Origin of the sequence: Parachlamydia acanthamoebae, assembly GCF_000875975.1 — a bacterium.
Lineage (GTDB): Bacteria > Chlamydiota > Chlamydiia > Chlamydiales > Parachlamydiaceae > Parachlamydia > Parachlamydia acanthamoebae.
This window is the reverse complement of the sequence record NZ_BAWW01000003.1, coordinates 1-57,671: the sequence shown is the minus strand read 5'-3', so window position 1 is coordinate 57,671 and position 57,671 is coordinate 1. Positions and strand designations below refer to the sequence as shown.

The window sequence follows — 57,671 nt, the reverse complement described above, 5'->3', positions numbered from 1 at the left end:
AAAGGGAAGTAAAGAACGGATTGTTCCGATTGGTAGCCAAGCGCTTATGGCGGTGGATCAGTATTTGTCGCTCTACCGATGGCAATGGGATAGTGAAAAAGAGCAATCTCTATTTGTCACCTTAAGAGGAAAGTCGATGGATCGGATTTCCATTTGGCGGTCGATCAAAGAATACGCCCAGCAGGCGGGTATTACAAAGACTATTTCTCCGCATACGTTACGCCATTCTTTCGCCACCCATTTGCTTAATAATGGGGCCGATTTGCGAGTTATTCAAGATTTGCTAGGCCATGCGAATATTAGCAGTACAGATCGGTATACGCGAGTGAGTAGCGCCCACTTACAAGAGGCTTTTCATCGCTTTCATCCAAAATGGAAGTAACTCCTTAATTCCCAGTGTTTTAAATTTTTAAGCAAAATTTCTTTTACAGCAACCGACTGATTCGCTATTAAGAGGGTAAGGGTAGCATATCTGAATTTTAGGTTGTATGCGCTAACGACATGCAAGGTGCCTGGGTTTTGTGTCATTTGATCTTAAGGATTTTGAGATATTTATGGATGATCGCTTCAGTGAATTCACGCTTTCCAAAAAAGTGAAGCAGAAACTGAAAGATAAAGCCTGGTTAAAAAAGCAGATAGCTGCGGGAAAGACAGCTCAGGAAATCATGGAATTTTCTGACGAAACCATGGCGAAATTTTATCAGGCTGCCTATTATTTGTTTGAAAGAAAGCGCTACGTGGATGCAGCTAATGCATTTCTTTTTCTAGCCACTTTAAATCCCCATAATCACGACTATTGGTTGGGATTAGGGATGGCAACCCAACTGAGTGGGCACTGGGAAGCAGCGATTGACGCTTATGAAATGGCTGCGATTAATCGCTTAGACAGTCCAGTCCCCTATTTTTATTTGGCCAAATGTTTATTTGCGGTGCATGATCGTAAAAGTGCTCTTGAAGCATTACAACTTGCGATTGATTATGCAGATGATTTGGCAGAATATGCCTCTCTTAAAGAACAGGCAAAAGCAGCGCGAGATCTATTGCTGAAGCATGGATGAGTGTTCTCGATTTGTCATGTAAGAAGAGCCGTCTGTCGTCAATAGCCAAAAATGAAGCTGAGGATTCTCCCGCTCCAGTTCTTGAGCCCATTGTTTAGCTGTTTCTAAATCTGGAAACAGCATGGCGATCGTTGCAAGACCATCTGCATAGGCACATGTGGGAGCACGCACACTTGCACTCGCAATGGTATTTTTTTGCGAAACAAGAGGCGATCCTGTAGCAGGATCAATGATATGAAAATAAGTTGTTTTCTCTTTTTTACATTCAATTGTCCAATTTTGTCGATAATCTCCACTTGTGGCAATTGCTTGATTAATAAGATCGACAATGGCTATAGCATGTGTGACTTCTGGGTTTTTGCAATCGCAGATATAAATACGCCATGGTCTATTTTCTGGATGTTGTCCACTCACGCGAATCTCTCCTCCCCATTCAACGTATACATTGCTATAGTCAAGCGCATTTAACTTCTCGACAAGCAGATCTACGCATAGCCCCTTAGCGATTCCCCCTAAATCTAATTGGGTGTCATCGTGTTCTTTCCAAAAGACTTGATTTTCAAAGTGAATCTTTTTCCATCCTGTGCTTGCTTGTGCCGCAAGAATGGCCTCGGGTGAAGGGGTTTTTCCTTCGGCTAAATGTGTTTTCCAAACACTTTGGATGGTTTCAATGGTCGGATCAAATTTACCCTGGCTCATTTGGACAATTTCTGCTGTTTTTTGCAAAAATTGACTAAGTGCAGCTGATATGGGTGTGTGAACATAGGCAGGAAGTTGATTAAGTTTGCTAAGCTCTGAAGAGGGATTCCATTTGTTATAGGTTAAATTCACCTCTTGGAATACAGTAAAAATGGTGGCTTCAATTTGCTCTTGTTCGCTAGTTGAAAGGGGGTGCCCAATCAAGACTCGGTAATCCATGGTCATGGCGTTACCTGTAAATTGATAGAGGGAAGGTTGCTTTTGACAGGCATTCAAGCAGAACAAGAGGATCACGATCCAAAGTCTCATTTTAAAAACAGTCCTTCTCTCAGACAGTAGCTTTTGAGTGTATTGCTGAGCAGCATTGCAATTGTCATCGGGCCCACACCACCAGGAACAGGTGTAATAAATGCACTCTTTGGCTGCACATGTTCAAAATCCACATCTCCAACGATTTCATATCCTTTAGGTAAATGAGAAGCTGAAATACGATTAATTCCCACATCGATCACGACGCTTCCTTCCTTCACCATATCTGCAGTCACAAAACGAGGTTTACCCATTGCCGCAATTAAAATGTCCGCTGATTGACAGATCGATTTTAAATGTTTCGTTTGGCTATGGGCTACAGTAACTGTAGCATTAGCTTGAGGGGTATTTTGCATCAAAAGTGCAGCCATCGGTTTTCCAACAATTTGGCTTCTTCCGAGGATAACGACATGTTTTCCGGAAGTTTCAATAGAGGACCTTATCAGTAGGGTTTGGATACCAAGAGGTGTACAAGGAACAAATCCTGTAGTATCTCCAATGAGTAACTTCCCTAAATTCATCATGTGAAATCCATCCACATCTTTATCTGGAGCAATAGCCTGGGTAATTCGACTGGAATGGATATGTTCAGGAAGAGGAAGTTGGACCAAAATGCCATCTATTTCAGGCTCAGCATTTAATCGTTGAATATGAGATAAAAGCTCACTTTCGGTAATTTCAGAAGGGAATCGATGTGTTTGAGACTGAATACCGGTTTTAAAACAGGCTTCCGTTTTTCGTTTAACATAAATTTCGGAGGGAGGATGGTGCCCCACGATGACAACATGTAAAGAGGGGGGACGACCATGTAAATGTTTGATATAGTCGCAAAGCTCTTGCTGAATTTCTGTTGCAATTTTAACACCATCAATGATCATATCCTCTCCTTTTGAATAAAAAAATAGCTAAACGAGAATAAATCTTCCAGCAAAGAATCGGATTTGTTTATAATACCACGTTCTTTATAAATTCCTATCTTCATTTTTTATGATAATTCTTTTAAAAATATGGATTCTTATTTCATGGTAAAAATAAATTTAATTCCTCATGGATTTCATCAGATAGTATCTAAATTACAATTAAAAAATCCGCACGCAAATAAAATATCCACTACTGTTGAACAATCTTTATTCAAGGAGCAATGCACTCAACCAAGACAAGGTTTTATTCATAAAACATTTAAGTGGTTAGATACGAAGGTTAAGGCTGTTGAACAACTCTGTGGTCCTCATGTAAAATTTCCTGTTACTCTTGAGGAAAGGCGGGCTTTTGCTAAAAACTTCAAAGAAGGTGATATCGTCTTTTTGATGTTGCCAGGGGCGCATCCAGATACCGCAGTAGAATTAGGCATTGTCCGCTTGCAGAAAATTTCTCGGCTGATGGGTTTAGCAGGAAAACATCCACATAATAACACAGATACTGACCACGTTTTCATTGTGACAAAAGTCACTGAAGACGATGTATGGGTGAGTGAGGCGACCCCTTCCAAAAAGTCCAATTTAAGAACTGTCAGCTTAATCGATCATAAATGTTATATTCTAACAAAAGAGCATGAGAATGAATATTATTATGTGAATTTCACTCCAGAAGAAGCTGCATGTGTGAATTTGGCTGAGAAAGCCGCTAAAATTGGTCTGCGATTAAGCCCCAAAGTCGATTATCTTCGCGAACCCGGGGAAAGCATACCAGAAGAGCAAATCCATATGAAAAGTGGATTTTCATTTCCACGTGCATTTAAAGCAATTTTTTCCAAAGGCTACCGTTTCAAACATAAAGAACAAGCCAGAGTCTTTAGAATGATTTATGAGGAATCGACTCAAGCGCTTATTTCGATGTCAGGAAAAAAACCGCAATCATTTTTTTGTTCGATGTTTTGTGCACAGCTCTATCAACGAGCAGAAGGAAAAGAGGCATGGGAAAAAATGGTTCAAGCAAAACCTGAGCTGCAAACAAGTCTAGATCAATTGATTTTAGATACCAAAGATCTTAAGCCTAAGCAAAGAGCGAAAACTATCTCAAAATGGTCAAAAGCAATGGCCAAGAAAGAAGGGGGCTTTCTTGCGAACACAATGAAGCATTTTAAATTCAACCCAACTAAAATGGGTCCTTCGGATTTTTATGATTATCTTGAAAAGTCAAAGATTATGAAAAAAGTGATCGTGGTTACTGCTCCGTCCGCATAAATTAAAACACTTTATTTGCGAATGTGGGTTCTATTCATTCTAGAATAGGGCTTACATTTCATCCATTTCAAAATTTTTCTGTTGTTATATCCTCTCTCGTTATTAAAAAACACCCTTTATAGGCTTTAAAGGGCAGCGTGGACAAACAAAAATTTGTCTGTTACTTTTTTATTTTCTACCTGAATCGCTTTTTGGAGGATAATATGGGTGCGCTTGAGCCTCAATCGCCTATTGTGTCGAACTTCGCGAAAAAACTTTATACAGAGATTAAAGACAGAGAAGAATTTTCTATCAGCTTATCCTATCTGAGAAACAAAAGTAACATTGATCTTTTAAGAATTTATGGAAGAATAAATATTCCTTTAATCGGTAGTACTTTAAACAACAAAACAATTGAAAAATGTTATCGGGAAGTAGAGGAACGTTTTAAAGATGTCTATAAAAATTACTTTGAAAACCTTTCTAAAGGGAAAAAGCTGGATGCTTCGAAACGCACATTTTTGGGAAGTATGTCAGCCTATGGAACAGAAGCGTATTTTTCGACAGATACCCAGGCTTTTAGAATCATCAATCAGTATCTTTCTTATCAGCCCTATCCACTTGAACAGGCAAAATGCCTCAGGTTAAATGAAATTAAAAAGATTGGAGAGGAACTGACTCCTTATGAATATGCAAAAGGATTAAAACATCATTATATTGCAAAAATTCAATGGATTTATGATCTCCTTGGGCCCTCTAAACACATCGGCGGAGCTCTATTAGATGAAGCTTTAGATCGAGAATTGAGTGAAATGAAGTGTTTACCACTTCCTACTCAAAATGAAAGTTGGAAAAGTCACGTGACAAAATGGGCTGAAAGTGAGGCTTGGGGAGGGCAAATTTCGAATATCTTTCAATTAGCTAATGAATTTTTTAAAACCTATCATTTTTCTCACTTTTTAGAGAAAAACGAAAAGAATGTTCTTTTTAAAACGTCGCCCGACTTTGTCATTCATGTTGGTCAAATTCCCGAAAATCTCTCATTTAAAGCCTATATGCAAGACACCACCTTTCGGGAATTTTGTCGATGCGTGCTGAGCGATTTTGGATCTGAAGAATTTTTTGAATATGCGGATTTAACTGAAGTTAAAAATTTTTTATTAAGTAAAATTCAAAAAGAGAAAAGAAGAAGTACGTTTGTTTATTTTTTTACTGATACTTTAAAGAATTATCAAATTATCCCTAAACAGAACATTGGTCGGTTTGATTACGCTCCTTTTAAAATGACTCTAGAAAAACAATTTAGAAGAATCGAATACTTAACTTCTTCTTATCAAGAGAATGGTGAATATATTCTTTATGATAAGAATCAAGGGTTTTACGATCTCCTTCTTGCATGTCTCTTGACTATTCATGTCATTCGGGTCTGCCCTGAATTTTCTCCTCAGAATCGAAAGGTTATTCTGATGGGAATTTGTAGAATGAGTTCAAGAGAAAAGTTAGATCTTTATCATTTTTTGCATGCGCAAGCCCCAAAATCTTATGATGGAAAACAACAACGCAATTCCTATAGTCGTGCTGAAATGTTTTTGCGAGATACGTTTTCTAAAGTCACCCAAAGTCGCCGCAATTCAAGTCCGATAAGCGATCCAAAACCCTCGGTGAGTCCTTTAAGAAAAATCAATGAATTCTTAAGAGGATATGCATTTTCTATGCAGCAAAGCGCCAAAGTAAAAATTCAGCTGCTTTTTTTTCAAAAGGGGTTAATGATCCAAAATCTGGAAGCAGAGAGAGCAGGATATCAAGCAATTGATTTGTTATTTTGTGTTAAAGTGATTGAAGATATGAAGGAATTTTGTGGTTTCCCACTACCCGCAGATGTCGTGTTCCATATTTTAAGTTGGCATTATTTAAGCAAAAACGAGATTTTTGCCTTAGAAAATTTCCAAAAAAGTCTTATACACACAAAATTGCAAGTTCGCGACGCTATCCATAAACCTGGAGCATTTTTTTTTCTTTCTTATGAAGTCAGACATCTCATTGATGTTTCGATTTCTAAAGTTATTCCGCAGTCCTCGTACGCTACTCATAATGAAATAAAGTTTATGTTGTATGATTGTTTGCGATATGCCATCTATCCCCATATTGCTTCCGGGGATATTTATCCGTTTATTTATTTGGCTTTTGAACAAAAAGGACCTATTTTTAACCAGTTGCAAGATTGGGCGAGGAACCACTGTCAGGTTCTTCGAAAATTAGAACTTACTCAAAGTGGCATGTGGGTTGATACCGGTTGGAAAACTTTGTTTGAAGAAGAATATTTTCAAATGTCTCTCACATTTTTTCCTTCTCTTGCTATTCCTCAATCGTTCAATTTGGAGGCCGTTCTGTATATTCCTAGGGAAAGATTGGCTCATGATCCGACTCTTTGTCAAATTTTGAGGATTTTTTCTATGTTTTTAAGTCACGAATTTGAGCCAATTAAAATGTATTATTTGGATTTAAAAAAAGAACAAGATTCAGATAAAGGAAAAGAAATAGAGCCAGAATCAGAGCCAGAGTATATCAATGAATTGTGTTTATTTAACAATCTTTTAGCCTATTTTGATAATCCTATTTTCATTTCTCTTTGGGAGAGCTATCAAGCTAAAGATAAGGATGAAATAGGAAAATTTCTCTATGATTTTTTCTTTCAAATTAAAAATGGCATTCGAAAAAAAATACTGGCACTTGAAGGAAATGCTCATGACTCTTCTCAATACCGTCATTGTAAACGATTGTACAAAGAGAACATGGAAGAGATTTTAAAAAGCATGCATGGAGGTAAGAGCTCGACTTGGGACAAATTTTTTTCCATCGGAGAGGCGCTTATAGACGTTGAATATCGTTTTTTAATAAGTTTGAATTGTGACTATAAACAAATTGAGAAATTGGAAGAGCAATGCATTGATCAGGAAAGAGGAACGGAAAAGGACGGAGAAGAAGAAATTAATCTCCAAAATGTTTTTTATAATTTGGAATCAAGAAGGGTTGAAGAGAAATTTATAGAAACCGACTTTCATGAAGTAACATTTAGATGTTGTGATCGCAATGCAAATTTTAGAGTGGTTTATCCAGGTTTGCCTTCCATAGATTTACTTTATTGGCAAATCCTCATGTTGATGAAAATTTTAGACAACTAGGAAAATTTGTCCTCTGTAATTGTTAATTACAGAGGACATGGCATTTATTCTTCTGGGTGTTCACCCTCAGGTTTTTCATGCTCACCGGTGTGTCCTTCTTCTTCAGCACCAGGAATGGGGCCAAAATGGATCGCAAATGCGGAATCTGGAATGCTTGCACAAAATCCAGTAACGACAACAAACAATGTCAAAAAACGGGTGATAAGAGTTTTCATAAGATTCTCCTTCGCTTGATGCATTATTAAGGTCACATTTATTTTTTAACATATTTGTTAATTATATATCAAATAATTGAATTGATTAATTTCGTTTTGTCTTAATTTGAATTATTGTTTATATAAGTATTTAACTGTAAGCGTCTTGTAAATTTGTTGTATTATAATGAATTAAAAATAAATGACTTAGAAAATCTTCGACCCTGAAAATAAAGGGTCGAAGTTTGAGAGCCAAATTAACTGGTTTGTTGATTGTAGTAATTAATTGCTTGGAGATAGGCAACGGTGGCTAGAATGCTTAGCGCCATAACAGAAGCAGTTGCTCGGTCAGGACGATTGAGACTATCTGTCTTAACTTTGTTCAAGCCCCAGTTTGCTCCATATGCGGTTAAAGCAAAATTTTGCATGATGTATTTAACAAGATCGGAATCTTGAAAATCCTTATCATCACTTCCTATACGGAGAGAACTCAATAGCAAGAAAAAATATACCCACATGTATGGGTCAACAATCGTTTTTTCAAAGATGGTATTTTTTGTCGCATTCATTACGAGATTAGTCAATCTTTTTAACGCTGATTGAGAAGGTTCAATTTGTCGATTTGTTTGCGAGCTTTGCGGATCAAATTTTGCAGAAATGATCAGAGTAAAAATATAGGATAAAAACATGCCTCCCACAATACAAATGCCCGAAATGATATCTCGCTCGCTTGCATTATCAAATGATAATCCCCAAATGGTAAAAAATAAAGTGGCTGCGGTAAATAGCGCGGTCATCCCAATTTCTTTCATGCGCAGTTTGGCATAATTTTTAACCTTTGCAGCTGTTGTTTTGAAGCTTTTAAAAACGCGTTGCATGATTGAAGGAGCGTTTTGTGGAGGACTTACCTCTGACAAGGAAACTTCTAATGAATCCTCGGTTAAATGGGTGACGACTCGGCTCGATGAGGTCGATAGTATTTCATCATCAGATCTCTCCTCTTCCAATTCTTCATCTACAAAATCATCACTCAAGTGTTGATACCCAATTTTAACGATGCTTGCTGTTCTTACATCATCAGTGGGTACAGGAATATATGCTTCTCCATTATAGGTTCTTAGGTATGGATATGATGAGGGGTCACGGTCTGCAGTACTTGTCTGCCGCTCATGATTATCTTGAGATGTTCCAAGGCACTGCTGAAAAAGCACTTTTTGTTGTTGACTATTAAAACCACTTAAGAAACCTGCAATACCAATATCTGCGTTAAATTCAGAAATAAATTTAGGGAGCAAAGCATTTGTAAAGGCAATGACAATAGGATGCGTCACCTTATTGAAAGTTGCAAAGTTTTTTAATGCCCGTGCGAGCCATGAGGGTTTTTCGTGCGGATCTCCAAGGCTTTTGACACGTTTATCCTCTTTTTTTGTGTATTTATGTGCAAGAAAGGAAAGAATTGCTCCACAAGCGTTTGCCCCTAGAAAGGTTCCACTAGCTTGTAAAAAATTATATTTATCTTTTGGGATAAGTAAGCTTACACATCCTGATACTTTTAAGGCTGTGTAAAGGAGGAAATGTTTCCAATTTTGAGCATCTCCAGATAATAAGGGAAGGGGTTTATCTGAGTGAGAACCCCAATTATCGAGATCGCCTTGTTTAAGCGTAAAGGCTGTAATAAGGCTATCCGTTGTTATAACACCCAGCAGACTATTGAAGAAGGTTAAAACTGATTGGTTTAGTGCAAGCAAAGGAATGGAACTCGGCGCATTTAGGTAAAATTGCGTGAGAACCATCACTGCATCCAACGAATATCTTTGGGTGAAATTCATGATAGATTTGAGATTATCTTCCGAAACGAGATGAGGTAAGAGAAGTCGAGCTTCGAATCCGAGTCCTATATTGGCGATTACATCGAGAGGATTTGATTCCCAGTGGGTGATGTTATAAACTTTAAATACAATTGTGGCTGCTGCTAGAGTGGCAATTGCCAAGGCCTGAGCTGTTTTCCAATTCATTGTCACGGTTCTGCCCTGAAGTGTGCCAGGTTGAATAGGAAGAGGTTGATCTAAATTCTCTAATGTGACCATATCTAATGGATCAACAGTGTTCAGGGTTCGCGTTCTATTATGTGCGATGGCGTCGGCTTGCATTCTTCACCTCTTAATTAATGAGTTATTATGGACGGTTGCAGTTGTAGATTTTTGTGTTGAATGAGATCTATTTTCTATCCGATTTGAAAATAGATCTCAAGAGATTCAAAAGAAAAATTTCAAAAAATAAAAGGGATGAGAGAGAAAAAAAGCCTTTCTCATTAGGATACGAGAAAGGCAAAGAAGAAAGATAATTAGGCTGTGTGATCGATTCGTTTAGCCGCATTTTGGAAAGTATGTACAGCTAATTCAGCGACTGTGAATGCCAAACTTTTAACTTGAGCAGGATCTGTTACACATTTTTTGTAAATTTCTTGAATAGATTCTCGCACTATCTCGAGTGGCAGTTTGGCTGCATTAATAGAAATGTAGCCATTGACACAAGCATAGACAAGCCTAGAGGACAGTTCAATTTGATCCTGAAGTTTTGTCGGATTTCCGTCAGAAACAGCGGATTTTGAGAAAAATGTATTGGCAACATCCTGGGTTGTTTTAAACTTTTTGTCGATCGCTTTTGCTGCAATTTGACAGACGGCATCGGGTGATTCACTGTAAGGCGCTAAGCTTTGACTGAGTGTATGTGTCAGGTTATTTTGCACAATCGGAATCAGTTTTTTTGCTCCATACTGGAAAAGGTTATAAGTTCCGATTGTGCCCAGCTTTTTTTTGAGCATTTTTTCGTCTAGTTTTCCAATCTCAAACAAAATATTTCCAGCAATATCGCCGTAAATTTTTTTATTCACTCTGCCATAATCAGGGCTGTAAAATTTATTTAATCTTTCTGGAATTGAAAGGGCGTGATCAGCTTCTTCTGTTTCTTGTAAAAATTGTAGAATTTGCTCCGCAGCTAACATGGCGCCTGTTTCTTTCATCTCTTCTGAAAGTTCGGGAAAATTAAATTCAGAATCACTCCATTGAAGAAAATAGGCTGCCATTCGTTTTTGAAGAGGTTCGAGGGAGGTACGAAAGTCAAATTGTTGAATGTCTTCTGAGATAATTTCAAGACATTCTGGATTGTCCAATTTTTGGAAAAAGGCAGTTTGAAGAAGTTGTCCATTGACTAGAGGAAAAACGTGCTGAACCATCAAAGCTTCGAATTGATCAGTATTGGAGAGTTTTTTCAAAAACTGATGAATTTGAATTTTCATTTGTTTTTTGATATGTGCTTCAATAAATTGTCTGACAATTCTTCCAAGTAAAGATTCTAGATTGCCTTTATTGAGCATTAAATTTTCATAAACTGTTGGAGATAAAATTTGGTTTAATAAATTTTTTAGTTCGTCGATCAACGTTTGAAATTCCTGAGGGATTTGCTTTTCTTTCCAGAAAATGGCAAAAGGATTTTCCTCTTCGGTTTGAGGAAAGACTAAGTCATAGACCTTATCCACCATCGAAGCAACAAAAGCTTGTTCAGCATTTGGATTCTTGTCGACTTCTTGGGATTTAATGGTGCGGTGACAGTGCGGATTCTTAGCAAATTCTTCAGTTGTTGTAGATTCAATTTGTGCTCTCAGATGATTATTAATAATTTCTAAACCTTGGTCGAAAGCCAACGGATAATCCGAATGATGAACAAGGTCAGCAACTCGATCGCTCACAATTTGTCCAAAGATTAGAAAATTTTCACGGAGAAATTTTTCGACAACTGCAGATAAAGAAGAAGGTCCTAATGCTGTTTTTAAGATGTGATCCAGTGAATCAATTTTCTTTTCAAGCAAGAGCGTTCCCAGTTCTTCAAAAACTAGATTAAAAGTTGTATGCTGAAAATCTGCACGTAACGCATGTGGGACTTGTGTGCGGTCAGATTGAAAAGCCCAATCGAGAATGGGGGTCAAGTAATGTGTCTCTAAATCCTGGTCAGCAGGTATGGGAAGTCGGGCCAATCGTTGTTTCAGAGTGTTGTGGATGTCTTCTTGCTGGTAGGTGGGATCAATGAGCCAGCTAAACGCTTTTCTAAGGGAATTGGAAACATCATCTCGATTTAACGCACTTTTCAGTGTGGGCATTTTTCCTTCTTCCATTGCTTGAAGCAGTGGTGAAGCTTGGTTTGTTGTTTGAACCAAAACTTTGGCAAGCACTTTTAGATAAGAAAAAACTGTTGAGAATTTATTTAAATCGATAGCTTCTGTGCCATATTTTTCATTGAGGCATTCGAAAACTTTTTCCATCAAACCATAGGCAGAGAGCTGTAGATTTGAAAGAGCCGGAGAGAAACCCCTATCCCGTATTTCGAAAAAATCAATTTCAGATCCCGAATTTTTTTCAGTGATGGGTGTTGCTGAAAAATGTCCTTTACTGCTTTGGGTTTGCGGTGTGTGAATGACCTTTGCTCGATTTAAAAGCTGATTAGAAGCGCGAATCAATCCAGCATTTTTTTCTAGGAATCGATCTGTTTTTTTCCAAAAAAGAAGAACGCGAAATATTTTAGAAATAATACTTTTTTTTGGAGTTTTTGGAGGGGGAAGATGTCCAGAGGTTTTAGGTGCAGAGAAAGAATTGATGGGTGGAGTATTCATGATACAATCTCTTAATAAAATTGAATTAAAGCGTATTTTAACTTTTTTTAATAAAGATTGTATTAAGAGTGAGATTTTAACAAATTACAAGTAATTCAATTTCCTCAGAAAGATTTTTACCAACTTCCTGGATGATATTACCTCGAATGAATTGGAAAAATTTATTACTTCTAGGCATTCCTAATACAAGGCGCGTAGATTGATATTTTTTAGTTGTCTCTAAAATCGTTGCAGCGGGAGAATCACTTACAACATAAATGAAGTGAACTTTTCCACTTTCGAGGTGTTCTTTGGCGTAGTCAAAAATTTCACAAGCATCTTCATCCTCGAGCCAATAGCGATGCCGATCTTCTTCGGTGATCACCTGCTGTTCACGAATGAATAAAAGACAGAGGGTTTGTTTATTTTGATTACATTCATGAATGGCGAATTGCAGAGATTTTCCTATATGAGTAACGGCACAAAGAATAGAACCTTCAGGAGAAGGGGCGATAGGAGCCTCTTCCAAAATAGCCTTGTCTAGGGGAGCTTTTCGTTCTTTCCATTTTTTTTGCTGACTTTCAACGACCCATCCCCTTAAAAGAAGGCCTACTGCAACAATTGTAATGACAAAATTGCGTGCATTTGGCTTGTCGATTAATAGTGTGCATTCGATGGCGGCCATGATCAAAAAAGTGATAAACATGAAGATCCGTTCTCTTCGTTGCATATCGAGATTCCAATTGAGAGAGGAAAACCCTAAATTGGTTGCAATGGCTCCAACAAATCCTACGGCGTATAAATTGGCAAGTTCTGCCACATCTTTAAAATAAAAAACGAGAAAGGCTGGAATTGTAATGGACAGAAATAAAGGGAGATTAGGTACGCCAAAAAGATTGAGTTTTTGAAAAGCAAAAGGTAGCTCGCCATCACGAGACATCACAAAAAATAAAGAAACTAATGCAACAATCGCTGTATTCACAGCAGATAAAAGAAGAACGAAAAAAACAATTCCAATCGCTGCACCAAATAATTGGCCTATCTCAGGACCAAAGTAAGCCGAGCTGAAATAGGTTCCCATATACCGCAACATCGAATCTCGAATTTCGGATCCAGTGGCATTATACACTTCATTACCAGAAACGTGCAGACCTGGAAGAGCCATCATGGCTAAACCAAATAAGGCGGTGAAAAAGCTGACTTCGAGCATGACCCAAAAGATGGCTGGTGTAGATGTATTAGAGACGCATTGATGTTTTTCATCACAACCCGCATTCAGTGGCATGACTCCCGTCGTATTTGCGATCGCTTCTATACCTGACAGAGCGACAATAATTCCGACGAAGTGATCCCAATTCACACTAAAATGGGGAGAAAGGGGCTGTACATGTTGAATGGCAGTTGGTAAAAAAGGAAGGCTCAGCAATCCCAGGGCAATGACCACTAAGACTGTGGGGAGTGATATAAGGGCTGCAAGACTTCCCGTGTATTTGGGGCCTAAAAAATTGAGCGCTCCAATCGCCACAATTGATCCGACAGCCCAATGTTCAGGATTCGAGACACCTAGATAATTAAAAGCAGATAAAGCACTTAAGGCGGCCGTGACAAGATAATCTGCAATTAAAAAAAAGGCTCCTACGAGTGCTAAGATTTCCGATTGACTCCGGACACTTGCATAAACACCACCACCATTTGGATAATAGCGGCAAATCGTCATATAATTGATGCCCACCAAAATATTGAGACAACTGACCGAAAGGATGAGCCAGAAGGATCCATAAGAGGCTAGGGCAAAAGCTAAGCCAAGGACATAGGCCTTACTTGTGCCCCAATCTCCATAAAGAATAGCAGCGGATCTGTAAGCATTAACGTTCCGCGGGCGCATAGTGAGAGACGTGAACATATCTTTAAAGAGCTCCTTTTAATGGCTTGCATCTAAAAAGATAGTTATCAAACTTTTATCCTTTTTTGCCAATCCTATTTGTCTTTAGTCTCCTCTGGATTTCTGTCTAACACAACGTCATCTTTTTTAGGGGATATCGTTTTGGCTTTCTCCACATCTTGTTCAGATTGGATCGTTGCTTTGGCTTCGGAAAGAGCGTTAAGAGCAATTTCGAAAAGATTAAAAAGTAGGCTTTTGGTAGTCAATTCACTTTCGAAAAAAGTGTTGTATGTTCTTGTAATCGCATTTTGTATTTCTTGAGCCGCAGGGACAACGATACCAACACCAGTTACCATATTTTGTTTGACTAGAGCATGTGTCAGAAAAGCGGCCAGTGCAAATTGCTGGGTGAGTTTTTGCTTATTTTCTTCTTTTAAAAGAGGTTCAGTTGGGGCAAAAAGAAGGTCATTTACTTGTTCTGTCGTTCCATACGTTTTTTCCGTGGCTTGAATGATCATCGCAACTCCTTTTTGATGGGAAGAACTGAAACTATGCAAGGCCGTGGTCACAAGTCCATTGATTTTCTCGTTGATTGTACTACTAAATTGTTGGGCGAGTGATGATCCAATGCCCAATAAAAAGCTCAATTTGCCCATCTTAAAAACAAGGTTCATGATCAAATCTCCATAAATATCCTTTGGGGGGACATCCGAAAATTCGAAGTATTTGTTTAGGCAATCGATGGCAAGCAGATCCGGATTCTTTTGTCTTTCCGCGAGAATATCCGTCACCAATTCTTCACAGATTTCGTTAAATTGCTGGGACCCAATTTTAAACTTTTCTTCTAATTCCTTGCGTTGTTGAGATGTGTTTTTTTCAAATAAATCCAAAAGAAGCGCTTTTAGATTGACTAGTTGAACTTCATTCTCTTGAGTTGTTTCAAGTTCCTCTGCAATTAACTGAATACTTGTTGGAGATGAAAAAAAAGATTGCATGTACTGTAGAAGTAAAAAATCATTGATTTGGGGAACAATGTGTTGAGCCATCAAAGCGGTGCGTTGTTCTGGATTTACAAGACGATTCACAATGTCTCGCATTATTTCAATCATTTTTTCCCGCACAAATTTCTTTGCGACACTTAAAATCACTCTCTCTATACTAGCGACTGTATGCCCTTTCGCTTTTTCAGCGTGACGAAGAGCTTCAGCAGGGATAATTTGTTGGAAAACACTAATTCCTTTATCAATGAGCGTTTTAAATTCTTCTGGGATGGCTGGCACTGCCTGGTAGAAAAGATCCACAATTCCATCTCTTTCGATAATAAATCCTTCGGGGCTATACATAACCTTAGAAGGGCAAATGAGTTCGAGTAAGCGTTCTGTAACAGAGGAATAAAACTTAATTTCGTTAAAAGAAGATGGATTGACAAGCCCCTTTTTTTTACTTGAAATTATGCTTGTAATTGTCGGATGGCAAACTTTGTCATCCTTTGCAAAATGTTTTTCGATGCGGGCAAGCTTCTTTTTACGGCTATTTTTTTTAAGCAAAGCTTTATCTTCAATTGAAGCTTTATCTAGCTCTGCTTCTGCTCGTTCTTTCACTTGAATTAGGGCGGCGACATGGTCGCTCAGCTGATTAAAAACACGATCATAGGCTTTAGGATAGTCTGTTCGACTGATCAAATGGGCCAGCTGATTGCTACAAATGTCCGAAACCTTTTTTGACACTTGGGAAAGAGAAGCTTGAACAAGCTGAGGAAGCTTTTTTTCTCCCATAGTGGCGACCATTAGATTGAGATAGGAGTCGATTTTTTTCTCTAACAAAAGCACGACGATTTCTTGAAGAACATCGTCGAAAGTCTTCGCATGATTTTCCTTAGCCGCTTTAACTTGAGTATTTGTATGAGTCGGATTAAAAATCCAGTCTAGAATAGGAGAAAGATAGTGTTCTTTTAAATTTTGGTTAGGAGGAATGGCAATTTCATTTAAACGCACCAAAGAATGGGTAAAGATGGATTCTTTTGTTTCTCCTTCAATTAACCAGTGGAAAATTTGCTCTAGCGAAGAGTCGATTTCAGAGCGATTTTTAGTCACCATTTCCTCGATGCGCGTTGTGTTTTTCTTCAAATCATCCACAATTTTAGAAGTTTTATTCCCTAATTGAACAACTAAGATAGCACCAACACGCAGGTATTCTTGTAAAAGTACAGCTTGCCCGCTCATGTTTTCAGTCGATCTTTTGAAATATTTATCGTAATAACATTCCATGACATGTGAAGTAAAATGACTGAAAAAATTCCGCATTGCCACAAGAGAAGGATCATAGTCGGCAAAAGGGACGACATCGTGGTTTTTTTGGATGAAAGGAGGCAGAGAAAAGCGATGAGAAGCCGGACGAGATGGATTTGTTGATTCAGAAGAAGGGAAAGGGGCGGTTGCTTTTTTTTTGAATAGATAGGAGCTTTGCTTGAGTATAGTCGTCTCTTCTTTGGAAAGTTTTATGGAGGGAAGAAACCGTTTAAAAAAATTAATGAAAAAATTTGTGATTTTGCTAAGAGGGGATTTTTTCTTAGGGACGGGGGCCATGTAAGTGGAACTTTGCGTGTTGTCAAGATGGATATTCATCAAACTGTCCTTTAGATATGCACAAGTAGAAAAGAACTCTCGATAGTGAAAAACATTTTCTGTATTAGGTTATCTCATTCGATGATAAAAAAAAATGGATTTAAGGGCTCATGAATGAGCCCTTATTTTATGTAGGATGTGAATCGTCTGCCATTTCGGGGGAATTCTCTGCTTTTAAGGCATCTAAAACCCTTTTCTGAATGCGGAATATCAGGCTTTTATTGATAGCTGGATCTGTTAGTAAGAGTTTTTGCACAAAGTCTGTCACGACGTGATTGATCGAGTCGCATGAGGGTACAAAAAGAAGTGCAGCAGAACCTATGTTAGTTTTTACACCTTGTCTTAAAAGATCATGTGCAAGTCGCGAGGTTTTGTCTATTTCTTTTTGAAGTCTTTGTTTTCGTTTTTTTTCACTCAAATGAGCGGTCTCTCCAAAAAACAATTTTTGGACTTGATCTTTACTTCCAAATGATTCTTGAGCTGAGCTTAAAGCGTTATAGAGAGGTTTAACATAAGAGTGACTTCCTGTATAAGCTGCATTGCTAATTTGTTGGCTAACTTGTCCCTTGAACATGCTGAGTAGCATTTTCGAGAGCTTTTTTCCTCCAAAAATTTTTAAAGAGCTAAGTCCAAAGCCCGCATGCATGAGGAGTTTGCCATAAGTCGAATTTCTATCAGCCTTAATCCCTTTATTGTATTCTTGCATGATAGTGATGACTTCTTTTACTGAGTCTGTTGGTTGTAGGGTGACTTGAAGAAGTGTTTCGATCTCCTCAATCACGGGTGTGATAATTTTGGTAAACTCAGCCTGATCCATTTTTTGCATGTCAAAAGAGTTAAATGACTTTTTGCTGATTTCAAAAATGGTATTTTGAATGTCTTGTTTAACAGCGTCTGTCTCACTTCCAGATTGAGAAGCCCTTAGAAAGAGGGGGGCCATCTTTTTGATATTTTTAGAATTAAAAATTGTTTGGCGAACATTTGCAGCCAAAAACTGGTCTGAAAGTGTTGGTAAAATTTGCATTGCGAGAAGCTCTTCCAGAGAATTCTGATTCGAGAGCATCTCGACCATTTTTCGTGCACCGTTTGAAATTTGTTGTTTAATAATCTCTTCAGCGGTACTCAAAGCTAATGTTTTTGTAAAGGAAAAGAAAGCATCTTGAATGCCGGCGAGATCTCCAAGCTGATCTTGGTGCATAAAGTTAACGAAAGTTTCTTTGAATTCTGTCACTAAACTTTCAAGCTCATCAGGTAAATTTGTTTTGTCAATAAGCATGTCCCAAATTTGCTCTAGGCCTGTTTTTTCTTGGTCACCTTCAAAATTGGATGAAGGCAAAAGAACTTTGAATAATTCGGCTGATATGTGCGTGTACAAGTTGTTCTCTGCCGACTTTGCGGTGTTTTCTCTTAGGGCTTCATCGGGAACGATAAGCATTTTAGTAATGGTTGGATGACAAGCATGTTCATTAGCAAAAAAAAGCGCCATGTGTTGTTTTTTGACTGCATCTTTCCCTTGTTCTTTGATGGCAGTCGCAACATTGAGAAATTCTTGCTTGGAGAGTTCTTCTTCGGGGGTATGTGCTCTTAATGATTTTGCCTTTCTCGCTTTTTTGAGATATTTCTCAGCCTTTTTATCCGCTACGATGTAAGCTTCAGTGTGCTTAGTGATAATATTCAAGATGGAGTCAAAGGTTCCAGTGTAATCGGCCGCTTTAATTTGGGAAGCTAAGCGATCAGCAACAGTTGCTCCGATTTTCGATGCTGAATTTGTAAAAAGTTCACGAACGACATCGACTAATTTGTCTTGCAAGGTATATTGAATTTTATCTTGGAAGTAAGAAATTTTGTTTTCGATAAGCAGTTGGATGACTGCATTGACAACAAGGCCTTGTAATTCATTTTTTAAGGGGTCGCTTCCAAGAAACACTTGCGAATAGTCGCGATGGTCGGACTCAAATACCCACTTTAAGATTTTATCGGCATATCCATCTTCCAAAAAAGAAACATTTTCAGGAATGTCTATTCCCTTTAATTTAGCCAACTCAATGGTTTTATCATTTAGTTTTTCCTCAATTTCTTCACGGAGATTTCGTCCTTCTTGGTCTTTAAATAGCCAAGCGAAAAGTTTTGTTGCCAATTCATCTGCTCGCTTATTATTCTCTGCGATTTCCTTGAAATTTTTTCCAATATCAGACTGAACGACTGTGTCAAGCGCCTTAGTCGTAGCATCAATAATATGACCAAGGAAAAATTTTATCCCACCATTGACTCGATCAATCATTTCGGGCGTGGGGTTCATGCTTTTAAGAGGAGATTTTAATTTTTCATCAAAAAGGCTGTCGGCAAAATGGACGCAAAAATCTTGTGTGAATTGACGCAGCTTTTCTAAGGCGATATCTTCTTTAGGTTTTGCGGCAACATTTTTTTCAGAGGCAGCGGCGGTATCTTCTTTGGGGGTTGCGAAAGTGGGGCGTATCTGTTTGGTTTGGAGATAAGCCGGATCTTTATGAATTTCTTGGATGGTCGTTTTTTGCGTAGGAGAGAGCTTAACAGATCTTTTTTTCCAGAAACAAGCTGCATGAAAGAAAGTGAAAGGAGATTTTAAAATGGTAATGCATACAGTAAAAAATTTACTGCGCGGTTTTTTACCCTTTTCTGTCAAAGGTACTGAGGTGGTAGCTGCTGAAAAATGCACATTCGAGCTTGAGCTTGTCATATAAGAATCCTTATTTTAACAATTGCAAATCATTGTATCGTAAGCCTGTTAAGAAAAGATAAAGAAAAAAAAAGCACTCATTTCTGAGTGCTTTTATCAATTCAAAAACGAACCGTAAGGTGGGATTATAACGTCGCTTTTCGGCTAAGTTTTAATTGGCCACGTTCATTAATTTCGAGAACTTTAACTGTAATCATGTCACCAATTTTGACATAATCATTCAAGTTATTAATGCGTGTGTTATCAAATTCGGAAATGTGGCAAAGACCTTCTTTTCCAGGAAGAATTTCCACAAAGATTCCAAATGGGGCAATGTTAGCAATTTTACCTGTGTAAACTTTCCCAATTTCAACATCCGAAGTTAAGCCGACGATCATCGCTTTGGCTTTTTCAATTCCTTCTAGGTTGGAAGAGGCAATGCTGATCAATCCATCGTCATTAATGTCAATTTCGACACCACTCGCTTCAATAATGGCACGAATTTGTTTTCCGCCAGGTCCAATGACCGTTGCAATTTTACTAGGTTTGATTTGCATTGTTTCGATGCGTGGAGCATAAACAGACATCTCTTCTTTATGTGTTGGGCATACTTCTAACATTTTTCCGAGAATGTGGATACGTCCTTTTTTCGCTTGCTCTAACGCCGCTTTCATAATCGATGGCGTGATTCCTTCCACTTTGATGTCCATTTGGAAGGCTGTAATTCCTTCTGCATCACCTGTGATTTTGAAATCCATATCGCCGAGAGCGTCTTCAATTCCCAAAATATCAGATAAAATGATGAATCGCTCATTTTCTAGAATGAGGCCCATTGCAATTCCTGCAACTGGACGTTTAACTGGAACGCCGGCTTCCATCATAGCTAGGCACCCACCACACACGGTTGCCATGGAAGAAGATCCATTCGATTCTGTGATGTTAGATTCTAAACGAATGGTATAAGGAAAAGCTTCTTTAGGAGGCAAAATAGCTTGAAGAGCGCGCTCCGCTAGCTTGCCGTGACCGACTTCTCTACGTCCAGGAGATCCAATGCGTCCGACTTCTCCGACAGAAAATGGAGGGAAGAAGTATTGAAGATAGAACGTGCGGCTGCCTTCGCCATCAAGATCTTCAAATCTTTGGGCCATGCTTTCACCACCCAATGTGCAAACGGATACGCTCTGTGTTTCACCACGTGTGAATAGAGAGCTGCCGTGTGCACGAGGAAGGATTCCTTGCTCGATATCAATCGGGCGAATGTTGATGGATGTTCTTCCATCACTGCGTACGTTCTCATTCAAGATCATTTCACGCATGTATTTAGAAGAAACTTCTTTTAAAGCTGTGGCCACATCTTTAGCCGGGAAAAGAGGCTCACCATCTTCCGGAAGAAGTTTTTGTTGAACAGCAGATTTGACTGCTCCCAAGGCCTCTTCTCTTTTTTGCTTTTCTTTGATGCGTAAAGCTTGCTCAAGTAGTGGTTTTGCAATTTCTTCCACGGAATGGAATACATCTTGTGGGAGAGGGCGTAGTGTGTGCAATGTTTTAGGCTTTCCAAGTTCTTTTTGCCATGCGAGAAGTGTTTCGCAAATGGCTTTAATTCCCTGGTGACCGATTTCAATGGCCTCTAAAATTTGTTCTTCTGTTAAGAAATCGCAATATCCCTCGATCATTAAAACGGCATCTTCTGTTCCTGCGAGAATGAGATCGAGTTTGGATTTCTTTTGATGTTCAACAGTTGGGTTAACCACAAACTTTCCACCAATTAAGCCTACGCGTACTGCACCTACTGGCTTAATGAGGGGGATATCCGAAATAACTAAAGCAGCAGAAGCTCCGCAAATCGCTAAAGGTTCTGGAGCGTTTACGCCATCATAGGACCAGACATAAGAAAGAACTTGTGTTTCGTTATAATAGCCATTTTCAAACATTGGGCGAAGGGGGCGGTCAATCAGTCTTGATACCAATGTTTCTTTTTCAGAAGGGCGTCCTTCTCGTTTAATAAATCCACTAACTGTTTTTCCTGCTGAAGAGAATTTTTCTTGGTAGTCAACTCTTAAGGGGAGAAAATCTTCACCAGGAGCTAGGTCGTAATCAGCGCAAGCTGTGTTGAACAAAATGGTCTCTCCAGAGCGGACCAAAACAGCTCCATTTGCTTGACGTGCGATTTTTCCGGTTTCGAAAACAATTTCTTGTTCACCGACTTTGACTCGTGTTGTGCGTCGTTCCATATTCATCTAATCTCCTAAATGTTATATCTCCGCATGTTCCTGTGATTTTGAACGATGAGGATGAGGATGAAGTCCTAAAAGAAGGCTATGCGTCAAAATGGTTGGCCATTTTGAGCTGGCTGATTGATTAGATCCATAACTCCCAGTCAAGGAGCTGGAATTGTGGAAGGGGAATCTGTTATATATAGAATTCAGAAAACAAACCTCAAAAGCTTGTTGAAGATCGATTTCTGATTTCTATTCCCCCCCTAGTTTAAATGATAAAGGCAGCTAATGCTGCCTTAACAAAATCGCTATTATCTTCTCAATTTTAATTTTGTAATCAAATTTTGGTACCGAACAGTATCGGTTGAGTTTAGATAATCCAATAAACGCCTTCGTTGGCCGACAAGCTTAAGAAGCGCCAATCGCGAGCCGTGATCTTTTGGATTTCTTTTCAAATGTTCAGTCAATTCAGTAATTCTTTCTGTGAGAATTGCGATTTGAACATCAGCTGATCCCGTATCCTTTTCGTGAAGTTGGAACTTCTTTGTAATTTCTTCTTTTGTACCTTGGTCTAGAGACATTTAGCAGATCTCCCATTGTTAAAGCCGAAAAAGGCTACTATTTTCAACATCATTTACTTTGCATTAAAAGGCTATTATACGTGAGCCTTGTTTATAAATCAAGGGTAAAAACTTTTGCGCTAGGAATGAACAATTCTACAAGCTTTATTCAGTTCTACCCAAATTGTCGACAAAAAACTCTGGAATCGATAATCTCATTGCTTCATTTCTTGACTTTGCTAACGCAAGGAGTCTTATGCAATCAAAGCCATCAAAATCCCGCCCTAAAAAACCTTCTACTTCTTGGGAACCTGTCAGTAAATGGTACCATCAGGCAGTCGGTAAAGAAGGGCATTATTATCATCAATCTGTAATTTTACCAAAGTTGTTGAATCTTCTCAATCTAAACGAGAATTCATCCATTTTAGATGTCGCTTGTGGACAAGGAATTTTGGCCCGCCATCTACCTGAAAAAATCAGTTATGTCGGAATTGATATCGCGCCTTCTTTTGTCAAGGCTGCGAAACAGTTGGATCATAATCCGCGGCATGAATATTTGGTGGGGGATGCCATTAAACCCTATCAAGTAGACCAAAAAAAATTTTCACATGCCACGCTTATTTTAGCTGTGCAAAATATTGAAAGACCCGACTTGGTATTTAAGAATGTATCCGCTGCTTTAGCAGAGGATGGGCTTTTTATCATTGTGATGAACCATCCATGCTTTCGGATTCCGCGGCAGTCGTCTTGGGGTGTCGATGAAAACAAAAAGCTGCAGTACAGACGTCTAGATTCTTATGCCTCGGCTCAAAGAATCCCAATTCAAGCGCATCCTAGTGAGGGAAGTAAATCTTCTGAAACTTGGTCTTTCCATTATCCTTTATCCTCTTATACACGCTGGTTACATGAAGCAGGATTTGTCACTGAATTTTTAGAAGAGTGGTGTTCCGATAAAGTCAGTGAAGGAAAAATGGCAAAGATGGAGAATCGAAGTCGTGATGAATTTCCATTGTTTCTCACATTAATTGCGCGAAAGAAAGGAAGGTAATTAATTAAGATATGATCGAAAGTTTTTAGATTATAGTTTGATTCTAATTAAGTTCTGTAATATTCTTTGTTATTTAATTAATGAAATTAATAATAAGGAGTCTTTGTGCGTTATTTAAATACACTCATTTTGACGAGTATCGTTGCGTTTTCTTTTCCTCTTTGCGCGGAAGAGAGTGAAGAGCTAGCTCCTGGAAAAGAGATGTTTACTGCTTATTTAGAAAGTAGACAGCTTTCCGGAGAGGAAAGAGATGAATCAATTATTCATGAAGCATCCGTAGAGGAAGCTTTGCAAGATCCTTCCCAAGAAGAAGGTGAAAATAAAAAAACTGCCAAGTCTTTTATTGTGACACCAATTCGACAAAATCTGGTGATAGTGAATGGTGTGTTGACACACATGGCAGAATACTCACACTGTGTGATTGCCACAGAAATTTCAGGAAGCCGCTTTGGCTACCAGTATTTTATGACGCATAGCGGAGTTGTTTTTCTCGTGAATACCGTATTCAGCGTGGATCACACAATTGCAGGAGATTATCTGCGACATGAGTACCGTGATTCAACTGTTTTAACCGGGCAAGATCAAATCATTATTTTCTATTAATTTAGTCATGAGGACATTTACAAGTCACATCTTGTAAATGTCCTCATTTGTTCGTTTTTTACTTTCCATTTTGATCATTTTGCGATACATCAAGAATAAACAAACTCTGTATCGATAAAATGAAACAAATAAAAGACAGTATTTTCTTAGACGGCAAAAGTTTAACGCTTTCTCAATTAGAAGCTATTGCAAAAGGCTGTCCTGTCAAAATCTCACCCAGCACGCAGAATGCCATTGATGCAAGTGCGCAACTTGTGCATCAACTTGCCAAAAGCCCAAAACCGATTTATGGAGTTAACACGGGATTTGGCTATTTCGCTCGGGAAAAAATTGCTCCAGACGAAATAGATGCTCTGCAAGTCAATTTATTAAAAAGCCATGCCGCAGGCTTTGGTGAGCCACTCTCGTTGTCCGAAACACGTTTAGCGATGGCTCTTCGATTAAATGTTTTGATCAAAGGAAATACAGGCGTTCGCTATCAGGTTTGTGAAGCCTTACTCCAACTGATACAAGCAGAAATTTATCCGCTCATTCCCCAATATGGATCCGTAGGCGCTAGTGGGGATTTGGCTCCTTTAGCGCACTTAGCCCTTCCTCTGATTGGATTAGGAGAAGTGCATTATAAAGATAAACGCATGTCTGCCAAAGAAGCATTAAAATTAGCCAAGTTAAAGCCTCTTAAATTACATGCTAAAGAAGGATTAGGGTTGATTAATGGCACCCAAATCATGCTTGCCGTAGGTAGCCTTGCTTTAATTGAAGCCAAAAAAGTTCTGAAAAAAGCGGATCGAATTGCCGCTTTAACATTTGAAGGGTTACTTGGGGCAACAGATGCTCTCAATCCGTTGCTGCATCGAGCAAGAGGACAGAAAGGGCAAATGGAAATAGCTAAAAGAATGCGCGAAGAACTAAAAGATTCCTCGCTATGGAGCCAAAACTTTAAAAGAGTAAAGGTGCAAGATTCCTATTCTTTGCGTTGTGTCCCTCAAATTCATGGCCCCACCCAAGATGCATTGGATTACTGCACCACCATTATCGAAAGAGAGCTCAACGCAGCAACAGATAATCCGCTAGTGTTTTCAGAAGAAGGAGTGATCCTGAGCGGGGGAAATTTTCATGGACAGGCCCTTGCTTTAGCGTTTGATTTCGCTGCAATAGCCATGTCTGAAATATCCAATGTTTCTGAAAGAAGATTGGAAACGTTATTAAATCCTCATATGAGTGGGTTGCCAGCATTTTTGACCCCTTACGAAGGCACTCATTCTGGCTACATGGCTTCTCAGTATTTAAGTGCTTCGCTTGTCAATCAAAATAAATTACTCGCTAACCCTGCGTGCACAGATTCGATCCCTGGCAATGTGGGGGTGGAGGATCATGTATCTATGGGCATGACATCGGCACGTAAACTGCGCGATTTGGTGCGTAATGTTTCAACTGTCCTCGCAATAGAAATGGTGGTAGCAGCCCAGGCTGTCGATTTACGTAAACGCAGTCAAGACTTAGGAAAAGGTACCCATCAAGTTTACATAGCCTTGAGAAAAAAAGTTCCTGTCTTAATCGAAGATCGGATTGTGTCGGATGATATACAAAAAGCGCTAGAGGTTTTTCAACAGTTATAACGAGAGAAACGATGGATTTTGCATCATTTATTCAAAAATATGCGCAGCATCCTGTTTACCGAGCGCCTCGTGGTGATCAGCTACATGCTCTTTCTTGGCAAACGGAGGCTCCTTTAAGAATGTTGCTTAATAATTTAGATGCTGAAGTTGCTGAGGACCCGGAGCATTTGATCGTTTATGGGGGAACTGGTCAGGCGGCTAGAAATGTAGCAGCTCTGCAACAAATTATTCAGTCCTTGTTACAATTGAAAGAGTCGGAAAGTTTATTGATCCAATCAGGCAAAGCTGTCGGAATCATTCCCACCCATGCCGAAGCCCCCAGAGTTTTGATTGCTAATAGTAATTTAGTGCCTCACTGGGCCACATGGGAAAAATTTAGAGAGCTTCAAAAGCTTGGATTGACCATGTATGGACAAATGACAGCAGGCAGTTGGATTTATATTGGAACGCAAGGGATTCTGCAAGGAACTTACGAAACATTTGCAGCCGCAGCACGTAAGTATTTTAATAATTCCCTTACAGGTACCTTAACTATTTCAGGGGGATTGGGAGGAATGGGAGGGGCGCAGCCTTTGGCAGTCACCTTAAATGGGGGTGTTTTTTTGGGAATCGACATCGATCCAACCCGCATTGAAAAGCGTTTAAAGACACGCTATATAGATAAAATAGCGCAAAATGAGAAAGAAGCCTTTCAATGGATTTTAGACGCCAAGCAACAGAAAAAGCCTTTATCAGTGGGATTAGTTGGCGATATTGGAACTATTCTTCAAAAATGTTTGGACGCCCAAATCATTCCCGATATCGTGACAGACCAAACATCAGCCCATGATCCGCTCAATGGGTATATTCCAAGTGGTTATACAATGCAAACTGCCGCAGAATTAAGACAAGCAGATCCATATGTCTACAAGCAGAAGGCTTTAAAAAGTATGGCTTATCACGTGCATGCGATGCTGGAAATGCAAGCTCAAGGATCGATTGCTTTTGAATACGGGAATAATTTGCGTGAATTCGCCTGCCAAGGGGGTGAAAAAGAGGCTTTTAAAATACCGGGATTTGTTCCTGAGTTTATTCGCCCTCTTTTTTGTGAAGGAAAAGGCCCTTTTCGCTGGGTGGCCTTATCTGGTGATCCTGAAGATATTTATCTCACAGACCAAGCTCTGATGGAAGCTTTTCCAGATCATACCCAGTTGCATGTTTGGTTAAAAGCAGCTAAAGAAAAAGTGACATTTCAGGGGCTTCCTGCTCGCATTTGCTGGTTAGGCTACGGGGAGCGGGAAAAGGCGGGTTTGGTTTTTAATGAGCTTGTTCGAAAGAAAAAGCTCAAAGCACCTCTGGTAATAGGGAGAGATCACCTAGATGCAGGTTCTGTCGCTTCTCCTTTTCGGGAAACAGAAAAAATGCGTGATGGTTCTGATTGTATTTCTGATTGGCCTTTATTAAATCTCATGGGAAATTGTGCCGGTGGGGCAACCTGGGTGTCTTTTCATCATGGTGGTGGCGTGGGAATTGGGTATTCGCAACATGCAGGGATGGTCGTTTTAGTGGATGGAACCGAGCGGTCCGAACGATGTTTAAAAAGAGTATTAACCATTGACCCCGCATTAGGGGTTATCCGTCACGCAGACGCTGGGTACCCTGAAGCCATTGCGTGTGGAGAAAAACATCATCTTTTAATCGGGAAAGAAAATGGTTGAAGAAGTCATTTTAGGTCCCTTTAAACAGCTATTGACAATGGAAGGGATGGGGTCGTGCGGTCCTTTATCAGATCATGAACTTCCCATCATTCAAAATGCAGGTATTCATATTCATCAAGGATATATCCAGCATGTTGGTCCTTTTGATGCCCTTAGAAAAAAAACGATTCCCATTCAAGAGATTGAATATTCAGCTGTGGGACTTCCGGGATTGATTGATGCGCATACCCATTTATGCTGGGCTGGTTCTAGAGCAAATGAATATGCACTCCGTTTAAGTGGAGCGTCCTATCAAAGTATTGCTGAAAAAGGAGGTGGAATATTAAATACCGTTCGAATGACACGACAAGCTTCTTTGGAGGAATTAGTCTCTTTGATGGAAAAAAGATGTGGGAGTTTGCTAAATCAAGGTGTGACCACGTGTGAAGTTAAAAGTGGTTATGGGCTTACTCTTGAAGATGAATTAAAAATTTTGCACGCCATTCAAGTGACACGGGAGAAGCAAAAAATCGATCTGATTCCAACGTGTCTAGCGGCCCATACAAAACCTCCAGAATTTGATACGAATTCCCTCTATTTGGAATACATCGCCACCCATTTGCTGCCCATCGTTCGAGCGAAAAAGTTGGCAAATCGCATCGATATCTTTGTGGATAAAGAAGCGTTTTCTTTAAAAGAAGCTCGAAACTATTTGCAAAAGGCTAAAGAAATTGGATTCCAGCTTACTGCACACGCCGATCAATTTTCAAGAGGGGGGAGTTCTTTGGCAGCAGAGCTGGGGGCTGTAAGTGCAGATCATCTGGAAGCGTCCACTGCTGAAGATTGGGAGCAATTGAAAAATGCCAAAGTTATTCCTGTGGTCTTGCCGGGGGCCTCACTTGGTTTAGGGATTCCCTATGCACCTGCGCGACGCATGCTTGATCAAGGCTTGCCTGTTGCAATAGCTTCTGATTGGAATCCTGGATCCGCACCCATGGGTTACCTTCTTTTGCAAGCAGCCATCATGGGAGCTACAGAGAAATTAACGATGGCCGAAACATTTGCTGCGATCACCTTTCGAGCTGCCAAAGCTTTACGATTAGAAGATCGAGGGATATTAAAACCAGGCTTTAGGGCTGATTGCGTGATTTATCCTTGTGATGATTATCGAGAAATTTTGTATGCCCAAGGGGCTCTTCTGCCGAAGATGACTCTAACAGCTAAACAGTGGAAAATGGATGCATAAATATTATCAACCCCCTGAAAAAGATCTATGGAAGGGACGTGAGGATGGAGAGCGTTTTCACCAGGTTATTCAGTGTTTGGATTTGTCTAAAGAAAAGCTAGAATTTCAGGACAAGCCCTGCTACGGTTTTTTAGGATTTGTCTCCGATGAAGGGGTAAGGCGTAATGAAGGACGTATGGGTGCATCTGAAGGTCCATTTGCTATTCGAAAATCCTTGGCGAATCTAGCTTTACATCAACTTGTAGAGGCGAAGTTTTTTGATGTAGGCAATATTGTGTGCGAAGACCAAAATTTGGAGGAAGCTCAAAAGCAATTGGGTGAAGCCGTAGCCTCCCTTCTGAACCAAAACGTTTTTCCTATTGTCCTGGGCGGTGGTCATGAAAGTGCTTGGGGAATCCACCAAGGAGTGATGGAATTGCACTCAGAATGTGCGATTGTCAATTTTGATGCGCACTTAGATTTGAGACCTTTGCTAGAAGATCAATGGGGTACCTCAGGAACCTCATTCTCCCAAATAGCGGAGGGTTATAAAAATCGGGGAAAATCCTTTCATTATACGTGCTTAGGTGTACAAAAAGCGGGGAATACTAGTCAGCTCTTTGAGACTGCAGAAAAACATCAGGTGAAAATCGTGTATGCAGAAAACTTTTGCTTGGGGGCTTTGGGTAGAATTCAAGAGGTCATCAGTTATCATAAACCTATTCATTTGACAATTTGTTTGGATGTTTTTGCTGCCGCCTTTGCCCCAGGAGTTAGTGCCCCCCAGGCCTTTGGGATTTTGCCTAAGGATATTTTGACGAGTCTTTCTCTATTGGCGCACTCAAAAAAGGTGGTTGTTTTAGATATAGCAGAGCTCTCTCCTCAACATGATCGAGATGGAATCACGGCTAAATTGGCCTCTAATTTAATTGCTCACTTTCTTTACGAACATATTCATATAGTTAAATAGATAGAGATATTGCTAGTAAATAAGGCTTGACAGAAAATGTGATGTTTTGTAAACTAATTTTTCTAAACCTTATGAGGTCATAATGTCTAGCCCTATCAGAGATAGTATAAAAAGCTGCAGCGGTGGTGAAGATCCTCCTTATATTTATAATCCATTTGCTCCTCCGATTCGAGCTAAATCTATTCCTAAAGACACCATTGAAACTACTCAGCAAAAGCTTAATAAGCAGGTTAAAGATCAATTTAAAAATGATAAATCCCCCTTGGTCTTTTTTATTTCGACTTTAGGCAGATTTTTTTTTATTGTGGTGGTTTTTCCCCCTTACTTCATGTTGTTTGCCCTTCCCAAATTGATAGCTAACGAAATCATGCCAAAGCTCCTGGAATTGTTATCTGAGAATTTCAACAAAGGGCTTGAGCTTCTACTTCAATTAGCGACTTTAATGAAAGTCAAGTTTACTTTTCCCATTCGATATATTTCACGCCGATGTAAAAAGGCATTAGAGCATGTGCGCAATCGTATTAAAGATATGAAAAAATCGGTAGAGAGGGCTACAAAGCAAGGCTTACAACCTTTTTTACGTATGATTGAAAAAAGTTTGTCCCTTGTCAAAAGAGGTAACCAAACTTTTTTAGATTTCTTTTCCTCCAAGCAACAGACACTTAAAAGTAAATTTGAAAGTATTAAGGTAGCCTTTTTAAAATTACCCAAAGCTATTGTAAAAAAAACTTTGGCGGTTGTTTATCCGCAAGCGGTTCCTTCTTTTTTCAAGTCCATGAAGACTTGGATTTCTACAAAAGGAAAAGACGTTTTCACAATAGTGAAGCAGGAAAATCTTAATACAAAAGAAAAAGCGGAAAAAATTGTCCAAAAATGGAAAGAGGCTATGCGTCCACGCGTCGAAACGTTTGCGAAAATGATGCAAGCAATCAAAATTCAGGCTGGTAATCTTTATCAGCAATTGAAGAGTCAAGTGGTTGAGTGGACAAAGCCTAGGCTCACTTTCGCTTGGACTAAAGCTAAAGAATTTGGCCAAATGATCAAAACTGGGGCGACCGAAAGTTTCACCCGGTTTGTGGACATGAGTAAACTAGGCTTACAATGGACAAAAATTCAAATCTCTCCAGGCTATCAAATGCTGGCACAAACGACTCAGAATTTTCTTAAGCTTTTACCCCAGACAATCACATCTTGGCTTTCTGTTGGAAAAGATATGGGTTTTCAATTAATAGCTGGAATTCAAAAAGCGGCTCAATTTCTTGTTATCAAAAGTTTGTCCTTAAAGAAAATGGTAATTACAGCGATTCAAACTTTATATCGTTTTCTAAAGTCTTTAAAGGAAAAGGGCAAACAAGCTTTTCAACAATCTAAAAAATATTTGACAGTTGTTGTAAAACGAGCTGCACGAATTGTTATGAAAATTGTTGAAAAAGGAACCATTTGGTTGATTCGACTTGTATTATGGGTACGTATTGTGATTGCTTGGATTAGTGTACTAAGTCTTTATGGCATGCAGCTTCTTCCACAGCTAGCAGCCCAAATTTTCAGAAAATTTCGAAGTCTACCCAGCTAATTTCCTCACATCTTAATTGAATCTTAATATTGAAAAATTAGATTATCTCTAATCTTTTTTAAAAATTAAAAAAATTCATGGAGCTAAATTATGGGTAGTGTGAACAGTATTTACAATAGTTACAAAAGCGGAGACTACTTCAAATATCCAGAAAGAAAACAGCTTCTTAAGGGATTAATGAGTGATCCTAATAGAGAGGTCAGCTTTGAGTCAAATTTTGATCAATTAGATCCTCGCATTAAGTCTTTTCGGAAAAAAATTGCCGTAGCTTGCAGCAAGGTTAAACACAAACTTAAATTAAAGATAAATAGAGGGTATAGAAAAAAATTTCTAACAACTATTTCTAAAATTGACAAAGCTTACAGTCAAGCCAAACCCTCTCTTGCTGACAATACATCAAAACCCTTAAATCCAAATGATGAACATCTTTCCAAACCTTCGCAGCCTTCTTCTGAGCATGTTCAAACGCCTCCAAAACCTATGCCAGCTCCCGCTATTCCTGTTGATTCTTTCAAAGAAAAGAGATTAGAACTTCAAAATGAATTGGACCAATTAAATCGTGTTCAGATCGATCTAGATCTTAAAATTGAGCAAAAAAAGCAGGAAAAAAAGGCTATTGTCGATGAGTATAGTGTGAGTAATCAGCTGACAGGTAGTGAGATTGAACAAAAAGAATCTGAATTAAAAAAATGGCAGGTTGAGCTTGCTCGAGTAGAAACAATCCTTAAAATCGCTAATGAGATCAAAGCGAATCCAAAATCTTTTTATGTTTTGTGGGATTCGGATGAAGAAAAAGCCATTTTAAAATTAGATCCTAAATTTGATTTAAAAAAATTGGATCATGAAATCAAAATAAGAACTGAGTATTTGAGCGACATTCTTAAAACAATTGAAGAATTAACATTCGTAATTAAAAGCATTAAAGCTCTTATCGAAGAGCAAGAAAGTAAACAGAAAGAATTCGAACAGTTGGACCATCAATTAATTTCACTAGAAAATGAAGCTTCAAAAAATCAAAAAGCGATGGTTTTGTTGAAAAGTCAAATGACCGAAATTGAAAATGGAGGGGTTTTTTCTTTAGAAAATTCTTCTGAATTTGTGGAAGAAAGAGTCGACCTTTTTGTAGAAGAAGAAACTGTTGTTTACCAAGAAGAAAATATTTTATTTGAAAATGAAGCAGTCATTGGAAAAATTCAAGATTCCTATGCATACAGATCCGGCGAAGAAAATCTGAAAGTTGCCATAGGTGTCATAAAAAATTTTGTTGATGGACTAAATGGCTCAGAAAAACAAAAGGCGACCTCTCTCAGGAGACAGCTTGGCTTTTTTTCTAAAACTGTGAAGACGGATAAATTAGAGATGTCCGGAATGACCGATGTTGAGCTTGTGAGGCAAAAATATGCGACTCTCATTCTGCTTTTGTCAAAAGCATTAGAAAATCCTGCAAATAGTTCCAAAGTAAGAGATGTAACGAATCAATTTTTAGATCGATTGATTTTAGAAGATGCTTCCAAAGATGGACATCAACAGTTAATCAATTTTCTTTTTGAGCATGATTCCCATACAGGGGAATTGTGCATGGATGAAATGACCCGCCTCCTACTTCTTTCTAATGTACTGGGTGCCGTGGTCATAATGACTCAATATTTCTGGGATAAGGACAATCTCCGAAAGGATATGAAAATTGTTAAACGAGCCGAAGAAACGAGTGGACTTTTTAAGAGAGGCGCGATCATTGCGGCAAATAAGCTTTTAGAATATTTAAAAGGAAATATCGTGAGTTCTGTTTTATGCCTTCCCGCTTTGCAAGGAAATGAGGATTGTGAAAAGCATGTTCTCTCAATGGTAGAAGCTTTACAACCCTCCATCATCCAGATTTTGATACATGATAGCAAAAACTCTCTCTTAAAAAGAAAAGTGGCATTTGCAACCGAAAAATTTGGAAACAATGATTTAAAAAAATTGATGGATTTCATAGACTTCGAAAAACTTCCCACAACAACTGAAACTACTATGCGTTTTGTGGAGATGTTTGAATCATTTATCGAGAACATGGATAAAATTCAAGAATGATCAAAAAAGGTCGAAGCTATGTCGAAGATCTCTTTAGGGGCGTTTTTAAATGAAGATATTTCTAAAATGTTTCTCACTAAAGAGTTTCTCGCCCGGCCTAAGATGAATGAGACCATGAAGAGTTATCTCGGGGGGAAGTCCGTTAAAATCGAAAACCCCGAAAACTTTCTAGCCTTGGATCAACGTTTTATTTTAAAACGAAAGGTTTCAAAAGTTTATAAATGGGTGATTCTCAACTTTAAATTGAAATTCAGTCGCGATTTTAAAGTACGTTTTACACATGCAGCTGTGCAGATAGATCAAGCATTCAAAAGTTCTGTGATGTCTCTTGTCGAAGAACAATATCAAAAAAAACATTCCCAACCACCTCAGCAACCTTCCGAAACTACTTCTAACCTCTCCCTTGAGGATCAGGACTCTTTTAATTTTATTAAAAAAATTCTCGCCCTCTATCGAGCAAAAATCAAAGAAAAAGATCTCAAAATTGATGAAGAACGAGCTTCTCTACAAAAATTAAAAGCGGAGATTGGTATTTTGACCGATTTTCAAAGAAGTGAATTGGAGAGTGCACTAAAGATTAAAGGAATGATTTTAGAGCATGCTAGAGCTTATCAAAAAACACCCAAAAAAGAGCGTTTTGGGGGATTGTATCTCCAATCTGTTTATGATTTAGGCCCCATGAAAAAATTGTTAAACCAACATTACACGTTTGATTTTGAAAATGTGGATGAAGAGATTCTGCGCTATTCATTAGAAATAAATAAGCATCGTAAAAAAATGGATCAAGTTAGAGCTGTTGAAATCCTAGAAAAAAGAATTGAAGACCTCTTAAAAGAGAAAAAAATCTATCTTGAGCTTAAGCAAGAGCAATTGGCAGCAAAAGAAGAAATAGAAAAAAAATATGGCTTAGCTTCTTCTAGGGAGCAAAAAAAGGTTTTGAATGCTCTCAAAAAGGAAGCGGAAAGATTTATTCCTGAAATTAATCTTTACAATGTTTTGACAAAAATCTACCAGTCGATTGATTTGGAAGAGCTCTCTCCTGATGCTAAAGCTTCACAACGAAGTGCACAATTTGAAAATTTGAAGAAAAGTGTGCAAACTTCAGTCCTTACCATGGGAGGCATTGCCAAACCCGAAGAATCCCAACAAAAAATGGCTTTAGTTATTTATACGCTTTCAAATGCTCTGTGCGAATCCCATAATAACGAAAAATTAAACCATCTTCTTGTTGGCATTTTTGAAACAATTTTGGATCTCTCGAATGTCTCAGGAGACGAAAAAGAAACGGTTCTAAAGTTTATTCGCTCCGTTTTTTCGATTGATCCAATGACTCAACAACCTTTTATGGATGAAGGCTATCGTTTACGGTGTCTTTTATTCTTATTTGCATCTGGCATCACACTCTCTCATTATTTTTTCGATATCAAATCGGCAGAGCCCGTGCTTCAGAATATCAAAATGTTGGAAGGGGGAAGCAAGTGGCAACAGCTGTTGTTAGGAGGAGGAAAACTTCTCTTTAATGGAAAAATTAATCAATTGACTCAAACCATTTTAAATGTGCCTTTTTTAAAGACAGATGTTTTACTGCAACAGCAAGCAAAACAGTTTATTAAAACATTTATTCCGATTGGAGAAGCTCTTTTATTTAGTGCTCTTGATGAATCAAAATTAAAAAGGAAAATGCATGTTGCATTACAAGATTTTGCGACTATTCGATATAAAAGATTTATGGATAAAGTTTCTTTTGAACAATTATTTTCAACAGACGAGATGACAAATGCTTGTATCGATCTTTTCAGCTGCTTTAAAAATATAAGCATGGTATGATTTCTCGTTCAATTATGATTTTTTTAATTACAGGATTCCAATGAACCTCTCTCTCTCTCCATATGAAGTTGAAAAATGTTTAAGAGCTCAAAAATATCATCAATATAGAGGTCTAAAAGAGGCCGTAAAAGCTGCTTACAAGGGACATGGCATTGAAAAGATTTTGCTCGAAGAGTCCCAAGATGGAACGATTAAAAAAATCCAGAATCATTTCCGCCGTTTTGTTGAAAAGTGTAAAATATATTTTCAACCGGGTTATAGAGAAAAGCTAGAAAAGGCTTTTGCAATCGTGATCGGTGTATATAAACAACAGTTGGAACAGAAAGCTGCAGCAGCCAAGCAATCTCAAAGTCAGGCCGATGTGAAATCCCCAGAGCTTGATCCTGAAGAACTAAATGCTCAAGTAAAAGAGGAAATGGTCGCTATTAACGCCAAGTTAAACGTTCATACAGATCGATTGACTAGAAAGACGAAGCTCACTGAGAAAAAAATGGCTGTGTTGGAAATAAAGCAAGAGAAACTCCACGGGGTTGTCCTGAGCGAAGAAAAATTAAAAAATAAAAAAGAATCCCTTGAAAAGATTATCGCTGAAATGGAAGCGTACATTCAAGCTCCCAAAATTGCGAATGTGGGTTGGATTTATACGAGTTATGAGAAACAATACGATAAGACTCGGATGAAAGAAGCTTTTAATCGATTAGATTTGGATTATGATGCTTTTAATTATGACGATATCGATGAAGCAAAAGAAAATTTAGAGTCTAAGTTGGAAAAAGTCAAAAAAAAACTGGATGTCAATGAATCGCTTAGAACAAAAATAAATGATCTAAGGGGGGAAATTTCCTTGTTAAAGGAAGATTGTGGATTTCATCATACCAAGATTGAAAAACTCAAGGGCAAACTTTTAAGTGTTGTGCCTTATGTTGGAAAATCGGTAGAATCTGAACCAGAACAGGCTTAGCGATCATTTACCTCAAGATGAATAGGCGGCTCAAAGTGAATTTGGCATCCCTTCTCGGTGTAATAGACATGACGAGATTCGGATGCCTTTTGTTTTTCTGGATCTGTTTCATCAAATAAGTCGTAAATCTGTTCAAAAGAATCCCATTCAGAATGGACCGAAGGGCAAAGGTTAAGCAATACGGCTGCTTGATTAACGTTATTCTTCGAAAACGTAATGGCGACACATTCTTCTGTCTGCGACTCACTCCAAATATGCGGAAGAAAGCTTTCTTCGGGTTGTTTCCATAGTAAAGCATTGAGATAGCGAGCCGCTTCTTCATTTGGTGCTGCAATAAGAATCCGTTTTTGTTTAGCAAAATGCTGCCGAACAGTTTCACAAATCGATGTGAGTTTTTCGCGAACATTCTTTGCAGGGAGAAAATGGATGGAGGGAGAATTTTTTTCTTGCATGGCTTAAATGGGTGAAGAAGCGCTTGTTTTGTCGTTTAATAAAGGAAGAGGGGATAATTTAGGTTCTACAGCAACTCCAAAGGAGACAATGAATTTTAAAGCCTCTTCTACAGTCATGTCAATGAAAAGGATTTCAGTTTTTTTGAAAGTTAACATAAAACCGATTGTTGGATTGGGTGTTCCCGGAACAAAAACGGAAACACGATTTTCACTTCCTAATGACGTATTGAGGCTGGAGTTTTCATTTGTCAAAAAGCCGATGCTTAATGCTTTTGCATGGGGAAACGGAACAAGAACCACTTGAGAAAAATTGGTCGTTTTTGAAACAAAAAGCGTTTTCACAACTTCTTGAGAGGCTTTATAAATTTTATTGACAATAGGAATTCGGTGGATGACATAGTCGCCAAAACGCAAAATAGTATGCATAAAAAATAGGCGAGCGGCAATCCCTGCTACAAGCACGATGGACATCAAAATCAGAAAACTAAGGGTTTTGCTAACGATTGTCAAAACATGCTCTGATTTAAACAAAGAAATAGTCTCTGTTAATCCGTAGTAGTTGAGCAGACCAGACATGATTCCTTGAAGTGGCTTTGCTAAAAGATTAAAAGCGAATACAACTAAAAATGCCGTGACAACGATGGGTAAAAGAATGACTAAACCTGTAAGGAAGTATTTTTTTATCATCAAGAGTCCTTTGCAATCGCTGTGAATGGAGTTTGGATCACCCCGCAAGAAATGATGTATTTAAAGGCATCTTCTACTTTCATATCAAGATAAACAACATCTTCCTTTTTTAGCATCAGAAGAAAGCCTGAAGTGGGATTTGGTGTCGTTGGAATAAAAACAGCGACAAGTGTGCTTCCTTGATTAACTCCTAAACCAGGGAGATCTTCCTTAGTAACCAATCCGAGCGCAAACGATTCGGGATTTGGGAATGGCACCATCACAACTTGTTTAAAGGATTTGGTTTCGCTTGTGAAAATTGTTTTCATGACATCTTGACAGGTTTTGTAAATCGTTCTGACAATCGGAATGCGGTAGAGAATAAGATCCCAAAATTGAATCAGATAGTGCACAAAAAACCAGCGAGCGATAGCTCCTAATGCCAAAGTGAATGAAAAAAGAAATAAAAGCACCAGAAGCTGGCTGACATATTGTCGAGTTTGCTCGGCAGATAGAAATAAAAACCCTTCATTGAAGAGATGATAGTAATTAAAGAGAGGATAAAGCACACCTGCAAATGGGCCGGTCAAAAAGTTAAAGGCAAAGGCAACAATGAAAAGCGTTGTCGCTAATGGTAGAATAATCACAAGTCCTGTGATAAATGATTTTTTCATTGCAGATCCTTATCAAGTTTTATTTAGCAGGAGAGGTCCACGCATTGTCCTTGATGCGATATCTCCAAGGTAAAAGGGCATCCTCACCTGCATAATCTATTCCGACTCTAGGTGAAGATAGAATGTCTTTTTCTGGGATTGAAACCCCTTTGTCTTCTATCCAAATGAGGGGGCCTGTCAAGGACAGCCCATTGTGTTTTGTTGTAATGCCTAAGGCTTGTGTTAAAGCCCCTGGTCCTCCGGTGGTCGCTCGTTTTAAATGGGGAGCTTTCCTTCTTTGTAGCATCACGTCTATTCCAATTTCAGGCTGAATGGCACGAATGAGTATCGCATGCGGCACCTCTTTTTTATGTGTGACAATATTAAATAACGCATGAATGCCGTAGCAGCAGTACACATAACAAGAGCCACCTTCCCAGTACATCACTTCATTTCTTTTCGTGCGACGAAGATTCCATGCATGCGAAGCTTTATCCTCGGGGCCGCGGTAAGCTTCTACCTCAACAATTTGTCCACCGGTTAATTGGCCATCTATGCGCGTCATTAAATATTTACCAAGTAGATCTTGTCCTAATTTTAAAACGTCTTCTTGTTGAAAATAATCAAGTGAGACTTGCATAGGTGAAACCTAAAGAAATAAATTTTGTACTGTTATCATTATACAGTAAAAAATGTTGAGAGTCAAATTTAGAAACCCGACTTGCTACCAAAATCTCTCTATGATAATATTTCAAGTTTTAGCAAGCGTGAAGTTGAACCACAAAAGAGGGTCCTGTTTTTATGGCTGATTCTAAGAGAGCTCCCGTTATCGTGGGAAACTGGAAAATGCATAAAACGATTCAAGAATCGGTAGATTTCATTAAACAATTAGGGTTATCACTCACGAAAGATGATCCCCGTGTTTGTTTAGCTGTGCCGTATACCGCGATTTATCCTTCAGTTGAAGCGGCTCGCCCGTTTGGTATCGTCATTGGAGCTCAAAATATGAATGACGCCGCTCCTGGTGCTTTTACAGGTGAAATTGCAGGTGTTATGTTGAAAGAAGCTGGGGCACAGTTTGTCATACTGGGGCATTCTGAAAGACGGGAGCTCTTTAATGAAACGGATCAAATTGTTAACCAAAAAGTTCACCGTGCATTTAAAGATCAGCTAGATGTGATTCTATGCGTCGGAGAAACGTTAGAAGAAAGAGAAGCAGGAAAAACGGAAGAGAAAATCCGAGGGCAAATTGAAGCAAGCTTGGATAAAGTTACGCAAGAGCAATTTCTGCATTTGATGATTGCATATGAGCCTATCTGGGCAATTGGAACCAACCAAGTGGCTACACCTGATGAAGCCGAAAAAGTGCATGTTTTTGTGCGAGAGTTGATCACTGCAAGATGGGGAGAAGAAGTTGCAGGGCGCACACAAATTCTTTATGGGGGTTCGGTCAAACCTGAAAATGCTAGTGATTTAATGTCACAGGCAAACATTGATGGTCTTTTAGTTGGAGGTGCTTCTCTATCTCCTGCCAGCTTTCGTAAAATTATCGAGTATCAAAATTTTAATTCTGGAGTTTCCTCATGATGGCCTTATATTTTATCTCCATCACTTTATTTTTATTACTATGCGTATTGTTGTGTTTTGTGATTTTAATTCAAGAAAGTAAAAGTTCTGGATTAGGAGCTTCTTTCGGTGGTGAATCATCTGATTCTTTATTTGGAACTTCTACTCCAGATGTATTAAAAAAATTGACTGGCTGGATGGCAATTGCCTTTTTAACATCGTGCGTTTTGCTTTCCTTATGGACAGCTTCTATTGGACGTCCACAGGTTCCCAATTTGAATCCTTACAGCATTGAAAAAACATCTTAATCATTCCTTGGGATGATATTTTTTTTTGATTTGTTTAAGCAAGGGATCTAATTGCTTGCGCTCGTTGCCTTTCTTGATGCGATCTATAAATAAGACACCGTTTATATGGTCGTTTTCATGAAGAATGCAACGAGCTTCTAATCCGGAAAAATCTTCTACACATGTCTTCCCATCCAGATCTGTATATTGTACGGTAATGGATAAAGGTCGCTCAACAGGCGCATATACATTAGGGATGGATAAGCATCCTTCTGTATATCGATTTTTTTCTTCAGAATACGCTAAAATTTTTGGATTAACAAAAACATGTAAGTTGCCGGAGTCTTCTTTTCCATTTTTGTACCTGATCGGAACTTTTGTAATGAAAAGATTTAACTCGTGATGTACTTGTGGGGCGGCTAGGCCAATTCCACGATGCGCTTCTAGGGTTTCTACCATATCATTCACAAGTTGCTTCAATTGACTATCAATTTGTTCAACTCTTTCACATTTTTTTCTTAGGATTGGATCTCCATAAAAGGCCAAGGGCAATTGCATAATACTCCATCTTCGAATCAGCTTCTATTTTTAATAATCTTATCATAATCTAAAGCTCAATATCAATTCAGATCAAATTATTTGTTTGTAACTAGCTTTTTGTGACTCCTATGACTTCGACATCGACTCAAACACATTGCGATTTATGCGCCACACCCTTGGCTCATTCTGTTATTCAACATGCGGAGGGATCCTTTTGCTGTCTGGGTTGTCAGGCCGTTTTTTCTATTTTGCGAGCGCAAAATCAGTTGGCGGATTGGAAATCTCACCCTCTTTTTCATCAAGCCGTCAAATCGGGTTTGATTTCTAATCCTGAGCTGATGCATCAGATTGACCAAAAAGAGGAGTCGTCTTCTTTTGAATGGAAAAGATATTATATAGAAATCTCTAACATGTGGTGCATCTCATGCGCAGAAGTGATTCGCTGGATATTGCTCAAAGAAAAAGGGATTCGTAAATGTCAGGTCGACTATTCGACAGATTTAGTTGTGCTAGAATTTGCACCCTGCTTGATATCCAAAGAAAAGATTCATCAAATTTTGGGGACCATCGGATATCACGTACAAGCCTTAGAGAATACCGAAAAAAAAGCCGTTAGCTTGGATTTGTATATCCGGTTTGCGATTGCAGCCTTTTTCTCTTTAAATATCATGATGTTCTCATATCCCATTTATGCTGCTTATTTTGATCAAGACGATCAAGGTTGGGGATTGCTGTTTGCTTGGTTTTCCTTTTGTGCTTCTCTACCCGTTGTATTTTATAGTGGTTGGCCTATTTTTCGTCGATTTTGGTTGGGAATGAAAGCGAAAGTCTGGGGGATGGAAGCGTTGATTGTGATAGGCGTTTTAACTTCCTTTGGAATGTCTCTTTATGAACTCATGCGTGGAAGCTTTTTTGTTTATTTTGACTCAATGACAGCCATTATTACCTTTGTTTTACTGGGTAAAATTATTGAAAATAAAGCTAAATATTCGGCGAAGGAATCTCTTTTAGGTTTAGTTCGTTCTTTACCCAAAAGGGCGCGAAAGCGCGAGGTAGACGGGTCCTGTCGATTTGTGCCGATTAAAGAAATTCGAGAGGGCGATCTCATCCAGATATTAAGCGGGGAAAAAATTGTGCTAGACGGGATCGTTCGTCAGGGTGAAGGGGTATGTGATGAGTCTTTGATTACCGGTGAGTCTGCGTTAATTCGAAAAAAAAACGGAGACGCTGTTATAGGAGGAACTTTTTTGCAGCAAGGAACGTGTGTTGTTGAAGTCACAGCAACTCTTGATCAGACCATCTTTCATCAGATTATTGAGAGTGTTCAGCAGGATGTACAACACAAGACGTTGTATAAACGATCTGTAGATCAAATTGTGAAATGGTTTATTCCTACCGTATCGGTTATTGCCACTGCTGCGGCTATTACCTGTTATTTCGTAGAAAAACCCTTGGAAGGACAATCTTCACTTAATTTGGCTGCCATTCGTTTTATTTCAATTTTACTCATCTCTTGTCCGTGTGCTATTGGGATAGCTGCGCCATTAGCGGAATCTTATTTGATGCAAGGGCTTGCGCAGTTAGGGATTCTCGTACGCAATCGAGCTGTTTTGCATTGGTTAGGAAGAGAAACTTTGTACGTTTTTGACAAAACAGGAACCATTACTGAGGGCAAATTTAAAATTGTAGATGGACTTTCAGGTTTATCAGAACACCACAGCGCTATTTTGAAAACCTTGGCCAATCATTCTTTACACCCCATTTCTTGCGCGATAGCTCAATGTATTCAGGTTCCATCTTTGGAGCTTAATCACATTGAAGAGTTATCAGGCAAAGGAATATGGGGAAAATATCAAGAATTGTCTTATTTTTTAGGATCGAAAAAATTTTTAATGGAACAAGGAGTGATACATTTTCAAGGTTTAGATTTAAATGAGCATGCCCACTCAGAAGTCTATTTTGCCGAAGGATACACATGTCTCATTAGAATTTTGCTTGGGGATTCCGTGAAGGAGCAGGCTGCGGAGGCGATTCATGCTTTAGCTCCCATGAAAACTCTTTTATTGTCTGGAGATCGGACATCCACCGTTTCAAGGGTCGCATCACTTTGTGGTTTTCATTCTTTTAAAAGCGAAATCACACCCTTGGAAAAAAAGCATACTATCACTTCTTTGCGCGACAAAGGCGAGATTGTGGTGATGGTGGGGGATGGAATTAATGACGCCCCAGCTTTAGCTAATGCTCATGTGGGAATATCTGTTGCGAATGCTGCGGACATCTCGATGCAAGCTTCGGATGTGTTATTAGTAACTGATAGTTTGCATGTTCTTCCAAAAATGCGTAAATTATCGAAAAAAGGTCGCCGTATTTTAACGCAAAATCTTTTTTGGGCTTTTTTTTATAATATCGTTGGAATCTTTCTCGCAACTTTTGGGTATTTAAATCCTATTTTTGCAGCTTTTGCAATGACAGCTAGTAGTTTAATTGTTTTATTTAATGCCCAGCGTCTAAGGAGGGAATAAGATTTACTTTCTTTTTTAAACACAGTTCATTAGTGTGAGTGCCGAAACAATATGCGTATTTAAAAACAAATCTAAAAAATACAAGTTTTTAAAGGTACTCGTTATGGAAATGCGAGAAACACAAGCCCTATGGCCTGACGAAATATTTTATCATGTTCTATGCAAATTAAAAGAAGACGATAAACAGTTATGTTTAATGAGGTTAGTTTGCCAATCTTGGCGTGCCAAAATTGATTATTTTTATGGCTTGTATATTTACAAAGAAAATCCATTATTTTTGTCTGCAGAAAAAGGAAATGTGGGCGTTCTTTCTAGTTTATTGAAAACTAATACTCTTGTTAACAGGATGGATGAATGCGGGCAAACCGCAATGCATAAAGCAGCCAGCAAGGGAAATATAAAATGTGTGGAAATTCTCATTACATATGGAAGCGGTCTTAATGCTCAAGATGTCAATAGAAATACTCCGATGCATTTGGCTGCCCAAGCATGTGAGGATTTGACCATAGAAACTTTACTCGCCCATGGAGCTCTATCTAACTTAAAAAATAACCAAAAATTGCTCCCTTTAGATATTTTGCTAAAAGACAAAAAAAGGGTGAATAGAAAAAATTTTCATCGTGTTTTTCAAAATTATCCTCTTTTAAAAAAAATAGTAGAAAGTCGGTTTAAAGAAACCCTCATCATTCCACTCAAATTAAAAGCGGTTCCCCTTGACTGTCCCAGTTTTTTACCGACTCAATTCCAAGACAGGCTGGAGTATCCTCCCGATTTAGGCATGCGACCAAGCGAAATTGTAGAGAATCGTATTTTAGAGAAATTGCAAAGTAAATTTCAAAACGACATAGAAAAATTCACACACGAAATTCAGCACATTCTTTTAGAGACTGTGCTGCATGATCCGAGTGAGAAGACCGAATTAACACAATTTTTGGAGATTTTGGGAAAAGAAACGTCATTTAGTCTGGCCCAAGATTTTCTTGGTTGTCTAGATTTTACCCAATTTGACCATGAGAGCTCTTCCAAATTCTATGAACTTAAAAAGATTATGGATGAGCATAAGCCGACACAAAAGTTACTTGTTACGATTCAACTTCTCACAGCTTTGCATGTTTTTTTGCATAGCTTTTCTGAAGTGACTAAAGAACATATACGTGAAACCTGCAAAAACTTTTTGACAATCGTTGGCCAAGTCCGTTTAAATAACATAAAAGTTTCAACTTATTTGAATACATGCCTCCTTCTTATCCACCAATTAAAACGAAAAATGGAAAATGGGGGGTTAGTTCCCTTAGAAAAAATGTGTTCGCCTTTATATCAGGAAACTTCATGCCCATCTAAAACTATTCAGAAAACAGTAATCTCTAAAGAACATTTAAAATTAGATCCGGTCCCACTTTTTACTGATGCCGAAAATTTCCAACCATATAAAAGAATGCTTGTGCGCATTCCGATGAGTGTCGTTCTTAATTTTCCTCCAATCAATTATGGAAAGCCGATTGAAAAATTTACAAGAAGAATTCTACAGCTCATCGAAGAAACTAGAATCCGTCCAGAGATTTTCGAGAGATATCCCTTCTTTGAGAAATTTAGAGAGTTTCTATCCTTAATAAAAATGCATTCCTTTCAGAAAAACTTGGTTGAGTTAGAAACCAAAGTGGAAGGATTTCTTTCCACTCAAAAATTTTTGGATGCAATTCAATTTATTACCATTTTAATTGCTTCTTTAAAAAGTTTTCCAAATGCAAAATCTGATAAATTAAAACAAATTTCTAGATCCTTTTTAAATGAAATTGAATTGTTAAATAAAAAAAATAAAAAAGTCGATTATCACCGAACGTGCCTCATATTAACCAGGCAGCTTACCCAAAAATTAGACAAAATGTGGAAAACTCATGATCATTGATGACTTAAGATTTGTGCATCGTTATGTACATATACATCCTCTTTTTAAAGAAGCTTTTGAATTTATTTTACAAAATCAAAAGCCTCAAGTTTCACCAGAAAAAATGTATTTAAGGGACGATTGCTTAATGGCAATCTTTGAATCAAGACCTGGCAGGACAAGGGATAACTCTCCTTTAGAGGCTCATAAAAAATATATTGATATTCAGTATACGTTATCCGGCCAAGAAGAAATTGGATGGAAATGGCAGGAAGAATGTACGCACTTCTCGCAAGCATACCAAGAAGACAAGGATATCATGTTTTTTGGCGATCGACCTTCCTTTTGGATTCCTATTCTGAAAAATAAGTTTGCCATTTTTTTCCCAGAAGATGCCCATGCTCCTTTTGTATCGAGCGATCATATTCACAAAATCATCGTAAAAGTAGCCATTGAGTCATGATGCATTTACAAGAAAAACTTAAAGACATTCAGTTTGTGATTTTAGATATCGATGGAACGCTAACAGATGGGAGTATGTACTATACCCATGATGGGGTATCAAATGTTTCCATGTTCAAGATGGGATGGGATTAACCCTTCTCATGCGAGCAGGAATCGAGATCGCGTTTTTAACAAGTGAAAATTCACCGATTGTCGAAGTGCGCGCAAAGAAATTAGGCATCAAACATGTTTTCATCAATTGTCGATCAAAAAAGCTGGTTGTAGAAGATTTAACCAACCAATTAAGCCTGCCTTTACGGAAGGTAGCTTACATGGGGGATGATGTTAATGATGAGGCACCCATGAGACTTGTGAGGTTAGAAACAGCTCACAAAAACATATACAAATCTACTAAAATCCATTCAAATGAGTAGATATATTAAGATCGGTGAAACCGCTAGACTTTTAGGTGTAAGTATTCAAACTCTTCGACGCTGGGAGGAGACGGGCTACCTCGTGCCGTCAATAAGGTCGAAAGGAAATACCAGATACTACGATCGTGATCAATTAATCGGCAAAGAAAAAATTGAAGTTGATTTAACAATTGCGTATGCAAGAGTATCAAGTCATGATCAAAAAGAAGATTTAAAGAGACAGGCAAAGGTCCTCGCCACTTATTGCACAAGCCAAGGTTGGTGCTATCAAGCCATCCAGGACTTAGGCTCAGGAATGAACTAACAAAAGAAGGGGCTCAAAGCTTTAATTCAGTTGATTTTGGAAGAAAAATCTAGATTGGTTTTGACTCATAAAGATCGCTTACTTAGATTTGGTGCTGAGCTCATTTTCGCTTTATGCGAAGCAAAGCAGATAGAAGTTGTTCTGATTAACAAGGGCGATGAAGCCTCGTTTGAAGAAGAGCTTGCACAAGATGTTTTGGAAATCATTACCATGTTTTCCGCAAGTTTGTATGGCAGCAGAAGCAAGAAGAACAAAAAATTGATTGAAGCCGCTAAAGTGTTGATTGACCATGACAACTGAGATGATGTTCACCTACCAAACACGTCTTGTGCTGAATGACGAACAAGACGACATCTTGCAAAACTGCTTGGCTAGCGTTTTATCATTCTGCTCAGTAAAGAGTAGATATGTATAGATTTTAAGTAGCGGTTTACTACATGTCCATTCGATGCAGTGTTTCTTATAAAATCCATTGTTGATTTATTTGCACAAAACCCGGGGGAAAAGGTGTGCTGTGCGAGAAGTTATTGAATTATTGCTTGAAGCCCAAGAAAAGCCAAATACTCTTCCAGCTATTTGGTAATGATCTCTAAATCTAAAACAGAAGAATGACTGATGCAAGAAAGAAGATTAGAAGGAAAAGTTGCTCTCATTACTGGGGCAGCACAGGGAATTGGGAAAGAAACAGCACTCACATTTGCAAGAGAAGGTGCCCTTGTCATAGTATCTGATATATGCGATACGGAGGGACAATCGGTTGCAAAACAAATTGGAGGAAAATCCATTTATCTTCATTTGGACGTAACAGATGAAAGCAACTGGGAAAGAGTGATAGAAGCAGTTGTAAAGCAATTTGGCAAACTCGATGTTTTAGTCAATAATGCTGGAATCACAGGCTTTCAAGAAGGATTTGGCCCACAAGATCCAGAAAATACTTCTCTAAAAAATTGGAGAGAGATACATGCCATTAATTTAGATGGCGTTTTTCTAGGATGTAAATACGCCATAAAAGCCATGAATGGAAGTCCTGCAGGTTCTATTATAAACATTTCATCGAGATCTGGTCTGGTAGGTATACCAGGAGCTGCTGCCTATGCTTCAAGCAAAGCTGCAGTGAGAAATCATACCAAAACAGTTGCTCTTTACTGCTGTCAGCAAGGATATCACATTCGTTGTAATTCTATCCATCCGGCCGCTATTTTGACACCTATCTGGGAGCCTATGTTAGGAACTGGTTTGGAAAGAGAAAAAAGGATGGCTGAAATTGTTAAAGACATTCCCATGCATAAAATGGGAACTTCTCAGGATGTTGCAAATGCAATCTTGTTTTTGGCTTCTGATGAATCCAATTATATTACAGGCATTGAACTTACAATAGATGGGGGGATTTTGGCGGGATCTAGCGCGACACCTAAAAGATATCATGCAGAAAATGAGATTTAATCATTTCATTAGAAAATCTTCGGATCCTATTTTTGGAGGAATGACGCTAAAAATATCCCCATGATAGCTTTAAGTGGCAAGGATCTGTCATCACCATTCGGGATCCTAAGGCACGATGTGGAAAAAAAGCAATGCCGCCTCTATCTTTTTGTGATTCGTTAAGAATGTTAAGAATTTGATAAATCAATTTTTAGGGTTTCTTGAGGAACAGAATCAAATAAGGGTTTCAAGAGAACGGCTAAATTCTTAGGAAGAAAAATGTCCTGTGAGCTGAAGATTTCTTCCAAACTCCACCAGCGCAGATCTTGAACGAGTTCTTTTTCATTCTGTGTGAATCCGTCAGTGCTCACTTCGGATGAATCGACTTTCAACAAGAAAAAAGACTCCTTAAATAATGTAGGAATGCCTTTCCAATTAAGGAGAATCTCCCCATACCAAACAGCGGGTTCATAGACTTTCGCCTCTAAAATACCCGTCTCTTCTCTCAGTTCTCTCAATAAAGCAGCATGTAACGTTTCCCCATGTTCAACTTCTCCACCAGGAGTAATCCAAAAAGAAGTTTTAATTGAGTTCGAATCTAGCGAACCTTTAGGACTGATTTGCATTAATAGGATACGGTTTCTCGAGTCTAGAAGTAACATTCTAGCCGTGCGTCTTTCATTCATATAAACTTTTATTTTAGTAGATTTAATGTCTCACTATAGCATGCATTGCTTTTTTATACATTTCATATTAGTGGGAACTTCAATTTGAAATTTATCTAGGCTATAAAATCTTTTCTGGTAGAATGATTGTTTATTCAATCATGTTTTTTAGGGAATTTCAAAATGAGTAAAATATTTAAAAGATTATTGATCGGCATTGTGCTTTTAATGGGTATAGTATTTATTATTAAATCGACTCCGAGTTCCTTAAATCGCGACAACTGTGCGTTTTGTAGTAGTCAAATACTCGATTATCAAAAATTTTATGAAGATGATCTTGTGATTGCGCTTTACACCCATAAACCTGTTCTACCAGGCCATTCTCTTGTTATTCCAAAAAGACATGTTGAACGCTTTGAATACCTATCTGCGGCAGAAATCTTACGAATTGGTCAAATTATTAAGAAGGTCAATGTAGCAGCTGAAAAAGTTTTTGGAACGAGTTCTTATTTACTACTGCAAAAAAATGGCGTTGAAGTGGGGCAAACTGTTCCGCATGTGCATTTTCATTATATGCCGCGAAAAGCAGGAGACGACTCTAGTCTGAAATTTCTATTAAAAATGTATATAGCGAACTTTAGCTCTCCAATCGATGTGAAAGAAATGCATGAAATTGTTGAGAAAATGAAGCTCGCTATTGAAAAATGAAGATGCACAAATACCGTGCATCTTCATATCGAATTAGTTGTATTCTGCGTAGAATTTCGCTGCAGCGTGAAGCTCTGTTAAAGCTCTTTGGTGATTAAACAGTTCCATGCAAAGCTCATTTTCTCCAGATCTTGTCCGATAAGGGAGTCGTTTTACTGCCGCGAGGGAGTTCGTGAGTTTGAGGATCTCGTCAGTCAATTTTTTTTCAATCTGTGCATGTTCAGCATTAAAAAAACGTGTGAGTTCATTGAAATCGTTTTCAACAGAATCTTTAATGTTTGTTCTGATTTCTTGCAAACGGCTGACATTTCCGAATGCTTCATAGATGGGTAAAAAAGGACCAAGTGCGCATGCGGTAAGGATTCCTTTTAAAGTTAAAGGGATCTCTGTGTGCAGAATATTGTAGCCTGTAAGAAGCGCATAAGATAAACCTGCAACAAGCGCGATTCCCACCGCAGGTGGGGCGATTGTGGCTCCAGCAACTAATCCAAAAACTCCTGCGGCTATAATGGCAACCCCTAGAGTTGTTCGTAATACGGCAAAAATTTTATCTTTCGTCTCATTATCTCTAGCACAATGCCATTTTTTCGTTGCTTCAACTAACTTCTCAGCGCGATGTTTTAAAGGGGAATGCCGAAGTGCGTCGGGTGTATTGGAGAATTTTTTGAAGATGGCGGCCGACGAAAGTGAGTGGGCGGGAATTTTATCAACGGGTACAAAATGTTCCTCGTTTAAAAACACTTTAGTATAATCATATTTACTTTTAATTGGTGCAGACATCGAAACCTCTTTTATTATTAAATTCGAAATTATTCGATTTAAATTATAATGTTCGCAAAGAAAAGTTTCAATAAATAGATTCGTTCGTCTATTAATGTTTTTTTTGTTTTATTTAAACTTTATTAGTAGCGCATCTCTGTATGTCCATTGATTATTTAATTTTATAAATAGGCTCTTTTCAAATAGCTTTTTGTTTGAATGATTTTGATTGAGATGAGCAACAAATGTCACAATCGACTCATCGATTCCTTCCAGATAATCGACAATTTCTAATTTTTTAAATTGAGTGTTTTGACAGAAGATCAAGATCTCTTTCGCCCATTGAATAGAGTCCGCAAGAAAGCTTGGATTGTCAGGATGGGTTGTTTGAATGATATAGGCAACTTTTTGGTAGGCGTATGCAGAATATCTAGAGCGCATTAAAGAGAGAGCTTGATTTGCTTGAGCTCCTTCATGAAGTATTTGGCAGCAATCTGGGTAAGTTTTACCACTATCGCAAGGGCATTGAAGTTTCATAGTTTATGAATTTGTTATAAATTTGGATGGAGCTTTATTGCTTTTTACATAAGTAATCAGTATCTTATCAAGATTTAGGTCAATAATACCCATTAAGGGAACCGTATGCTACCAAGTTTCACAGATTTTTTTAAGTCTTTTTATTATTCGAATACATATGTCTCTCCCGTAGACCTAAGTGATAAAAGTTTATCAACGCACTTACTTGCTTCGACGAATGCTAAGAAAGCCCAAAAGCTTATTTCACGACCTGAAGTTAAAAGCATGCTAAGCGAGCCTTTAAGCTGTGACTGGGAAAAAATTCAAGATAACAATGCCATTCTTGGACAGCACCAGTTTAAATTACTAAACAAAAAAAATCTTATTCTTGGTAAAATAATTCCTTATTACAACGTTCTAGAGCATGAAACTCTTCCTGGTTGGGTAATTAAAGCTGGTGCGATTGCTTTTCCAAAAGGGAGCTTTCCGCCTGGCCCAAGAAATAATAAAAAAGAGATGGCAGTTCTTCAAAGAGAAGAAAACCTCCTACGAATTGAAATGAGCCGTCGTATTGCTAAAATTGCTCAAGAAGTGCAGGTTGATGTCATTCTTCCTCAAAAAAAGCTGCTTGCATACCAAAATTCTGATAAAGAGTGTGATGTCACTCGAAAGTATTGTCTCATTTGCGAGAAAGTGGAAGTCTTGAGTGCAAAAGAAACGCTTGAAGCCATTAAAAGCATGGATGCATCGGAACAAAAAGAATTGGCGCATAAGATTTCGTTAATTGTCCGAAAAGCAGGGATAGCGGGAGCAACATTTAATAAGATTCGTTTAACTCAAGACCGAAAAATTGCGATAATCAATACGGAACCTTCCGGTTTAATGACTGTAAAAAAGACTGGTTTTGGTAAATTTTTTGGGGGGAGAGGAGCAAGCGTTGAAAAATGCGCAAGAATTGGTTTGTTTAATCTTTTACAGGAAACTCTGAAAGCTGATCCAGTACTATTTTTTATGCCGAAAGTGCTACTAGAACCTGGATTAGAATCTTTTCATGAAGAGTTGAAAAAAAATTACGATGTTGCATCAAAACCGAACTTTTCTAAAAGAAAGATTCGATTGAGTATTGTGAGTTTAGGCTTAATTCCCCTTATCAACGTTATTAGGGCTTTTGCTTTGCATAGTCTTGCAAAAGGATTTGGTTTGTATTTGAACAAATTGGATCGTCATTTCACCTCAAGATCGACTTCTTACATGACAAAAAAAGCTAATGAACTGCTAGAAGAAAATCCAGCGTTAGTCGAAGATGTTGTGACTCTAAATATCCTCGTACATAACGAAATCCAGAAAGAAAAATTTTTTATAAAGTTTGAAAGGCAGCGCCCTTTTTTTGCTAAAGTTTTTTTCCGCTTAATTGAAGGAGTGCCTTCGCTACCCAAAAGTCCTTAAATTTCGCTTTGCCTTACAGGTATGAGGGGCTATTTTGTTTTTCTTTAGCAATCTGATTTTTTAAAAATGCTTGATTTGTATTCATCTCTACTGTAAAATCTTAATAAAACATTTAATTAGGCCTACTTTACAGCATGTGTCTCCAGTGTAGCCGTCCTACATCTGCTCAATTAAGGAAGACAAAGTTAGACGTTTTGTTTTCTTTTTCTTTAGCAATAACAGATTTGGGTTACACGAACATATGCAATTAATCATCTTTGATCCGCCTAGATCATTCCCCTGCAAACACCAGTTAAGATTAGATCTCTTTGGCGGCACTCAAGAGAAATGGAACCGTTAACATCGGAGAAATATTATGTCGCTTTCAATAGTAAGAAAACAATCCAATGTCGTGGCAGCTGGTCTCGCTTTATTCTCCATGTTTTTTGGTGCGGGGGACTTGATTTGGCCTCTTATCCTCGGAGGGAATGCGGGAGACAAGAACTTTTTTGCGATGATGGGACTAATCTTTACAGGCGTAAGCTTGCCTCTTTTAGGCTTGATTTCCATGATGCTTTTTGAAGGCCATTACCGCGCATTTTTTGAGAGGATCGGTAAAGTTCCTGGAATTATTTTGATTTTCATCATTCAGGCAATTCTAGGTCCAATAGGATCGATTCCTCGGCTTGCAACTCTCTCTTATGCGACATTAAAGCCTTATCTGCCCGAAATAGTAAGTTTTACATTTTTCACGATTGTTGCAGGAGTTCTTGTTTTATTGTTCGCGATGAAAAAGCGACGTATTATCGATATCCTGGGACTGCTTTTAACGCCGGTTCTGCTTGCATCTCTGGGAATGATCCTATTTTTAGGTTTTCAAAATCCACCTCCCGCAGAAGTGAGCTCACTATCACCCTCAGAAGCATTTTCTGAAGGCTTACGTGTCGGTTACAATACATTGGATTTAATCGCTTCGTTCATCTTCGCTCCTTTTGTCTTATCCCACTTTATTGGAATGGATTATGGACAAGATCCTTTGATGGCTAGACGAGAAGTTTTTAAGCAGATGGTAAAAGCTAGTCTTTTGGCAGCAGGATTATTGTCAGGTATGTATGTTGGTTTAACCTACGTTGCGTCCTTTTATACACCTATTCTAGATATTGGGCATGCTCCCGAAGAGCGCCTTTCAGCAATCGCGATGCACCTTTTAGGTTCAAAAGGAGCGTTTATTGCTTGTTTAGCCGTGGCGATGACTTGTTTAACGACTGCTATACCCCTAGTTTCGATTTGTGGTGAATACATCAAACATGATTTGATGCAAGGCAAGGGAGGGGACATATTTCCTCTCGTTATCACATTGTTGATTTCTGGAGTCATTGCAAATTTAGGCTTCACAGGCATTGCAAATATGCTGTCTCCCGTATTAGTTATTTTGTGCCCGGGGCTGATTGTGTTAAGCGTTTTGAATATTGTTTACAAATTATATGACAAAGAATTAACCAATACTCCTGTATTTGCGGCATTTGGTATTTCAATGGCCAAACATTTCTATGAAAAAATCACAATGTGATTGACAAAACAATGCAAGAACTGTTAAGATTCCAGTTCTTTCATTGCCCAGATGGTGAAATTGGTAGACACGCCAGATTTAGGTTCTGGTGCCGTAAGGTGTGTAGGTTCGAGTCCTATTCTGGGCACATTACCGAACGTTTTGTCTGAAAGGACAAGATGTTCGGCTTTTTTATTTTGTAACTCCTTCTGAAATAGTCCTATAAGAGCCGCAGCTTCGTTCAATCCAGTGGTTCGATAATTTCCATTCTCAAAAACCAGTTTTCCGGTGAATATCGAACCAAGTAGTTTTTTCCGGATATATGGTGATGCTTGTTGGTAATAGAAGTCAAGGTTGCCTAAAAGTGATATTCCATAGCGGCAGTATTTCATAAAGTTGATATCTGTAGTTTTTAATTGAGCTATTTGCATTTGAAGCCGCTGGATTTCGTCTTTATAAGATGTCTTCATCCGCTGATAGGAATCTCTCTCCAAGTCGCCCGCTACATACATTTCATCAATCTTAAAGAGTTTAGTTTCTAGCTCGGCTAAATTTTTCTGGAGGCGATTAATTTCTTTCTCTCGATCGCCTTCTTTCGTCTTGAAGATGTCCTCCATAATCGCCATGTAAAGATTTGATACTTCAGGATGCACCTGGAAACTCTTCAAGTAATCAGAAAAGACTAAATTGGCTTCCTCCGTTTTAACTCGCTCTTTGCAGCCATTTTGGCAATGATAATAGAAATATGTTCCTCCATTCCCTTTCGAGCCACTGCCAGTTAAGGAAGAGTGGCATTTAGGGCATTGAAGTAATCCTCTTAAAGGAAGTTCATCTCTGTAGTTGACCTTCTCAACACGAGAGGCATTCTTTTCGAGAATTTTTGCTAGAACGCTTTGAACTTTATCAAAAAGCTCTTTTGAGATAATAGCTTCATGAATAGCCATTACTTCCTCTTTTTGTTCATCGCCCAATTCGGGCACAATGATTGTACCTTTATAAATTGGATTCCTTAACATACGATTGAATGCCGTTTTCTGAATATTTAGACCTTTCTCTTGAACTAATTTACGAACGCCTTCAATGGAATACAGTCCAGTTGCATAAAGCTCAAATGCCTCAATTATTAGACAAGCACTTTCATTTGGCTTTATTGTTGGGCGTGTTCCACTTCGATCCCATGCATAGCCAATAGGAGCTGCACCACAGGCATAACGTCCTTCTTTTAAAGCTCTCCGTATGCCCATTTGAGTATTCTTAGCTCTGCGACGATTATCCATTTCTGGCTCTGCCATTTTTATGGCTCTTAACAAGACTGCCGAAGGATCAGAAGTGTCGTATGTTTCCTCTAAGCATTTTACATCAACGCCATAACTTCTAAGATCACGTAACATTAAGAATCCATTTTCCATGTTACGAGAAAAACGATCCCAACGCACTACGTACAAAAATTCAACTGCTATTTGACCGTTTTTTAAATTCGTCAATAACCGTTGAAATCCAGGACGATTAAATGTTTTTGCGGAATATCCATCATCTTGAATGTGGTCAACGACCTCAATTCCATCTGCCTTGCAAGCTCTGCGAAGAACTTCCTCTTGATCGAGCAAGCTGTACCCTTTAACTGCTTGATCGTCTGTAGAAACCCGAGTGTAAATAATGGCTTTCTTGTAGCCTTTTCCTTTCTTTGAACTGTTCATAGTCTATCTCACCTAAAAGGTATAAAAATTCTCTGATCTTTTTAATCTCTTCTTGAGTGTAATTTTTGTCGTTGCTATTCAAAATTTTTTGGCATGACTCAACCGACAGCATATATTGCTCCGTTTGAGACACACCCCTGAGGTTTTCAATAGACGTGTCGGTTTATGTTATTTTTTGCCTGGCTGTGTGCCATAGCGTTACTCAATCAACTTTCTTAGGGTTCGCTTTATGCTGACTACCCTGCCATTTTCTTGCTTAACTTCAAGATCTTGATAGTTCCCTTCTCGTATGATGTCTCCAATTTTTGCGATTCTGGAAATATCTTCGATACCCTCAAGGAGGTAAATGGAACCATTAGTGAGTCTTATTTTTATCTCTTCAAAATTACCCGTACGAATCATATGCAAAACTTCAAATTCTTGAGGCGTAATCGCAGCTTCGTCTTTGTACCTAGGCTCAAGATTCGAATCTTGAAAGATTTTTTGGATAATCTCGTTTACGTTTAATTGAACATGGTTTCTGATCCAATTTAACTTTAGTGCATTTTGATACTCTGAATAAGTTAAAGGAATAGCAAAACCATCAGAAAATACAATCAAGAAGACATCCTCTAGCAGGATATAGGCGCAGCTTGTGTAGTATTCCATGATCGAAAAGGGATAGTTGTCTATTGGAGTGAAAAAAATTTCTTTCGCATTTTTTACTCGATCCAATGAAAGTCCAAACTCCCGCAAAGCTTGTATGGTATAGAGCCATAATTGATCCATGATGTTAAATTGACGCCATGCGGTATCTTCTTTTCGATCGCAATCAATCAATCCTTGGGATTCCCAATGATTAATCGTTCGATAGGTCATTGGCAAGTCTTTGATGTGATAATCTTTTACGTTTAAGGCAGCAGAAATGGCTTTGCAAATAGTTGTAGAATGATACATCTCTAATCGTTGTTTGAAATGTGATCCTCGTGAAAAGAGGTTGATGAAAAATTCAGAAGAAGAATTTTTCTCGTTACACAACTCAGTAGTTTCTTGTGTGGAAGGCATTTTTTAGTCCTTGTGTGAAAACTGAAATTTATACCTTAACGTATAATTTTGCAAAGAAAAATATAGACGAGTCTGTTTTCGAGCTCATTTTTATATTATGCAAAAGTACCGGTTCTATTTAAGGAGGGCGATGGAGAAATAATTGGGTAGAGTCCCCTCTAGTCAGATGGGACCCAAATTCAGTGGGGGGGGGTGGAGTTCTTAGCAAACCACTCCTTCACAAAAGAAACCTCCACACAGCATACAAAGCCATAGGTCTCCGAAATGGTAGGAAGAAAAGCAGGTGTTGCGGTTTTATTACCCCCGTTTCTCACATAATCATTCCAAAGCTGCAACTCAATCTCTTTTCTATTGTCAAACCTACGTGGTAAAAAGAAGAATGCTAACAGTTGAGCGTGAGTCTTACTTTTAAGGCTTCTTAAACGTTGTTTTTGACTCATGATTTTACTTTTGCCTCTAAGAATTGAATACGTTCTTCAATCTCCTGAAGCTCAATGAACTTAGCTACATGATTGAGCAAGTCCATTAGCCACACCACGTTGAATCATTGGATTAGAATGAGAAAGAAGAGAAATAAGAGTGTCGGCCGCTTTTGAAGTGTTATATTTTAGCTTGTTAACAGCTTCTTCAATTATTTCATTGCGCCTTCTATCTAATTCTTTTTTAAAAGCTGATGTTCTTAACCAACAGTATATTTGCTTAACACTGATTTTAGCTTGACGAGCTGCTTCTTCATAAGTTCCACATACAAGAAGATAGGGTAAGACTTGTAATTGCCGTTTAGTCAATTCTGCATGACTTTTCATAACAAAATCTTCCCCTATTTTTGATTATTTTTGGAAATAAGAGGTGCTTTCCATTGCAAAAGTGTTGTAATTTAATCTTTTTTAATCAAAAGGTGATCTTGTATGATTAGGGCTGCTTCAATCACCTCTCTTTCAAATACCCCTTCAAGGAAAGCTTGTTCACTATCCCTTAACAGGATCGAGCCTCTTGTTATAAACCATCATGATTTTAAAGATTTTTTGGTTTATTGTTTCCGCTCTGTTCTTGTTCTTTCTTTTCATCATCCTCAAGACGTGTCACCGTCCCTTCAACGCAAAGAGCTACACCTGTACCAATCAAAAACTTTGAAGCAGTTTGCACAACTGGATGAGGAATGAAGCTAAGGAAATAACCGCAAAGTGAGGCCGTAATACCAATGGAAATTCGGATAGGCACTTTAACTTCTTTTTCATCTTCTTTGCCATGCCCCTTAGCTGATTTAGCCATGTACATGTTATCAAAGTGAAAGTCGCATTCATCTTGGTGGAAATCAATGCCATACATATTACAATCGTACAAAAACATTGCTTTATGCCCATGTTTCTTCTCTTTCTTTTTTATGTCTTTCTTAATCTGCTTAATTTCACCAGGTTTGAATTGTGCCCCTTGCTTTTTAGCTTCTTTCTCGATAGCGTCAATGTGAGCGTCAAGATTGATCTTCTTACCGGTATAGCCTTCTACTTCCGTTTTAATCTCGAACATGACTTCCATAAGCTTACCGGACTCTAATTTGTCCTTATATCTCTTAGCTCTTTCATACAACTTTTCAAGCCTGACGATAAATGCAACATCGTTCAGGTTGATATTAACGCCAGCTATGTAATGTTGCTCAGGTTGCCAAGCTGCTAAGATTGGAGTGCAAACACTGCCGGAGAGAACAGCAATCGTTGTAGTACATAAAATAGAATTGCGAAGCAACCCAGAAAAGTAAATATTTCCCATTGTAAAGCTCTTACTGTATTTTTGTTTTTTTCAAGTTGTAATAACGTGTAAATTTTCATGACTTGGCTAGTAAATGCCCAAGACATAACCCATAGAAAAATCAGCAACTCGAAGCCTAAAATAATGTAATTAATCATGCTTCCCTCTTTAATCCCGTAGATAAATATGACCAGCGTTTACCAGGAAATGCCTCTCTCTCAATTTTTATTGAATGTGTGCGCCCCTTATAAACTCTCATGAAGCCTAAAAATTGTTACTTTCGTAGTATGAAGCGAAGCAGAGAAAGTAAAAAGTTCCCCGCCACAACAAAGGTTCCAAATAATCTTTATCGTTACAGAGAAGAGTTTAAGGATAGCTGCTCCGAAGTTTTTATAGAAGTATATTTTTTGTTTAACACTCGATCTTGCAACCTATATCTATATCATGATTTTTTTGAGGAGGAGCAGATCATTATGTTCTAGTTCTATAAAGGGAGATATTGTCAAATGTTGTGTTTTGAGCATCTAATAGCGCATCCAATTTTTTAAAAATTAAGCTGTGTATTTCACGTTAAAGACTTCTTCCC

At 38.4% G+C, this 57,671-nt stretch carries 47 protein-coding genes, 1 tRNA gene and 2 pseudogenes (1 of these 50 running past the window's edge); 27 read left to right on the top strand and 23 right to left on the bottom strand.

All coding sequences use genetic code 11. From position 1 onward, the window contains the following. Both xerD and AOM43_RS01420 read left to right on the top strand, forming a co-directional pair. Positions 1-382, top strand: partial view of a site-specific tyrosine recombinase XerD gene (gene xerD / locus AOM43_RS01425; RefSeq protein ID WP_059358726.1) — the final stretch only. The gene continues 533 nt to the left of window position 1, outside the view; 382 of the gene's 915 nt are visible here — the last part of the coding sequence; its start codon lies off the left edge, out of view; the stop codon is at positions 380-382. A gap of 172 nt (positions 383-554) precedes the next feature. Further along, positions 555-1,058: a SycD/LcrH family type III secretion system chaperone gene (locus tag AOM43_RS01420; RefSeq protein ID WP_013924636.1), complete on the top strand. Its 504-nt coding sequence runs from the start codon at positions 555-557 to the stop codon at positions 1,056-1,058. Here the strand turns inward: AOM43_RS01420 and AOM43_RS01415 are convergent. Next, a complete protein-coding gene (locus AOM43_RS01415) occupies positions 1,038-2,066 on the bottom strand; it encodes an FAD:protein FMN transferase (protein WP_013924637.1) in 1,029 nt (342 codons plus the stop codon). The two genes, AOM43_RS01420 and AOM43_RS01415, sit on opposite strands and share 21 nt — an antisense overlap. Then, entirely contained in the window at positions 2,063-2,944 is an 882-nt protein-coding gene (gene folD / locus AOM43_RS01410; RefSeq protein WP_006339945.1) for a bifunctional methylenetetrahydrofolate dehydrogenase/methenyltetrahydrofolate cyclohydrolase FolD, read from the bottom strand. Before folD ends, AOM43_RS01415 begins: the two co-directional genes overlap by 4 nt. Before the next feature lie 144 nt (positions 2,945-3,088). On the opposite strand from folD, the gene AOM43_RS01405 reads away from it, so the two are divergent. Both AOM43_RS01405 and AOM43_RS01400 read left to right on the top strand, forming a co-directional pair. Next, positions 3,089-4,249 carry a hypothetical protein gene (locus AOM43_RS01405; protein WP_226987352.1) on the top strand — a complete coding sequence of 387 codons (1,161 nt, stop codon included), beginning with the start codon at positions 3,089-3,091 and terminating at the stop codon, positions 4,247-4,249. A gap of 203 nt (positions 4,250-4,452) precedes the next feature. Further along, the gene (locus AOM43_RS01400; protein WP_226987351.1) at positions 4,453-7,410 is read left to right on the top strand and encodes a hypothetical protein; all 2,958 of its coding nucleotides are present in this window, start codon (positions 4,453-4,455) and stop codon (positions 7,408-7,410) included. Between the two features lie 44 nt (positions 7,411-7,454). Here AOM43_RS01400 and AOM43_RS13370 read toward each other — a convergent pair whose 3' ends face one another. From AOM43_RS13370 to rpsO, 8 genes are all read right to left on the bottom strand, one after another. Next, on the bottom strand, positions 7,455-7,625 hold the full coding sequence (locus AOM43_RS13370; RefSeq protein WP_013924640.1) for a hypothetical protein: 171 nt from the start codon (positions 7,623-7,625) through the stop codon (positions 7,455-7,457). A gap of 236 nt (positions 7,626-7,861) precedes the next feature. After that, positions 7,862-9,754 carry a hypothetical protein gene (locus AOM43_RS01390; RefSeq protein WP_059358723.1) on the bottom strand — a complete coding sequence of 631 codons (1,893 nt, stop codon included), beginning with the start codon at positions 9,752-9,754 and terminating at the stop codon, positions 7,862-7,864. A 194-nt stretch (positions 9,755-9,948) separates the two neighbouring features. Beyond that, positions 9,949-12,270 carry a hypothetical protein gene (locus AOM43_RS01385; RefSeq protein ID WP_059358722.1) on the bottom strand — a complete coding sequence of 774 codons (2,322 nt, stop codon included), beginning with the start codon at positions 12,268-12,270 and terminating at the stop codon, positions 9,949-9,951. 76 nt (positions 12,271-12,346) lie between these two features. Then, positions 12,347-14,152: a universal stress protein gene (locus AOM43_RS01380; protein ID WP_059358721.1), complete on the bottom strand. Its 1,806-nt coding sequence runs from the start codon at positions 14,150-14,152 to the stop codon at positions 12,347-12,349. Between the two features lie 74 nt (positions 14,153-14,226). Continuing rightward, entirely contained in the window at positions 14,227-16,755 is a 2,529-nt protein-coding gene (locus AOM43_RS01375) for a hypothetical protein (RefSeq protein WP_059358720.1), read from the bottom strand. Positions 16,756-16,882: 127 nt separating this feature from the next. Beyond that, positions 16,883-19,471, bottom strand: a complete 2,589-nt coding sequence (locus tag AOM43_RS01370) for a hypothetical protein (protein WP_059358719.1) — start codon at positions 19,469-19,471, stop codon at positions 16,883-16,885. A 125-nt stretch (positions 19,472-19,596) separates the two neighbouring features. Continuing rightward, entirely contained in the window at positions 19,597-21,681 is a 2,085-nt protein-coding gene (pnp, locus tag AOM43_RS01365; protein WP_006339911.1) for a polyribonucleotide nucleotidyltransferase, read from the bottom strand. 296 nt (positions 21,682-21,977) lie between these two features. Beyond that, the gene (rpsO, locus tag AOM43_RS01360; RefSeq protein WP_006339906.1) at positions 21,978-22,247 is read right to left on the bottom strand and encodes a 30S ribosomal protein S15; all 270 of its coding nucleotides are present in this window, start codon (positions 22,245-22,247) and stop codon (positions 21,978-21,980) included. Positions 22,248-22,482: 235 nt separating this feature from the next. On the opposite strand from rpsO, the gene AOM43_RS01355 reads away from it, so the two are divergent. The 10 genes from AOM43_RS01355 (at position 22,483) to AOM43_RS01310 (ending at position 35,801) form a co-directional block, all read left to right on the top strand. Then, positions 22,483-23,274 carry a class I SAM-dependent methyltransferase gene (locus tag AOM43_RS01355; RefSeq protein WP_006339904.1) on the top strand — a complete coding sequence of 264 codons (792 nt, stop codon included), beginning with the start codon at positions 22,483-22,485 and terminating at the stop codon, positions 23,272-23,274. Positions 23,275-23,379: 105 nt separating this feature from the next. Beyond that, positions 23,380-23,877: a hypothetical protein gene (locus AOM43_RS01350; RefSeq protein WP_059358718.1), complete on the top strand. Its 498-nt coding sequence runs from the start codon at positions 23,380-23,382 to the stop codon at positions 23,875-23,877. Positions 23,878-23,996: 119 nt separating this feature from the next. Then, positions 23,997-25,496 (top strand): histidine ammonia-lyase, encoded by a 1,500-nt coding sequence (gene hutH / locus AOM43_RS01345; RefSeq protein WP_059358717.1) that lies wholly within the window; start codon positions 23,997-23,999, stop codon positions 25,494-25,496. 11 nt (positions 25,497-25,507) lie between these two features. Beyond that, positions 25,508-27,193, top strand: a complete 1,686-nt coding sequence (gene hutU / locus AOM43_RS01340) for a urocanate hydratase (protein ID WP_059358716.1) — start codon at positions 25,508-25,510, stop codon at positions 27,191-27,193. Then, positions 27,186-28,418: an imidazolonepropionase gene (gene hutI, locus AOM43_RS01335; RefSeq protein ID WP_059358715.1), complete on the top strand. Its 1,233-nt coding sequence runs from the start codon at positions 27,186-27,188 to the stop codon at positions 28,416-28,418. Before hutU ends, hutI begins: the two co-directional genes overlap by 8 nt. Continuing rightward, entirely contained in the window at positions 28,411-29,367 is a 957-nt protein-coding gene (hutG, locus tag AOM43_RS01330) for a formimidoylglutamase (RefSeq protein ID WP_059358714.1), read from the top strand. Before hutI ends, hutG begins: the two co-directional genes overlap by 8 nt. Before the next feature lie 82 nt (positions 29,368-29,449). Next, positions 29,450-30,940: a hypothetical protein gene (locus tag AOM43_RS01325; RefSeq protein ID WP_059358713.1), complete on the top strand. Its 1,491-nt coding sequence runs from the start codon at positions 29,450-29,452 to the stop codon at positions 30,938-30,940. Between the two features lie 90 nt (positions 30,941-31,030). Beyond that, positions 31,031-33,013, top strand: coding sequence for a hypothetical protein (locus AOM43_RS01320; RefSeq protein ID WP_059358712.1), 1,983 nt, complete (start codon positions 31,031-31,033; stop codon positions 33,011-33,013). A gap of 18 nt (positions 33,014-33,031) precedes the next feature. After that, complete coding sequence (locus AOM43_RS01315) at positions 33,032-34,840, top strand: hypothetical protein (RefSeq protein WP_013924651.1); 1,809 nt, start codon at positions 33,032-33,034, stop codon at positions 34,838-34,840. Positions 34,841-34,880: 40 nt separating this feature from the next. Next, positions 34,881-35,801, top strand: a complete 921-nt coding sequence (locus tag AOM43_RS01310) for a hypothetical protein (protein WP_059358711.1) — start codon at positions 34,881-34,883, stop codon at positions 35,799-35,801. On the opposite strand, the gene AOM43_RS01305 is transcribed toward AOM43_RS01310, so the two are convergent. The 4 genes from AOM43_RS01305 to AOM43_RS01290 are packed head-to-tail and all read right to left on the bottom strand — an operon-like array spanning position 35,798 to position 38,212. Then, positions 35,798-36,253, bottom strand: a complete 456-nt coding sequence (locus AOM43_RS01305; RefSeq protein ID WP_013924653.1) for a DNA polymerase III subunit chi — start codon at positions 36,251-36,253, stop codon at positions 35,798-35,800. The two genes, AOM43_RS01310 and AOM43_RS01305, sit on opposite strands and share 4 nt — an antisense overlap. A gap of 3 nt (positions 36,254-36,256) precedes the next feature. Next, positions 36,257-36,940 carry a DUF502 domain-containing protein gene (locus AOM43_RS01300; RefSeq protein ID WP_013924654.1) on the bottom strand — a complete coding sequence of 228 codons (684 nt, stop codon included), beginning with the start codon at positions 36,938-36,940 and terminating at the stop codon, positions 36,257-36,259. Further along, positions 36,940-37,593 carry a DUF502 domain-containing protein gene (locus AOM43_RS01295; protein ID WP_006339858.1) on the bottom strand — a complete coding sequence of 218 codons (654 nt, stop codon included), beginning with the start codon at positions 37,591-37,593 and terminating at the stop codon, positions 36,940-36,942. Before AOM43_RS01295 ends, AOM43_RS01300 begins: the two co-directional genes overlap by 1 nt. Positions 37,594-37,612: 19 nt before the next feature. After that, positions 37,613-38,212: a DNA-3-methyladenine glycosylase gene (locus AOM43_RS01290; protein ID WP_059358710.1), complete on the bottom strand. Its 600-nt coding sequence runs from the start codon at positions 38,210-38,212 to the stop codon at positions 37,613-37,615. A gap of 161 nt (positions 38,213-38,373) precedes the next feature. Here AOM43_RS01290 and tpiA point away from each other — a divergent pair, with 161 nt between their 5' ends. Then, positions 38,374-39,159, top strand: a complete 786-nt coding sequence (gene tpiA / locus AOM43_RS01285; RefSeq protein ID WP_013924655.1) for a triose-phosphate isomerase — start codon at positions 38,374-38,376, stop codon at positions 39,157-39,159. Further along, the gene (secG, locus tag AOM43_RS01280; protein WP_013924656.1) at positions 39,156-39,446 is read left to right on the top strand and encodes a preprotein translocase subunit SecG; all 291 of its coding nucleotides are present in this window, start codon (positions 39,156-39,158) and stop codon (positions 39,444-39,446) included. Before tpiA ends, secG begins: the two co-directional genes overlap by 4 nt. Here secG and def read toward each other — a convergent pair whose 3' ends face one another. Beyond that, entirely contained in the window at positions 39,447-39,983 is a 537-nt protein-coding gene (gene def, locus AOM43_RS01275; RefSeq protein ID WP_059358709.1) for a peptide deformylase, read from the bottom strand. Positions 39,984-40,093: 110 nt separating this feature from the next. Between def and AOM43_RS01270 the strand changes: the two genes are divergently transcribed. The 7 genes and pseudogenes from AOM43_RS01270 to AOM43_RS01245 all read left to right on the top strand — a co-directional run bounded on the left by AOM43_RS01270 (position 40,094) and on the right by AOM43_RS01245 (position 46,997). Further along, positions 40,094-42,487: a heavy metal translocating P-type ATPase gene (locus AOM43_RS01270; protein ID WP_059358708.1), complete on the top strand. Its 2,394-nt coding sequence runs from the start codon at positions 40,094-40,096 to the stop codon at positions 42,485-42,487. 103 nt (positions 42,488-42,590) lie between these two features. Further along, positions 42,591-44,393 (top strand): ankyrin repeat domain-containing protein, encoded by a 1,803-nt coding sequence (locus tag AOM43_RS01265; protein WP_059358707.1) that lies wholly within the window; start codon positions 42,591-42,593, stop codon positions 44,391-44,393. Continuing rightward, positions 44,383-44,835, top strand: a complete 453-nt coding sequence (locus tag AOM43_RS01260; RefSeq protein WP_013924658.1) for a NanQ anomerase/TabA/YiaL family protein — start codon at positions 44,383-44,385, stop codon at positions 44,833-44,835. The genes AOM43_RS01265 and AOM43_RS01260 overlap by 11 nt, the downstream gene beginning before the upstream one ends. Then, a complete protein-coding gene (locus AOM43_RS13490; RefSeq protein ID WP_013924659.1) occupies positions 44,832-44,969 on the top strand; it encodes a hypothetical protein in 138 nt (45 codons plus the stop codon). The genes AOM43_RS01260 and AOM43_RS13490 overlap by 4 nt, the downstream gene beginning before the upstream one ends. Beyond that, a complete protein-coding gene (locus AOM43_RS01255; RefSeq protein WP_059358706.1) occupies positions 44,960-45,250 on the top strand; it encodes an HAD family hydrolase in 291 nt (96 codons plus the stop codon). The genes AOM43_RS13490 and AOM43_RS01255 overlap by 10 nt, the downstream gene beginning before the upstream one ends. Then, positions 45,243-45,854, top strand: a pseudogene (locus tag AOM43_RS01250) (IS607 family transposase). The gene AOM43_RS01255 and the pseudogene AOM43_RS01250 overlap by 8 nt, the downstream one beginning before the upstream one ends. Positions 45,855-46,169: 315 nt before the next feature. Continuing rightward, complete coding sequence (locus AOM43_RS01245) at positions 46,170-46,997, top strand: glucose 1-dehydrogenase (protein WP_006340353.1); 828 nt, start codon at positions 46,170-46,172, stop codon at positions 46,995-46,997. 167 nt (positions 46,998-47,164) lie between these two features. Here AOM43_RS01245 and AOM43_RS01240 read toward each other — a convergent pair whose 3' ends face one another. Then, the gene (locus AOM43_RS01240) at positions 47,165-47,662 is read right to left on the bottom strand and encodes an NUDIX hydrolase (protein WP_226987350.1); all 498 of its coding nucleotides are present in this window, start codon (positions 47,660-47,662) and stop codon (positions 47,165-47,167) included. Between the two features lie 162 nt (positions 47,663-47,824). Between AOM43_RS01240 and AOM43_RS01235 the strand changes: the two genes are divergently transcribed. Continuing rightward, positions 47,825-48,349, top strand: coding sequence for an HIT family protein (locus tag AOM43_RS01235; RefSeq protein WP_059358705.1), 525 nt, complete (start codon positions 47,825-47,827; stop codon positions 48,347-48,349). Positions 48,350-48,382: 33 nt separating this feature from the next. Here the strand turns inward: AOM43_RS01235 and AOM43_RS01230 are convergent, their stop codons facing one another. Next, positions 48,383-49,129 carry a hypothetical protein gene (locus AOM43_RS01230; protein ID WP_193374853.1) on the bottom strand — a complete coding sequence of 249 codons (747 nt, stop codon included), beginning with the start codon at positions 49,127-49,129 and terminating at the stop codon, positions 48,383-48,385. A 108-nt stretch (positions 49,130-49,237) separates the two neighbouring features. Then, positions 49,238-49,645, bottom strand: a complete 408-nt coding sequence (locus AOM43_RS01225; protein WP_006340358.1) for a YchJ family protein — start codon at positions 49,643-49,645, stop codon at positions 49,238-49,240. A gap of 105 nt (positions 49,646-49,750) precedes the next feature. Here AOM43_RS01225 and AOM43_RS01220 point away from each other — a divergent pair, with 105 nt between their 5' ends. The 3 genes from AOM43_RS01220 to AOM43_RS01210 all read left to right on the top strand — a co-directional run bounded on the left by AOM43_RS01220 (position 49,751) and on the right by AOM43_RS01210 (position 52,746). Beyond that, positions 49,751-51,070, top strand: coding sequence for a hypothetical protein (locus AOM43_RS01220; RefSeq protein ID WP_059358704.1), 1,320 nt, complete (start codon positions 49,751-49,753; stop codon positions 51,068-51,070). A 355-nt stretch (positions 51,071-51,425) separates the two neighbouring features. Beyond that, a complete protein-coding gene (locus AOM43_RS01215) occupies positions 51,426-52,619 on the top strand; it encodes a branched-chain amino acid transport system II carrier protein (protein ID WP_013924668.1) in 1,194 nt (397 codons plus the stop codon). A gap of 45 nt (positions 52,620-52,664) precedes the next feature. After that, positions 52,665-52,746: transfer RNA gene (locus tag AOM43_RS01210), tRNA-Leu, on the top strand. Positions 52,747-53,491: 745 nt separating this feature from the next. Here AOM43_RS01210 and AOM43_RS14055 read toward each other — a convergent pair. From AOM43_RS14055 to AOM43_RS01185, 5 genes and pseudogenes are all read right to left on the bottom strand, one after another. After that, positions 53,492-54,295: pseudogene (locus AOM43_RS14055) on the bottom strand (recombinase family protein); the annotation flags it as partial. 198 nt (positions 54,296-54,493) lie between these two features. Further along, positions 54,494-55,339, bottom strand: a complete 846-nt coding sequence (locus tag AOM43_RS01200; protein WP_059358702.1) for a MerR family transcriptional regulator — start codon at positions 55,337-55,339, stop codon at positions 54,494-54,496. Positions 55,340-55,518: 179 nt separating this feature from the next. Next, the gene (locus AOM43_RS01195) at positions 55,519-55,779 is read right to left on the bottom strand and encodes a hypothetical protein (RefSeq protein ID WP_059358701.1); all 261 of its coding nucleotides are present in this window, start codon (positions 55,777-55,779) and stop codon (positions 55,519-55,521) included. A 60-nt stretch (positions 55,780-55,839) separates the two neighbouring features. Next, positions 55,840-56,145 carry a hypothetical protein gene (locus AOM43_RS01190; RefSeq protein ID WP_226987349.1) on the bottom strand — a complete coding sequence of 102 codons (306 nt, stop codon included), beginning with the start codon at positions 56,143-56,145 and terminating at the stop codon, positions 55,840-55,842. Between the two features lie 208 nt (positions 56,146-56,353). Next, positions 56,354-57,106, bottom strand: coding sequence for a hypothetical protein (locus tag AOM43_RS01185; RefSeq protein ID WP_059358700.1), 753 nt, complete (start codon positions 57,104-57,106; stop codon positions 56,354-56,356). Between the last annotated feature and the right edge of the window lie 565 nt (positions 57,107-57,671).

Coding starts and splice junctions, on each gene's coding strand:
- AOM43_RS01310 (WP_059358711.1), top strand. CDS start 34,881: ATGAACCTCTCTCTCTCTCCATATGAAGTTGAAAAATGTTTAAGAGCT.
- hutI (WP_059358715.1), top strand. CDS start 27,186: ATGGTTGAAGAAGTCATTTTAGGTCCCTTTAAACAGCTATTGACAATG.
- AOM43_RS01305 (WP_013924653.1), bottom strand. CDS start 36,253: ATGCAAGAAAAAAATTCTCCCTCCATCCATTTTCTCCCTGCAAAGAAT.
- rpsO (WP_006339906.1), bottom strand. CDS start 22,247: ATGTCTCTAGACCAAGGTACAAAAGAAGAAATTACAAAGAAGTTCCAA.
- AOM43_RS01290 (WP_059358710.1), bottom strand. CDS start 38,212: ATGCAAGTCTCACTTGATTATTTTCAACAAGAAGACGTTTTAAAATTA.
- folD (WP_006339945.1), bottom strand. CDS start 2,944: ATGATCATTGATGGTGTTAAAATTGCAACAGAAATTCAGCAAGAGCTT.
- secG (WP_013924656.1), top strand. CDS start 39,156: ATGATGGCCTTATATTTTATCTCCATCACTTTATTTTTATTACTATGC.
- AOM43_RS01355 (WP_006339904.1), top strand. CDS start 22,483: ATGCAATCAAAGCCATCAAAATCCCGCCCTAAAAAACCTTCTACTTCT.
- hutU (WP_059358716.1), top strand. CDS start 25,508: ATGGATTTTGCATCATTTATTCAAAAATATGCGCAGCATCCTGTTTAC.
- AOM43_RS01185 (WP_059358700.1), bottom strand. CDS start 57,106: ATGGGAAATATTTACTTTTCTGGGTTGCTTCGCAATTCTATTTTATGT.
- pnp (WP_006339911.1), bottom strand. CDS start 21,681: ATGGAACGACGCACAACACGAGTCAAAGTCGGTGAACAAGAAATTGTT.
- AOM43_RS01400 (WP_226987351.1), top strand. CDS start 4,453: ATGGGTGCGCTTGAGCCTCAATCGCCTATTGTGTCGAACTTCGCGAAA.
- AOM43_RS01300 (WP_013924654.1), bottom strand. CDS start 36,940: ATGATAAAAAAATACTTCCTTACAGGTTTAGTCATTCTTTTACCCATC.
- AOM43_RS01235 (WP_059358705.1), top strand. CDS start 47,825: ATGAGTAAAATATTTAAAAGATTATTGATCGGCATTGTGCTTTTAATG.
- AOM43_RS01220 (WP_059358704.1), top strand. CDS start 49,751: ATGCTACCAAGTTTCACAGATTTTTTTAAGTCTTTTTATTATTCGAAT.
- hutH (WP_059358717.1), top strand. CDS start 23,997: ATGAAACAAATAAAAGACAGTATTTTCTTAGACGGCAAAAGTTTAACG.
- AOM43_RS01295 (WP_006339858.1), bottom strand. CDS start 37,593: ATGAAAAAATCATTTATCACAGGACTTGTGATTATTCTACCATTAGCG.
- AOM43_RS01325 (WP_059358713.1), top strand. CDS start 29,450: ATGTCTAGCCCTATCAGAGATAGTATAAAAAGCTGCAGCGGTGGTGAA.
- AOM43_RS01420 (WP_013924636.1), top strand. CDS start 555: ATGGATGATCGCTTCAGTGAATTCACGCTTTCCAAAAAAGTGAAGCAG.
- AOM43_RS01245 (WP_006340353.1), top strand. CDS start 46,170: ATGCAAGAAAGAAGATTAGAAGGAAAAGTTGCTCTCATTACTGGGGCA.
- AOM43_RS01385 (WP_059358722.1), bottom strand. CDS start 12,270: ATGAATACTCCACCCATCAATTCTTTCTCTGCACCTAAAACCTCTGGA.
- AOM43_RS01375 (WP_059358720.1), bottom strand. CDS start 16,755: ATGAATATCCATCTTGACAACACGCAAAGTTCCACTTACATGGCCCCC.
- AOM43_RS01265 (WP_059358707.1), top strand. CDS start 42,591: ATGGAAATGCGAGAAACACAAGCCCTATGGCCTGACGAAATATTTTAT.
- AOM43_RS13370 (WP_013924640.1), bottom strand. CDS start 7,625: ATGAAAACTCTTATCACCCGTTTTTTGACATTGTTTGTTGTCGTTACT.
- hutG (WP_059358714.1), top strand. CDS start 28,411: ATGCATAAATATTATCAACCCCCTGAAAAAGATCTATGGAAGGGACGT.
- AOM43_RS01260 (WP_013924658.1), top strand. CDS start 44,383: ATGATCATTGATGACTTAAGATTTGTGCATCGTTATGTACATATACAT.
- AOM43_RS01270 (WP_059358708.1), top strand. CDS start 40,094: ATGACTTCGACATCGACTCAAACACATTGCGATTTATGCGCCACACCC.
- AOM43_RS01315 (WP_013924651.1), top strand. CDS start 33,032: ATGTCGAAGATCTCTTTAGGGGCGTTTTTAAATGAAGATATTTCTAAA.
- AOM43_RS01215 (WP_013924668.1), top strand. CDS start 51,426: ATGTCGCTTTCAATAGTAAGAAAACAATCCAATGTCGTGGCAGCTGGT.
- AOM43_RS01200 (WP_059358702.1), bottom strand. CDS start 55,339: ATGCCTTCCACACAAGAAACTACTGAGTTGTGTAACGAGAAAAATTCT.
- AOM43_RS01405 (WP_226987352.1), top strand. CDS start 3,089: ATGGTAAAAATAAATTTAATTCCTCATGGATTTCATCAGATAGTATCT.
- AOM43_RS01255 (WP_059358706.1), top strand. CDS start 44,960: ATGGGATTAACCCTTCTCATGCGAGCAGGAATCGAGATCGCGTTTTTA.
- AOM43_RS01225 (WP_006340358.1), bottom strand. CDS start 49,645: ATGAAACTTCAATGCCCTTGCGATAGTGGTAAAACTTACCCAGATTGC.
- AOM43_RS01195 (WP_059358701.1), bottom strand. CDS start 55,779: ATGAGTCAAAAACAACGTTTAAGAAGCCTTAAAAGTAAGACTCACGCT.
- AOM43_RS01190 (WP_226987349.1), bottom strand. CDS start 56,145: ATGAAAAGTCATGCAGAATTGACTAAACGGCAATTACAAGTCTTACCC.
- AOM43_RS01390 (WP_059358723.1), bottom strand. CDS start 9,754: ATGCAAGCCGACGCCATCGCACATAATAGAACGCGAACCCTGAACACT.
- AOM43_RS01320 (WP_059358712.1), top strand. CDS start 31,031: ATGGGTAGTGTGAACAGTATTTACAATAGTTACAAAAGCGGAGACTAC.
- AOM43_RS01240 (WP_226987350.1), bottom strand. CDS start 47,662: ATGAATGAAAGACGCACGGCTAGAATGTTACTTCTAGACTCGAGAAAC.
- AOM43_RS01370 (WP_059358719.1), bottom strand. CDS start 19,471: ATGACAAGCTCAAGCTCGAATGTGCATTTTTCAGCAGCTACCACCTCA.
- AOM43_RS01380 (WP_059358721.1), bottom strand. CDS start 14,152: ATGTTCACGTCTCTCACTATGCGCCCGCGGAACGTTAATGCTTACAGA.
- AOM43_RS01230 (WP_193374853.1), bottom strand. CDS start 49,129: ATGTCTGCACCAATTAAAAGTAAATATGATTATACTAAAGTGTTTTTA.
- AOM43_RS13490 (WP_013924659.1), top strand. CDS start 44,832: ATGATGCATTTACAAGAAAAACTTAAAGACATTCAGTTTGTGATTTTA.
- AOM43_RS01415 (WP_013924637.1), bottom strand. CDS start 2,066: ATGAGACTTTGGATCGTGATCCTCTTGTTCTGCTTGAATGCCTGTCAA.
- def (WP_059358709.1), bottom strand. CDS start 39,983: ATGCAATTGCCCTTGGCCTTTTATGGAGATCCAATCCTAAGAAAAAAA.
- tpiA (WP_013924655.1), top strand. CDS start 38,374: ATGGCTGATTCTAAGAGAGCTCCCGTTATCGTGGGAAACTGGAAAATG.